51 protein-coding genes and 1 pseudogene (1 of these 52 cut by a window edge) are annotated in these 56,671 nt (G+C 63.3%); 34 read left to right on the plus strand and 18 right to left on the minus strand.

Going from position 1 to position 56,671, the window contains the following annotated elements; translation table 11 throughout:
- The 11 genes from ACX3OW_RS09765 to ACX3OW_RS09815 form a co-directional block, all read left to right on the plus strand.
- Positions 1-573, plus strand: the 3' portion of a protein-coding gene (locus ACX3OW_RS09765; protein WP_459095581.1) for an HpcH/HpaI aldolase family protein. 216 nt of this gene lie to the left of the window's left edge; the window shows 573 of its 789 coding nt (coding positions 217-789); the start codon falls outside the window, past its left edge; the stop codon is at positions 571-573.
- Positions 574-979: 406 nt separating this feature from the next.
- On the plus strand, positions 980-1,645 hold the full coding sequence (locus tag ACX3OW_RS09770; protein WP_459095582.1) for an amino acid ABC transporter permease: 666 nt from the start codon (positions 980-982) through the stop codon (positions 1,643-1,645).
- 11 nt (positions 1,646-1,656) lie between these two features.
- On the plus strand, positions 1,657-2,298 hold the full coding sequence (locus tag ACX3OW_RS09775; protein WP_459095583.1) for an amino acid ABC transporter permease: 642 nt from the start codon (positions 1,657-1,659) through the stop codon (positions 2,296-2,298).
- A 56-nt stretch (positions 2,299-2,354) separates the two neighbouring features.
- On the plus strand, positions 2,355-3,164 hold the full coding sequence (locus ACX3OW_RS09780) for a transporter substrate-binding domain-containing protein (RefSeq protein ID WP_459095584.1): 810 nt from the start codon (positions 2,355-2,357) through the stop codon (positions 3,162-3,164).
- A 78-nt stretch (positions 3,165-3,242) separates the two neighbouring features.
- Positions 3,243-4,016, plus strand: a complete 774-nt coding sequence (locus ACX3OW_RS09785; protein WP_459095585.1) for an amino acid ABC transporter ATP-binding protein — start codon at positions 3,243-3,245, stop codon at positions 4,014-4,016.
- Between the two features lie 14 nt (positions 4,017-4,030).
- Complete coding sequence (locus ACX3OW_RS09790; protein ID WP_459095586.1) at positions 4,031-5,008, plus strand: 2-hydroxyacid dehydrogenase; 978 nt, start codon at positions 4,031-4,033, stop codon at positions 5,006-5,008.
- Between the two features lie 76 nt (positions 5,009-5,084).
- Positions 5,085-5,801 carry a GntR family transcriptional regulator gene (locus ACX3OW_RS09795; RefSeq protein ID WP_459095587.1) on the plus strand — a complete coding sequence of 239 codons (717 nt, stop codon included), beginning with the start codon at positions 5,085-5,087 and terminating at the stop codon, positions 5,799-5,801.
- A 42-nt stretch (positions 5,802-5,843) separates the two neighbouring features.
- Positions 5,844-6,614 carry an SDR family NAD(P)-dependent oxidoreductase gene (locus tag ACX3OW_RS09800; RefSeq protein WP_459095588.1) on the plus strand — a complete coding sequence of 257 codons (771 nt, stop codon included), beginning with the start codon at positions 5,844-5,846 and terminating at the stop codon, positions 6,612-6,614.
- Positions 6,614-7,702, plus strand: coding sequence for a sugar phosphate isomerase/epimerase family protein (locus ACX3OW_RS09805; protein ID WP_459095589.1), 1,089 nt, complete (start codon positions 6,614-6,616; stop codon positions 7,700-7,702). Before ACX3OW_RS09800 ends, ACX3OW_RS09805 begins: the two co-directional genes overlap by 1 nt.
- Entirely contained in the window at positions 7,699-8,847 is a 1,149-nt protein-coding gene (locus ACX3OW_RS09810; protein WP_459095590.1) for an alpha-hydroxy acid oxidase, read from the plus strand. Before ACX3OW_RS09805 ends, ACX3OW_RS09810 begins: the two co-directional genes overlap by 4 nt.
- A complete protein-coding gene (locus tag ACX3OW_RS09815; RefSeq protein ID WP_459095591.1) occupies positions 8,847-9,656 on the plus strand; it encodes a DMT family transporter in 810 nt (269 codons plus the stop codon). The genes ACX3OW_RS09810 and ACX3OW_RS09815 overlap by 1 nt, the downstream gene beginning before the upstream one ends.
- A 197-nt stretch (positions 9,657-9,853) precedes the next feature.
- Here the strand turns inward: ACX3OW_RS09815 and ACX3OW_RS09820 are convergent, their stop codons facing one another.
- A complete protein-coding gene (locus tag ACX3OW_RS09820; RefSeq protein ID WP_459095592.1) occupies positions 9,854-10,921 on the minus strand; it encodes a LacI family DNA-binding transcriptional regulator in 1,068 nt (355 codons plus the stop codon).
- Between the two features lie 182 nt (positions 10,922-11,103).
- Here ACX3OW_RS09820 and ACX3OW_RS09825 point away from each other — a divergent pair, with 182 nt between their 5' ends.
- Genes ACX3OW_RS09825 through ACX3OW_RS09845 form a run of 5 tightly spaced genes read left to right on the plus strand, consistent with a single transcriptional unit; the run spans position 11,104 to position 18,141 of the window.
- On the plus strand, positions 11,104-13,635 hold the full coding sequence (locus tag ACX3OW_RS09825; RefSeq protein ID WP_459095593.1) for a hypothetical protein: 2,532 nt from the start codon (positions 11,104-11,106) through the stop codon (positions 13,633-13,635).
- A 40-nt stretch (positions 13,636-13,675) separates the two neighbouring features.
- Complete coding sequence (locus ACX3OW_RS09830; protein ID WP_459095594.1) at positions 13,676-14,947, plus strand: ABC transporter substrate-binding protein; 1,272 nt, start codon at positions 13,676-13,678, stop codon at positions 14,945-14,947.
- Between the two features lie 11 nt (positions 14,948-14,958).
- Positions 14,959-15,999: a carbohydrate ABC transporter permease gene (locus tag ACX3OW_RS09835; RefSeq protein WP_459095595.1), complete on the plus strand. Its 1,041-nt coding sequence runs from the start codon at positions 14,959-14,961 to the stop codon at positions 15,997-15,999.
- A complete protein-coding gene (locus ACX3OW_RS09840) occupies positions 15,996-17,048 on the plus strand; it encodes a carbohydrate ABC transporter permease (RefSeq protein ID WP_459095596.1) in 1,053 nt (350 codons plus the stop codon). The genes ACX3OW_RS09835 and ACX3OW_RS09840 overlap by 4 nt, the downstream gene beginning before the upstream one ends.
- 10 nt (positions 17,049-17,058) lie before the next feature.
- On the plus strand, positions 17,059-18,141 hold the full coding sequence (locus ACX3OW_RS09845) for an ABC transporter ATP-binding protein (RefSeq protein ID WP_459095597.1): 1,083 nt from the start codon (positions 17,059-17,061) through the stop codon (positions 18,139-18,141).
- A 12-nt stretch (positions 18,142-18,153) separates the two neighbouring features.
- Here ACX3OW_RS09845 and ACX3OW_RS09850 read toward each other — a convergent pair whose 3' ends face one another.
- From ACX3OW_RS09850 to ACX3OW_RS09860, 3 genes are read right to left on the minus strand one after another with little or no spacing between them, the layout of a single operon-like run.
- On the minus strand, positions 18,154-24,213 hold the full coding sequence (locus ACX3OW_RS09850) for a M10 family metallopeptidase C-terminal domain-containing protein (RefSeq protein WP_459095598.1): 6,060 nt from the start codon (positions 24,211-24,213) through the stop codon (positions 18,154-18,156).
- Between the two features lie 8 nt (positions 24,214-24,221).
- A complete protein-coding gene (locus tag ACX3OW_RS09855; RefSeq protein ID WP_459095599.1) occupies positions 24,222-24,911 on the minus strand; it encodes a tetratricopeptide repeat protein in 690 nt (229 codons plus the stop codon).
- Complete coding sequence (locus tag ACX3OW_RS09860) at positions 24,895-25,851, minus strand: MJ1477/TM1410 family putative glycoside hydrolase (RefSeq protein ID WP_459095600.1); 957 nt, start codon at positions 25,849-25,851, stop codon at positions 24,895-24,897. The genes ACX3OW_RS09855 and ACX3OW_RS09860 overlap by 17 nt, the downstream gene beginning before the upstream one ends.
- Before the next feature lie 151 nt (positions 25,852-26,002).
- Between ACX3OW_RS09860 and ACX3OW_RS09865 the strand changes: the two genes are divergently transcribed.
- From ACX3OW_RS09865 to ACX3OW_RS09880, 4 genes are read left to right on the plus strand one after another with little or no spacing between them, the layout of a single operon-like run.
- On the plus strand, positions 26,003-26,701 hold the full coding sequence (locus ACX3OW_RS09865) for a hypothetical protein (protein WP_459095601.1): 699 nt from the start codon (positions 26,003-26,005) through the stop codon (positions 26,699-26,701).
- A 38-nt stretch (positions 26,702-26,739) separates the two neighbouring features.
- The gene (gene pelF / locus ACX3OW_RS09870) at positions 26,740-28,260 is read left to right on the plus strand and encodes a GT4 family glycosyltransferase PelF (protein ID WP_459095602.1); all 1,521 of its coding nucleotides are present in this window, start codon (positions 26,740-26,742) and stop codon (positions 28,258-28,260) included.
- On the plus strand, positions 28,260-29,654 hold the full coding sequence (gene pelG / locus ACX3OW_RS09875; protein WP_459095603.1) for an exopolysaccharide Pel transporter PelG: 1,395 nt from the start codon (positions 28,260-28,262) through the stop codon (positions 29,652-29,654). The genes pelF and pelG overlap by 1 nt, the downstream gene beginning before the upstream one ends.
- A 35-nt stretch (positions 29,655-29,689) precedes the next feature.
- The gene (locus tag ACX3OW_RS09880; RefSeq protein ID WP_459095604.1) at positions 29,690-30,289 is read left to right on the plus strand and encodes a hypothetical protein; all 600 of its coding nucleotides are present in this window, start codon (positions 29,690-29,692) and stop codon (positions 30,287-30,289) included.
- Positions 30,290-30,301: 12 nt separating this feature from the next.
- Here the strand turns inward: ACX3OW_RS09880 and ACX3OW_RS09885 are convergent, their stop codons facing one another.
- Together ACX3OW_RS09885 and ACX3OW_RS09890 are read right to left on the minus strand one after the other, a co-directional pair.
- A complete protein-coding gene (locus ACX3OW_RS09885; RefSeq protein WP_459095605.1) occupies positions 30,302-30,967 on the minus strand; it encodes a response regulator in 666 nt (221 codons plus the stop codon).
- A gap of 21 nt (positions 30,968-30,988) precedes the next feature.
- Positions 30,989-32,380: a sensor histidine kinase gene (locus ACX3OW_RS09890; RefSeq protein ID WP_459095606.1), complete on the minus strand. Its 1,392-nt coding sequence runs from the start codon at positions 32,378-32,380 to the stop codon at positions 30,989-30,991.
- A 1,758-nt stretch (positions 32,381-34,138) separates the two neighbouring features.
- Between ACX3OW_RS09890 and ACX3OW_RS09895 the strand changes: the two are divergent.
- A pseudogene (locus ACX3OW_RS09895) lies at positions 34,139-35,491 on the plus strand (peroxidase family protein); the annotation flags it as partial.
- On the opposite strand, the gene ACX3OW_RS09900 reads toward ACX3OW_RS09895, so the two are convergent.
- Genes ACX3OW_RS09900 through ACX3OW_RS09910 form a run of 3 tightly spaced genes read right to left on the minus strand, consistent with a single transcriptional unit; the run spans position 35,440 to position 38,781 of the window.
- The gene (locus tag ACX3OW_RS09900) at positions 35,440-36,243 is read right to left on the minus strand and encodes an ABC transporter permease (protein ID WP_459095607.1); all 804 of its coding nucleotides are present in this window, start codon (positions 36,241-36,243) and stop codon (positions 35,440-35,442) included. The pseudogene ACX3OW_RS09895 and the gene ACX3OW_RS09900 overlap by 52 nt on opposite strands.
- Complete coding sequence (locus ACX3OW_RS09905) at positions 36,240-37,241, minus strand: ABC transporter ATP-binding protein (RefSeq protein WP_459095608.1); 1,002 nt, start codon at positions 37,239-37,241, stop codon at positions 36,240-36,242. The genes ACX3OW_RS09900 and ACX3OW_RS09905 overlap by 4 nt, the downstream gene beginning before the upstream one ends.
- A gap of 55 nt (positions 37,242-37,296) precedes the next feature.
- On the minus strand, positions 37,297-38,781 hold the full coding sequence (locus ACX3OW_RS09910; RefSeq protein ID WP_459095609.1) for a sigma-54-dependent transcriptional regulator: 1,485 nt from the start codon (positions 38,779-38,781) through the stop codon (positions 37,297-37,299).
- Between the two features lie 202 nt (positions 38,782-38,983).
- Between ACX3OW_RS09910 and ACX3OW_RS09915 the strand changes: the two genes are divergently transcribed.
- The 5 genes from ACX3OW_RS09915 (at position 38,984) to ACX3OW_RS09935 (ending at position 44,267) form a co-directional block, all read left to right on the plus strand.
- Positions 38,984-40,786 (plus strand): M3 family oligoendopeptidase, encoded by a 1,803-nt coding sequence (locus tag ACX3OW_RS09915; RefSeq protein ID WP_459095610.1) that lies wholly within the window; start codon positions 38,984-38,986, stop codon positions 40,784-40,786.
- Positions 40,787-40,838: 52 nt separating this feature from the next.
- On the plus strand, positions 40,839-41,003 hold the full coding sequence (locus ACX3OW_RS09920) for an aa3-type cytochrome c oxidase subunit IV (RefSeq protein ID WP_459095611.1): 165 nt from the start codon (positions 40,839-40,841) through the stop codon (positions 41,001-41,003).
- A 65-nt stretch (positions 41,004-41,068) separates the two neighbouring features.
- Entirely contained in the window at positions 41,069-42,493 is a 1,425-nt protein-coding gene (locus ACX3OW_RS09925; RefSeq protein ID WP_459095612.1) for a Re/Si-specific NAD(P)(+) transhydrogenase subunit alpha, read from the plus strand.
- Positions 42,494-42,856 carry a proton-translocating transhydrogenase family protein gene (locus ACX3OW_RS09930; RefSeq protein ID WP_459095613.1) on the plus strand — a complete coding sequence of 121 codons (363 nt, stop codon included), beginning with the start codon at positions 42,494-42,496 and terminating at the stop codon, positions 42,854-42,856.
- 4 nt (positions 42,857-42,860) lie between these two features.
- Positions 42,861-44,267, plus strand: a complete 1,407-nt coding sequence (locus ACX3OW_RS09935; protein ID WP_459095614.1) for an NAD(P)(+) transhydrogenase (Re/Si-specific) subunit beta — start codon at positions 42,861-42,863, stop codon at positions 44,265-44,267.
- A 62-nt stretch (positions 44,268-44,329) separates the two neighbouring features.
- Here the strand turns inward: ACX3OW_RS09935 and ACX3OW_RS09940 are convergent, their stop codons facing one another.
- Positions 44,330-44,536: a SlyX family protein gene (locus ACX3OW_RS09940; RefSeq protein ID WP_459095615.1), complete on the minus strand. Its 207-nt coding sequence runs from the start codon at positions 44,534-44,536 to the stop codon at positions 44,330-44,332.
- A gap of 132 nt (positions 44,537-44,668) precedes the next feature.
- Between ACX3OW_RS09940 and ACX3OW_RS09945 the strand changes: the two genes are divergently transcribed.
- From ACX3OW_RS09945 to ACX3OW_RS09955, 3 genes are all read left to right on the plus strand, one after another.
- Positions 44,669-45,214, plus strand: a complete 546-nt coding sequence (locus ACX3OW_RS09945; protein WP_459095616.1) for a tryptophan-rich sensory protein — start codon at positions 44,669-44,671, stop codon at positions 45,212-45,214.
- An 80-nt stretch (positions 45,215-45,294) separates the two neighbouring features.
- A complete protein-coding gene (locus tag ACX3OW_RS09950) occupies positions 45,295-45,933 on the plus strand; it encodes a DsbA family oxidoreductase (RefSeq protein ID WP_459095617.1) in 639 nt (212 codons plus the stop codon).
- A gap of 48 nt (positions 45,934-45,981) precedes the next feature.
- Entirely contained in the window at positions 45,982-46,809 is an 828-nt protein-coding gene (locus tag ACX3OW_RS09955; RefSeq protein ID WP_459095618.1) for an alpha/beta hydrolase, read from the plus strand.
- A gap of 93 nt (positions 46,810-46,902) precedes the next feature.
- Here ACX3OW_RS09955 and rpsU read toward each other — a convergent pair whose 3' ends face one another.
- Positions 46,903-47,178 carry a 30S ribosomal protein S21 gene (gene rpsU / locus ACX3OW_RS09960; RefSeq protein ID WP_459095619.1) on the minus strand — a complete coding sequence of 92 codons (276 nt, stop codon included), beginning with the start codon at positions 47,176-47,178 and terminating at the stop codon, positions 46,903-46,905.
- Positions 47,179-47,410: 232 nt separating this feature from the next.
- Here rpsU and ACX3OW_RS09965 point away from each other — a divergent pair, with 232 nt between their 5' ends.
- Complete coding sequence (locus ACX3OW_RS09965; RefSeq protein WP_459095620.1) at positions 47,411-48,097, plus strand: alpha/beta fold hydrolase; 687 nt, start codon at positions 47,411-47,413, stop codon at positions 48,095-48,097.
- Here ACX3OW_RS09965 and ACX3OW_RS09970 read toward each other — a convergent pair.
- The 3 genes from ACX3OW_RS09970 to ACX3OW_RS09980 form a co-directional block, all read right to left on the minus strand.
- On the minus strand, positions 48,094-49,179 hold the full coding sequence (locus ACX3OW_RS09970; RefSeq protein WP_459095621.1) for a 5-(carboxyamino)imidazole ribonucleotide synthase: 1,086 nt from the start codon (positions 49,177-49,179) through the stop codon (positions 48,094-48,096). The two genes, ACX3OW_RS09965 and ACX3OW_RS09970, sit on opposite strands and share 4 nt — an antisense overlap.
- Before the next feature lie 3 nt (positions 49,180-49,182).
- Positions 49,183-49,677, minus strand: coding sequence for a 5-(carboxyamino)imidazole ribonucleotide mutase (purE, locus tag ACX3OW_RS09975; RefSeq protein ID WP_459095622.1), 495 nt, complete (start codon positions 49,675-49,677; stop codon positions 49,183-49,185).
- A gap of 74 nt (positions 49,678-49,751) precedes the next feature.
- On the minus strand, positions 49,752-49,967 hold the full coding sequence (locus ACX3OW_RS09980) for a YdcH family protein (protein ID WP_295886717.1): 216 nt from the start codon (positions 49,965-49,967) through the stop codon (positions 49,752-49,754).
- Positions 49,968-50,123: 156 nt separating this feature from the next.
- Here ACX3OW_RS09980 and ACX3OW_RS09985 point away from each other — a divergent pair, with 156 nt between their 5' ends.
- On the plus strand, positions 50,124-50,297 hold the full coding sequence (locus ACX3OW_RS09985; protein WP_459095623.1) for a YdcH family protein: 174 nt from the start codon (positions 50,124-50,126) through the stop codon (positions 50,295-50,297).
- 78 nt (positions 50,298-50,375) lie between these two features.
- Here ACX3OW_RS09985 and ACX3OW_RS09990 read toward each other — a convergent pair whose 3' ends face one another.
- From ACX3OW_RS09990 to ACX3OW_RS10000, 3 genes are all read right to left on the minus strand, one after another.
- Positions 50,376-51,143 carry a sulfite exporter TauE/SafE family protein gene (locus ACX3OW_RS09990; protein ID WP_459095624.1) on the minus strand — a complete coding sequence of 256 codons (768 nt, stop codon included), beginning with the start codon at positions 51,141-51,143 and terminating at the stop codon, positions 50,376-50,378.
- Positions 51,144-51,244: 101 nt separating this feature from the next.
- Entirely contained in the window at positions 51,245-51,973 is a 729-nt protein-coding gene (locus tag ACX3OW_RS09995) for a DUF1013 domain-containing protein (protein WP_459095625.1), read from the minus strand.
- A 146-nt stretch (positions 51,974-52,119) separates the two neighbouring features.
- Positions 52,120-53,133, minus strand: coding sequence for an NAD(P)H-quinone oxidoreductase (locus ACX3OW_RS10000; RefSeq protein WP_459095626.1), 1,014 nt, complete (start codon positions 53,131-53,133; stop codon positions 52,120-52,122).
- An 83-nt stretch (positions 53,134-53,216) separates the two neighbouring features.
- Here ACX3OW_RS10000 and ACX3OW_RS10005 point away from each other — a divergent pair, with 83 nt between their 5' ends.
- Both ACX3OW_RS10005 and rcdA read left to right on the plus strand, forming a co-directional pair.
- A complete protein-coding gene (locus ACX3OW_RS10005; protein ID WP_459095627.1) occupies positions 53,217-53,399 on the plus strand; it encodes a DUF1192 domain-containing protein in 183 nt (60 codons plus the stop codon).
- 332 nt (positions 53,400-53,731) lie between these two features.
- Entirely contained in the window at positions 53,732-54,250 is a 519-nt protein-coding gene (gene rcdA, locus ACX3OW_RS10010) for a protease adaptor protein RcdA (RefSeq protein WP_459095628.1), read from the plus strand.
- Positions 54,251-54,370: 120 nt separating this feature from the next.
- Here rcdA and rpmE read toward each other — a convergent pair whose 3' ends face one another.
- Positions 54,371-54,592, minus strand: a complete 222-nt coding sequence (gene rpmE / locus ACX3OW_RS10015) for a 50S ribosomal protein L31 (RefSeq protein WP_459095629.1) — start codon at positions 54,590-54,592, stop codon at positions 54,371-54,373.
- Between the two features lie 232 nt (positions 54,593-54,824).
- On the opposite strand from rpmE, the gene ACX3OW_RS10020 reads away from it, so the two are divergent.
- Entirely contained in the window at positions 54,825-56,636 is a 1,812-nt protein-coding gene (locus tag ACX3OW_RS10020; protein ID WP_459095630.1) for an ABC transporter transmembrane domain-containing protein, read from the plus strand.
- Positions 56,637-56,671: the final 35 nt, after the last annotated feature.

Consider the following 56,671-nt stretch of genomic DNA (forward strand, 5'->3'; position numbering starts at 1 on the left):
GAGCAACTGGGCGCCGCAGCGGTGACCCGCGTGCTCGACGCTGGAGCAATGGGGGTGATCTGCCCGATGATCAACACCCGCGCCGATGCCGAAGCGCTGGTGGCCTATACCCGCTACGCCCCCAATGGCATCCGCAGCTTCGGGCCGACGCGCGCGGTGTTTTCTGCCGGGCCCGGATATGACGGCAATGCCGAGGACGAGCTGATCTGCCTCGCCATGATCGAAACCGCCGAGGCCATGACCAATCTCGAAGCCATCTGCGCCACGCCGGGACTGGACGGGGTCTATGTCGGCCCGTCGGACCTGACACTGGCGCTGACCGCGCGACGCTATCGCGTGGGGTTTGATCGTGAGGAGCCCGAGCTGATCGAGGCGATCCAGACCATTGTCGCAGTGGCACATCGGCATGGCATTCGCGCCGGCCTGCACACCGGCAGCGCTGACTACGCCAGCCGCGCCGTCGGCTGGGGGTATGACCTCGTGACCTCCGGCACCGACGTCAAACTGCTGGCAGACGCGGCTAACCTCACGGTGAAAACTGTTCGTTCGGCTACGCGCAGGCCTGCGCCATAGGCGGCGCCGAGCGCGGCATTTTATTTGAGCCGGCGCCGCTTCTGTCACGCTCAGGGCAGGGCAATGCAGGGCAGTGCAGTGCAGGACAGGGCAGGGCAGGGCAGGGCAGGGCAGGGCAGGGCCGGGCCGGTTCGTTGGTTTCCTCGCCTAGGCCCGCCCAAAGGGTTCGCCTCAATAACATCATAGAGCCGGTCGGGGCGCGCCTGGGACACGGTGACCGCAACTCGTTGACCGTTGATCTCGGTTTCGAGCTAGGTGCTGTTGCCACCTGCCTGACGCGGGTCGGTTGACACAGTCGAAAATCGAATATATTTGATATTTGAACGAAGGGGATCGCGGGAAGCGGTCTGCAGGCTTTTTCGCGTGCTGCGTTGCACGCGAGAGCGTCTACAAAAACGGTCGCTAAATGTACGCCCTTGATTTTACTGTCATCATCGCCCGGTTGCCGGAGCTGCTCCTGGGTGCCGGTGGCACGCTGCTGCTGGCCCTGTTCGGTATGGGCTTCGCGCTGATTATTGGCGTATTGGGCGTGATCACCCGTCAGTCCAGCAATGTGCTGCTGTCGGCGCCGACTAAGGTTTTCGTCGAAGTTATCCGCAATACGCCATTCCTGGTGCAGGTTTTCTTCCTGTTCTTCGCGCTGCCCTATCTGGGTGTGCGTCTCAGCCCGACCGTGACGGCCATCATCGCGCTGGCGATCAATGGCGGCGCTTACGCCATCGAGATCATCCGGGGTGGTGTGGAGTCGATCCCTGCCGGTCAGCGCGAGGCCGGTCATGCGCTGGGGCTCTCCAAGGGGCAGGTGTTTCGCTACATCGTGCTCAAGCCGGCGCTGCGCGCAATCTATCCGGCGTTGACGTCGCAATTCATCATGTTGACGCTGACATCGAGCGTGTGTTCGTCCATCGCGGCGTTCGAGCTGACGGCGGTGGCCGGGCGGATCGAAGCTGAATCATTCAGAAGCTTCGAAGTCTATTTCACGATCACCTTCATCTACCTGATCATCTCGTGGGCCATCATGGCGTTGCTCAAATATGCAGGAAAGCAATTCCTGTATTACCCGGCGAAATAAGGAGCATCGACATGGGACATCTTGAATTCCTGTTCCTGATGCAGGGCCTGAAATGGACGGTGCTGCTCACCCTGATCAGCTTTGTCGGTGGCTCGGCCATCGGCCTGCTGGTGGCGCTGGCCCGCACCTCGGAAAACAAGCTGCTGGTGCAGTTCACCATGGCTTACACGGCGCTGTTCCAGGGCACGCCCCTGCTGATGCAGCTGTTCGTGGTCTATTACGGCCTGGCTCTGCTGCAGCTCAATATCGAGCCGTGGATTGCTGTCAGCATCGCCTATACCGCCCATGCCAGTGCCTTTCTGGGCGATATCTGGCGCAGCGGTATCGAGGCGCTGCCCAAGGGGCAGTCCGAGGCCGCCAATGCGCTGGGCGTCTCCTATGTGACGCGGATGCGCCACGTGATCCTGCCGCAGGCGCTTAAAATTTCACTGCCGGCCACCATCGGTTTCATGGTGCAGCTGCTCAAGGGTACGTCGCTCGCAGCCATTGTCGGTTTCGTCGAGCTGACCCGTGCCGGGCAGATCGTCTCCAACCAAATCTTCCAGCCTCTGCTCGTCTTCGGTGTCGTGGGGTTGGTCTACTTTGCTCTGTGCTGGCCCTTGTCGCTCTATGGCAGCCGGCTCGAGCGGAAAATGGCGCTGGCAACGCGATAATGGGTCCGGCGTAGTCCGGCCATGCAGCCAGTGCTTAGCTTCAACAGGAGGAAATATTGAAGAATTTGTTCAAGTCGATCGCCATCGCCGGGCTGGCCAGCCTGGCACTCTCCACGGTCGCCAGCGCGCAGACGCTGGAGTCGATCGAAGGGCGCGGCAAGCTCATCGTCGGCATCCAGGGCGACAACCCGCCTTACGGCTTCCTCGACTCCCAGGGCCAGAATGATGGCTACGACGCCGCTGTGGCACGTCTGCTGGGTGAGTTTCTTGGCCAGCCGGTCGAGTTCAACGTGGTGACCAACCAGAACCGCATCGCGGCGCTGCAGACCGGTCGCGTCGACGTGATCTTTGCCACGCTGTCGATGACCGCCGAGCGCGCCCAGGCCGTGCAATATTCCAAGCCCTATGCAGAGCAGCCCTTCTTCGTGCTGGCGCCGACCGACATGGAAGTCGCCGGTGTTGAGGATCTGGCCGGCAAGACCATCGGCGTGCCGCGTGGCGCGATCATGGATCTGCAGCTGACGGCCCTGGCCACCGAGTCGGAAATCCTGCGTTTTGACGACGACTCGTCCAACGTTCAGGCGCTCCTCTCCGGTCAGGTCGACGCCATTGGCGGCAGCATGTTCTACGAAGAGCGCCTCAACCAGCAGGCACCCGGCAAGTTCGAGAACAAGTTCTCGACCGGCTCGCTCTATATCGGCGCCGGCGCCCGTCTCGACGACGCCGCATGGAACGGCAAGCTCAACGCGTTTCTCGACGAAGTGACCGCGAACGGCAAGCTCGCCGCGCTGTACCAGCAGTGGTTCAACATGGAACTGCCCGAGATGACCACTCCGGTGGAAGGCGTCTCCTGGGCGGCCGAATAACCGTCCCTGCGCAACCACCCACCTGACGATGGTGCCGGAACCGTCCGGCACCATCACTACGGAACCCAGGATTTTCTCATGCCCACACCTTCAAACTCCGAGCGTTCGGCCGGTGCTCCCTTCATCGAGATGAAGGATGTCAGCAAGTGGTATGGAACCTTCCACGCGCTCAAGAACGTCAATCTGACGGTGAACAAGGGCGAGCGCATCGTGGTGTGCGGCCCATCCGGCTCGGGCAAGTCCACCCTGATCCGCTGCATCAACCGGCTGGAGCCGTTCGAGAAGGGCACCGTCTCGGTCGACGGCGCCGAACTCAACGAGCATGGCGGCGCGATTGCTTCGGTGCGCCGCGAAGTCGGCATGGTGTTCCAGAATTTCAATCTGTTCCCCCATCTCACCGTGCTGGAAAACTGCACGCTGGCGCCGATCAAGGTGCGCGGCCTCAGCCGCGAGGCGGCCGAACAGACCGCGATGAAATATCTCGAGCGCGTTCACATCGGTGAGCAGGCGCTGAAATACCCGGCACATCTGTCCGGTGGCCAGCAGCAGCGCGTGGCCATTGCGCGGGCGCTGTGCATGGAACCCAAGATCATGCTGTTCGACGAGCCAACCAGCGCGCTCGATCCCGAGATGGTCAAGGAAGTGCTCGACACCATGATCTCGCTGGCCGGTGACGGCATGACCATGATCTGCGTCACCCACGAAATGGGCTTTGCCCGGCAGGTGGCCGACCGGGTGATCTTTATGGCCGAAGGCGAAATCCTCGAAGAGGCGCCGCCGCAGGAATTCTTCGTCAATCCCAGGCATCCCAGAGCCAAGAGCTTCCTGGGCGAAATCCTGGCGCATCACTAATCGGCGGGTCCATCATGTCTTCCACTCTGAAATCCATTCCAGTCCTGGTTCCCGGCGCCATCAATCCGATCACGCTGGAGCGGCTGCAGGCCGTCTTCGACGTCACCTATGTCGAGGGCGGCTTCGTCGCCGTGACCGACGAGATGGCGGCGAAAGTGCGCGGCATTGCCGCCATCATTCCGATGGCTGCGGCCACGATCGACCGCTTTCCCAAGCTGGAAATCATCGCCCATTTCGGTGTCGGCTATGACAGCGTCGATGCCAACCATGCGGCTTCGCGCGGCATCATGGTGACCAACACCCCCAATGTGCTCAATGAGGACGTGGCCGATATCGCCATTGGCCTGCTGCTCAACGCCATTCGCCAATTGCCGTTGGCCGAGCAGTGGCTGCGCGACGGCCACTGGGAGAGCAAGGGCCCCTATCCGCTGACCAAGCTCACCCTGCGCGAGCGCCGCGTCGGCATTTACGGCATGGGCCGGGTCGGGCGTGCCGTGGCCAAGCGGCTTGAAGGCTTCGGCGTCGAAATCGCCTATCACAATCGCAACCCGGTCGAGGGCGTCGACTACCAGTATTATCCGACGCTGCTCGGTCTGGCGGAGGCCGTGGACACCATGATCTCGGTGGCGCCCAGCACGGCCCAGACCGCAAAATCAGTCAATGCGGCGGTGCTGTCGGCCCTCGGCCGCGATGGCGTCTTCGTCAATATCGGTCGTGGCGCAACCGTCGATCAGGAGGCGCTGATTGCCGCGCTGCGGGACGGCACCATTGCCGCCGCCGGCCTCGACGTGTTCGCCTCCGAGCCGCATATGCCGCAGGCGCTGCTCGACCTGCCCAATGCCACCCTGGTGCCCCATGTCGGCTCGGCGACCGAATATACCCGCGCCGCCATGGCCACTTTATGCGCCGACAATGTCATCGCCTGGTTCTCGGAAGGCTGGCCGCGCACGCCCGTCGCCGAAACACTGGGTGTTCCTCGGGTCGAGGTCTGAAACAGCTTGGCGGCCCGGCGCCTGTCTATTCTATAGTCTTGCAATAACCGCCCAACGACCAGTCATTGGATAAACTATGGAAGACCTCGCAACAGTCTATTCAGCGCGCCCCCTGGCCAAAAGCCAGGGTTTGAGCGAGCACGTCCACCAGGCGTTGCTGCAGATGCTGGTGCAGGGCGTGCTCAAGCGCGGCATGGTGCTGCGCATCGACCTGCTGGCCAAAACGCTCGACGTCTCGCCCACCCCGGTGCGCGAGGCGCTGGCACGGCTGGCGACCACCGGGCTGGTGCTGCATGAGCCGCGCAAGGGCTACACCATCGCGCCGCCGATCGATCGCAAGCAATTGGCCGAACTGATCGATGCGCGGCGTCTGATCGAGGTGGCGGCGATTGGCCGGGCCTGCGCCAATGGCGGTGCGGCTTTCATTCGCGATCTCGAAAAAGCGCTGCTTGCCCAGCACCGCGCCGTCGAGCTGTATCAGGCGCAGAAGGACGACAATAGCGAAGCGCTCGCCTGGGACGTGATGCTGGCGGATCTGCATTTCCACCAGGTCATCTTCGAATACACCGATAACCGCTTCATTCGGGTGATGTCGCAGGCGCTGTCGGCCCAGCTGCATCGTATTCGTCAGTCGGCGCAGGCCGGCATTTCCGACGATCAGAACGCGCTCGATGAGCACGAAGCCATTCTCGCCGCCCTTCGCACCGGCGACCGCGCTGCCGCCGAACAGGCGATGGAGCAACACATCAACAATGTCGAAAAGCGCTCGGAACTGGACCTTTCAGACCAGTAGCAGCGCTTTTTTCCCGCCTATAATCAACTTCCAGGAACGATCATGACGACCCCTTACCCCACCGAGAAGACAGCAATCATCACCGGCGCCGGCTCGCCGCGTGGCATTGGGCAGGACCTTGCCCGGCGGCTCGGCAGCAAGGGCTGGAACCTCGGTCTGATCGATCGTGACATCGTGCTGGCAACCGAGCTGGCCCAGACCCTGCAGCGCGAGCATGGCATCAAGGCCGTGGCCGCCGAAGCCGATATTTCCGACGCTGCCGCCGTGGACCGGGCCGGCACCTTGTTCGAGCAGTCCCTGCCGCCAGTGGTGGCGGTGGTCAATATCGCCGGCATCAGCGATCCGACCCCGTTCATGGATACCGATCTGGCGCGCTGGGAACGTGTGCTCAAGATCAATGCCACCGGCACCTTCCTGGTGACCAAGCGCTTCGTTGCCGGCATGGTCGAGCGTGGGGTCGGCCGCATAGTCAGCCTGTCCTCGACAGCAGCCCAGAGCGGCGGCGGTACCTTCAGCACGGCCTCTTATGCCGCTTCCAAGGCCGCCATTGAAGGCATGACCCGTGGCCTGGCGCTCGAAATCGCCAAGACCGGCGTCACCGCCAACGCTATCGCCCCAGCCATCATCGATACTGACATCATGGGTGGCACGATCACCCCGGATCGTCTCGACTATTTCACCAGCCGCCTGCCCGTCGGCCGGCTCGGTCGGGCCGATGAAGTCTCCGCGCTCATCGAATTCCTGATCGGCCCCGACGCCGGCTACATCACGGGCGCCACGCTCAACATCAACGGCGGCGCGAGGATCGGCTAATGCTTGAAACCAAGACCATCGACATTTTCAATCCACTCGGCACCGACCCGCGGGGAATTGACCGCTGGCAGGCGGCCGCCAAGCTGGCTGCTGTGGACCTGCCGCTGACATTGCCGCACACGCCAGAAAACTGGCCGATTGCTGCCGCCATGCTGCAGTTTCCGGGGCGCACCGCGCAGGGCAAGACCATGCGCGAGGCTGGTCCCGAGCGCTGGTTCCGCGACCTGAGCATCATTGCCGCCGAAGGCTTCAACTCGGTCGAAATCCCCAGCGCCTGGCTGCCGGTCGGTGAGCTGGAACAAAGCGAACATGATGAGCTCAAGGCCGTGCTGCGTCAGCTCGATCTTTCGGTCTGCGCGACCTCGGTGGTGCGGCGCAGCATTATCGAGCAGGGCCGCGAGCAGGAAAACATGGCGATCACCCATGCCGCTATCGACGCCGCTGCGGCAGTTGGCTCGCCGCTAATCTGCCTGGGCCTGCATGAAGCGCTGCAGCCGCAGCAGCTGGATGTGACCTGGTTCTGGACTATGCCAACCCACCACAATCCCAATGATCGGGATGTGTGGAACCAGGCAGTGGCCGGCTATCAGGAACTGGCCGACCATGCCGCGTCGGTGGGCGTCGAGATTTCGCTCGAACTCTATGAGGGCACCTTCCTCTGCGCCGCCGATAGCGCTCTGGCCTTCCTCAGCGACATCGACCGCGACAATGTTGGGCTCAACCCTGATTTGGGCAATCTGATCCGGGCGCAGAACCCGATTGAGCCTTGGGAATCCATGGCCATCAAGACCTTCCCCCATGCCAATTATTGGCATGTGAAAAACTATAGCCGTGTCGAACTGCCGGAATCGAATCTTTATTTGACGTGTCCGTCGCCGATGGCCAACGGGCTGATCGATTACCGTCGGGCAATCGCCTTTGCTGTGGCGCATGGCTTCAAGGGCGCATTCCTGTGTGAGAATTACGGCGGGGATGGCCTGTCGGTTACGGCCGAAAGCCGTCGCTATATCCAGCGCATTCTCAAGAGCATTTCGCTTGATGCCCAATGGTCGGCCGATATGCTGCAAAGCGAAGCGGGGGCCAAGTGAGCTTCGCCAATTGGGAAGATGCCAGGGAAGGCGCAAAGCGGCGTCTTCCCAAGATATTCTTCGACTTCATTGACGGAGCCGCGTTTAGCGAGTCCACCGCCCGCGCCAATATCGAGGATTTCGATAAATGGGTGTTCGAGCAGCGGGTACTTGTCGATGTCGCCGAGCGTAAGCTGTCGACCACTTATCTCGGAGTCGAGCGCCCGCTACCCATGATCCTTGGGCCCGTGGGCTTTGCCGGGTTCTTTGCGCCCAATGCCGAAATCAAGGCCGCGCGCGCCGCCCATGCCGCGGGCATTCCCTATTGCCTGTCCAATTTCGGCATTGTGTCGATGGAAAAGCTACGCCAGGCGACCGACGGGCAGCTGTGGTTTCAGCTCTATGTCCTCAAGGACCGCGAGCTCTCGGAAAAGCTGATGCAGCGTGCCGAAGCCATTGGCTCCGAAGCTCTGGTCATCACCGTCGACAGCCAGGTCAAGAGCGTGCGCGAAAAGGATACGCGCAATGGCTTCCGCACCCTGACCAAGGTCACGCCTGGCCTCGCCATGCGGCTGATGCGCAAGCCGCGCTGGGTAGCCGGGGCACTGACTGCCGGGCCGATCCGGATCAACAACCTGGCCGAATATCCGCAATACGGCACCAGCGCGCTGGAGCAGGCCGCCAAGCTTGGCCACTTGATCGACGCTTCGATGACCTGGGATGATATTGCCCGCTTCCGTGAGCGCTGGAAAGGCAAGCTCATCATCAAGGGCATTCTCAGCGCCGAAGACGCAAGTCATTGCGCGCGACTGGGCGTTGATGCGCTGATCGTGTCCAACCATGGCGGACGTCAGCTCGACGGTGCGCGCTCGTCGATCTCGGTCTTGCCCGACGTGGTTGCGGAAGTCGGCGACAAGCTGGAAGTGTTGTTCGATGGTGGTATCCGTCGCGGCAGCCACATCGTCAAAGCCATGGCCCTTGGCGCCAAGGGCGTCCTGCTCGGTCGCAGCTACGCCTATGCGGTGGCCGCTGAAGGCCAATCTGGCGTCAGCCAGCTGCTGGATATGATGGGCGTCGAGATGGACGTCGCCCTGGGGCATATCGGCGTTCGCAACTTTGTCGAACTCTTCGAGCAGCGTGCCCGCGCCTTGCGGCCACGGGACTAGTGACGCTCGATCCAGAGACGAGAGACAGCGGAGCGCAGGGCAACAATCTCGCCGGCATCGGACTGATTGTTTGTGCCACGCTGCTCTTTTCGGGTCTGGATGCCATCACCAAGCAATTGGTGATGCGCTATGACGTGCCCCTGGTCGCGGCCATGCGCTATGGCGTTCAGCTGGTGCTCATCCTGCTCCTGTTCGGCCCCCGGCATGGCACCGCGCTGGTTGGGGCACGGCGCCCGGCGCTGGCAGTGTTGCGCGGTGCTTGCCTGGCGCTGAGTGCGCTGTTCATGGCGCTGGCCTTGCAACGCATGCCCATCGCCGAAACAACAGCGATTATCTATCTAGCGCCGGTGCTTGTGGTCCTGCTGGCGGGGCCGGTGCTGGGGGAGCAAGTTCGCCTGTTGAGCTGGCTGGCTGCCCTTGGTGGATTTGTGGGCGTTCTGATCGTGGTGCGGCCCGGCAGCGGCCTCGATCCACTAGGCCTGCTGTTTTCAGCGGCCAATGTCATCACCACCGCGGCCTATTCTTTACTGTCCCGCCTGCTCGCGCCAAACGAGCGAACCTCCATCCTTCTGTTCTATGCGGCGTTGGTTGGTGCCGTAGCCTTTGGCCTGATGGCGCCCTGGTTCTGGTTTGATGCGATGCCGGGGCCAAGCGACCTGCTGCTGCTGTTCAGCATCGGCGCTCTAGCCCTAATTGGCCACGGCATTCTCACCATCGCCAACCGTTTCGCCGAGGCCTCACTGATTGCCCCGGTGTCGTATTCCCAGTTGCTATGGGCCGGACTTCTTGGGTGGCTTATCTTTGGCTAGCGACCGGATGCTGTGAGCATCGCCGGCATGGGCTTGCTGCTGGGCGCCGGACTATTGGTCTCATTCAATGCCGGGCCAACCAGTCACAGGTCAAGGTCATGACGGCACAGCAGCCCGTACCAGCCGATGGGCCATGTTTCGCAGATTTTCCAGTGAGATTTGTCATCAAAACCGGTCACGGGGCCGTACGACGACGACTAGCTGGCGGCGACGGCTGAGGCGCTGGTTGGCGCGACGGCAGTGGAGCAGCGTTCGACCAGGTGGCAGGCCAGTTCAATGCGGCGCGCTGGGCCGGAAATGCCGGCGATCTGGTCGCGCAGCAGATCGAGCGCGACCACCCCGATTTCCTGCATCGGCACATGCATCGTCGTCAGTGTCGGGTTGACGAAGGCCGCTTGGGGCAGGTCGTCGATGCCGATGACGGAGACGGCCTCGGGCACCGCATAGCCCAATTGCTGCAGGCCCATCATGGCGCCGATGGCGAGGCTATCGCCAGCCGCGAGTATGGCGCTGAAATCCAGGCCACGCGCGGCCACGCGCTCGGCGACGGCGCGGGCCGCCAGGTCCGGCAGCCAGTCATCCACCAGCAGCATGCGGTGGTAATCGACCGCAATGCCGTGATGGCGCAGCGCATCGTGCCAGCCCTCGCAGCGCCGATCGATGGTGCGTCGGCCGGGCCGCATCAGAAACACCGTGTCGCGATGGCCCAGCCCGATCAGATGTTCGGTGGCCACGCGGGCCGCCGAGCGGTTGCAGGGGGTGACGCTCGATAGCCGCATCTCGGGGTCGTCGCCATTGACCAGCACCACCGGTTTGTCGAAGTCGCGGGCCGCCGCCAGCATCTCGTCATCGTCCAGCGTCAGGAACATCAGCCCGACGACCTGCTCGTTGTCGCGCGCTTCGGCGAGCACTGCCGCCTGTTCCGCCGGGTTGGCGATGGGGCGGGTCAGCAATTCCAGACCCAGCTCGGCGGCACGGGCACGCAGCCCTTCCAGCACATGCAGGGTGAATTGATTGCGCCCATAGTCGACGATGGCCGCGATCGAGGCGGCGACGATCACCTTCTGGCCGGTGGTCACCCAGGGCATCGCATAATTGGCCGCCTTGGCAGCGGCGAGAATCTTGGCGCGTAAGTCGGGACGCACGCCCTTGTCGCCGGCCAGCGCCCGAGAAACCGAACTCAGCGACACGCCGCATTGCGCGGCAATATCCTCCAGGCGGACGCGGCGCGTCCGGTTCAGGCGTGTTTCGACAGCATCGGCCATGGAGATCTCCCCGCTGACACACTGCAAATAATTTTCATATTGCGCAAACTATTTTGTCGTGGCTTGAATGGTAGCGGTAGCCATCCAGTAGAGACGGTGCCGAAGGGAGGAATTGGAACCATGGTTCTGGGTGCTGACGACAGCGGTCGGCTGGCTGGCAGTGTTACGGCGGTGGCGTCCAAATGAACGCGGCTTCCGGCCATCTGCGCCGGCCTTTGGGGCCAGGTGGATCGATCGGTCACTGGCAGGTCAGCGCCGTTGCAGACGAGCTCTATGACGTGCCGTGGGCGCCGATGCTGGGGGAGATGGACCCGTTCTTTTTCCTGACCAAGCACAAGAATTTTATTCCGCACGAATATCCCTGCCGCACGATTTTTGCCGAGCGCTGTCGTGGGCTGCGGCCCGAAGTGCGCGGGCAGTTCGAGCTGGCGCGGTACTGGTTGCCCTTCGGCTCGCCGCGGCTTGACCTCTCCGGCTTCTGGTTCCGCCCAACGCGCATTGCGGCCTGGGCGCGCACCGCTATCGAGGCGCAAACTGCCGGTATGGCCAAACTGCGGCTGGGCACCTGCGGCGGCGCGGTGATCTGGGTCAATGGCCAGGAACTGGGCTGGATGGCGCCCTATAGCCGCAATCTCGAAGCGCAATCACACTTCACGGTCGCGCTGCAGGCCGGCCCCAACAATATTGAAATCTTCTTCGATGATCTGGCCGAGCGCGATGCGCGCTTCTTCTTCCAGCTGGATTATGTCAGCGGCCCGGCGGTCAGCGTCGCGGTGCCGACACCGGTGACAGATGCGGTGGCGGTTGGGATCGAACGGAGCCTCGAAACCCTGCATTTTGATCGGACGCATTACCTCGGCGGTCCGGTGACACTGATCCTGCCCCATCCGGTGCCGGTCGACACCGAGGTGCAGGTCGCCATTGGTGGCGATTTCATCTCGCGTGAGCAGGTCGCGCTGCAACGGGTGCTGACGGCCGGCGCCACCCGTCTCGATCTGGGGCCGTCCGAGGCACTGCCGGCCGATTTCCGTCATTTCGACATCAGTTTCAATGCCGGCGGCTTTGTTGCGACGCGCACTCTGGCCGTCGAAATTTGCGATGTTGAACGCCAGGGCGTAGCGCCGGAAAGTCTCGCGGCGCGCATCGCGGAAACCCTCGAAGCGGTCTCTGAACACAGCGAAGCCGATACAGTGTCTGTGCTGGCGCGGCTGGCGACCGGCAAGAGCGGGGCCAAGACCGACGCGATGATCGCGGCAGCTTTGCCTAGTATCGAGGCCTGTCACGACTGCTCCGATTTCACCCTGGTGCCGCTGCTTTGGGCGCGCATGGTGTGGCCGGAGGCTATTGATCCCGCGCTGCGCCAGCGCATCGACAACACTATCCTTGGCTATCGCTATTGGATGGATGAGCCGGGCAATGACGTGCAGTGGTATTTCTCCGAAAACCACGCGCTGCTGTTCCACACCGCCGCCTATCTGGCGGGGCATTTGCTGGCTGACGCCGTGTTCACCCGCTCGGGCCGGAGCGGCGCCGAACAGAGCGCCATCGGCGCAGCGCGGGTGCGGGCCTGGCTCGATCATTTCGAAGCCTGGGGCATGGCCGAGTTCAACTCGGCGCCGTATTTCCCCATCGACCTCAAGGGGCTGACCGCGCTGGCAGCTTTGGCGCCCGATGCCGATATTGCAGCCCGGGCCAAGGCGGGCATCGTGCTGCTGCTCGAAATCGTCGCCCGCTCGGCGCATCAGGGCATGGTAACGGCGGCGCAGGGGCGCTCCTATGAACATACGCTTTGCGCTGGTCGCTCGCTCGAATTGTCGGCGATGGCGCGGCTGGTCTGGGGTAGGGGCTGGGTTGGCCGCCGGCTGCATGCGCTGCCGCAATTGGCGCTGTGCCTGCGCGATCATGGGCTGACCATCCCTGAGCAGCTGAGTGCCATCGCGGTTCACACTAAGGCGGATCATGCCGAATGGCGCTTCGCCCAGGGGCAGGATCGCTTTGCCCGGCTCTATCACTATAAGGGCCGCCACTTCGCCATGGGCTCGCCGGTACACTATCGCTGGGGCGAATGGGGCTATCAGGAAACCGTGCTGCATTTGCGGCTCGGCGATGCGCCTGAAGCGGCGATTTGGATCAACCATCCCGGCGAGGCGATCCAGTTCGGCGCGGGTCGGCCGTCCTATTGGGGCGGCTGCGGCACGGTGCCGCGCGTCCAGCAATATCGTGGCCTCGCCGTGCTGCAATTCGCCACCCATGCCGACCAGCCCGCTTTTACCCATGCCTGGTTCCCCGTCGACCAGTTCGATGACAGCCGGGTGGCGGGCCCCATCGCCATGGCCCGCAGCGGCAGTGGCGCGGTGCTGCTCAAGGGCAACGGCGATTTTACGCTGGCCAGCGAAGGGCCATCGGCTGGTGCCGAACTGCAATTGGCCGGGACCAACACCGTCTGGATCGTGCGGCTGGCCGAAACGACCGATCTTGACGCCCTGCAGCGTCATTTTGAACCGCTGGCGGTCGCCGTCTCGGCTGACGGCAGCTGGCGGCTCGATGATCCCGATTATGGTCTGGTGATTTTTCACCCCGATGGCGTGGTGGAGGCCGAGGGCCGCCGGATCGATCCCCAAACCTATTCCATCGCCGGAGATGCGCTGATGCTTCCCGGCTTTGCCCCGCCGCCTGCGCTGGTAGAGGCCCAACAAGAGGCCAGCCGCCGCTAACCCGCGAACCGGACCGGTTCGTCATTGTGAGGAGGATGAAATGAGAAAGAGCAAAACCCTGTTGGCCGCTTTGGCCCTGGGCCTATTGACCACCACGGCCACCCTGGCCGGGGATGTGCGCATCATGTGGTATTCGGACGGCGTCGAAGGCGAGGTGCTCAAGGACCTGCTCGACCGCTTCATGACCGATAATCCCGCGATCAACGTCATTCTGGAAGAAGTGTCCTACGACGTGGTGCGCGAGCAGCTGCCGGTGCAGCTCGAGGCCGGCAACGGCCCCGATATCGCCCGCGTCACCAACCTCAAGGCCCCGGCCGAGCATTGGCTCGACATGCGGCCGCTGCTGTCCGACCCCGCCTATTGGGATGCCAATTTTGGCGATCAGGCCGACTGGATGCGCCCCGATGGCTCCGACGCCATTACCGGCTTCATGACCCAGATCACCCTGACCGGCGGCTTTGCCAACAAGACCCTGTTCGAACAGGCCGGGGTCGAACTGCCGACCGCGGATGCGAGCTGGGATGATTGGGCGGCGGCGGCCAAGCAGGTTGCCGATAGCCAGCAGGTGCCGATGGCCATGGCGCTCGACCGCTCCGGCCACCGCATCAGCGCGCCCAATATTTCGTTTGGCGCCAATTATGTCGGGGCCGATGGCCTGCCGGCGCCGCTCGATGCCGGCGCCAAGGAGTTCATTGCCAAATTCGTCGGCTGGAACGCCGATGGCACCATGAACAACGAAGTCTGGGTGACCGCCGCCGGCTCGACCTATCGCGCTGCCGCCGACGACTTCATCAACGGCCAGCTGGTGTATTATTATTCCGGCAGCTGGCAGGTGCCGAACTTTGCCACCAAGATCGACGGTGCCTTCGATTGGGTCGCGACGGGCAGCCCCTGTGGTCCGGCCGCCTGCACCGGCATGCCCGGCGGCGCGGGCCTCGTGGCGATCAAATACACCAAGAACCCCGACGATGTGGTCGCGGTGATGGAGTATTTGGGCAGCGAAGCCATCGTCAAGGAGTTCTCCGAACGCACCCTGTTCCTGCCGGCGCATAAGGGCGTCATTGCTGGGGGGCTCGATTTCCAGTCCGACAGCCAGTTCGTCAAGGACGCGCTGAACGCCTTCGTCACCGCCTCGGCCACCACTTCGCCGGTGGCACTCAAGCTGCCCGGCTGGAAGTGGTCGGATGCGGTCTATAGCGCCGTCGTGGCGCGGGTGAGCCAGGTGATTGCCGGCGAATTGACGCTCGATGAGGCCTATGCCCGCATCGACGATGACGTGGCCGCCAAAGTCGCCGAAGCCGGCGGAAAATAGAGGACAGCGCTGTGGCATCGACTAACCCCACCCCCGCCGGACGGATCGCTCACCTGGCCCTGGCGCCAGTGCGATTTATCATTGGCGCTGTGATGGGGCTGGTCGATCTGCCCCTGCGCGGTTTGCAGAAGGTCGCCGGCCAGAACGGCATGGCGGCCTTCTTCCTGCTGCCCAATATGGCGATCTTCGCCATTTTCGTGCTGCTGCCGCTGGTCATCAATATCGTCTATTCGACCACCGGCGGTAATGCGATTTTCCTCGAAAACCGGGTGTTTGTCGGCGGTGCGCAATATGAGCGCCTGTTCGATTGCGCCAATTATCTGCTGCCCCAGACCTGCTCCGAAGACACCTTCTGGCGGGCGGTGCAGAACACCGCTTTCTTCGTGCTGTTTCAGGTCACCGCCATGGTGGTGGTGGCGCTGATCACGGCCCTGATCCTCAATCGGGAGATGCGCACGCGCGGCTTCTGGCGGGCAGTATTTTTCTTCCCCGTGCTGCTGTCACCAGTGGTGGTCGGGCTGATCTGGCGCTGGATCCTGCAGCGCGATGGCGTGCTCAATGCCGTGCTGCTCGGGGTCGGGCTGGATACCACGGTGTGGCTGGCCGACCGCAACTGGGCGTTCTTTTTTGCCGCCTTCGTCTCGGTCTGGGCGCATATGGGGTTCTATGCGCTGATCCTGCTGGCGGGCCTGCAGGCGATTCCGCGCGAGCTGTATGAAGCGGCCGAGATGGACAGCGCCAAGCCGATCCGGGTGTTCTGGCGCATCACCATGCCGCTGCTGCTGCCCAATCTGCTGGTGGTTCTGGTGCTGGTGCTGATCCGCGCGGTGCAGATTTTCGACGAGGTGTTCGTGCTCACCGGCGGCGGGCCCGGCACCGCGACCATGTTCCTCACCCAGTATATTTACGAAACCGGCTTTGCCAGCCAGCTGCGCAATCCGGGCCTGGCCTCGGCCGCGTCGATCCTGATGGGGCTGGTGCTGGTCACGCTGACGCTGGTTCAGCTCGGCCTGGGCCGGCGCAACGAGAAAAAAGCGGAGCGCAGCTCATGAACGCGGTCGTTGGCTTCATCACGCGCCGCCGCTCGATCCATGGCTGGCACTGGACCGATATCGCCACCTGGGTCTGGCTGATCGGCGGGCTGCTGATCATGTTCGGGCCGGCGCTGTGGCTGGTCATGTCCTCATTCAAGACCCCGGCGGCGCTGGCGGAATTTCCGCCCACCGTGCTGCCCTATGTCACCCAGACGGTGAGCGTCGAGGGCTATGACAAGCCCCTGGCGCTCTATACCGCCACGCTGCCGGACGGCACGGTCAAGACCATGGCCGAAGTGCGCCGGCTCGGTCTGGTCTCGCAGATGGTGGACCCGGTGACCCCCGGCGAAATCATCAAGGTGCAGATCGACCAGCGCGTGCCACTGCGCGAGGTGGCCTTCGCCAGCAACAACTATACCGATCCATTCCTGCGCTTCGATTTCTGGCTCTATCTGCGCAATTCGGTGTTCGTCACCTTTGCTGCCACTGCCATCACTCTGGTGGTCAATTCCATGGCGGCGTTTGCGCTGTCGAAATATCAGTTTCCCGGCCGCAGCGCGGTGATGCTGGTCATTCTGGCGACGCTGATGGTGCCGCTATCGGTGATCATCGTGCCGCTGTATTCGATCATCGGCACGCTCGGCCTGTTCGACAATTTATGGGGCGTCATCCTGCCCACTGTGGCGACCCCCACCGGGGTGTTCCTGTTGCGGCAATATATGCTGACCATCCCCGACGAGTTGCTCGACGCCGCGCGCATGGACAAGGCCTCGGAGTGGCAGATCTATTGGCGCATCGTGCTGCCGCTATCGGCGCCGGCGCTGGCGGTGCTGGCGATTTTCTCGGTGGTCTGGCGCTGGAACGACTTCTTGTGGCCGCTGATCGTGCTGTCCCGGCGCGAGCTTTACACCCTGCAGGTGGGGCTCTCGATCTATTCCGGCGAACTCAACGTGCAGTGGCACTACATTCTGGCCATGACCGTGGTTTCGATGATCCCCGTCGTCGTGATCTTCGTCTTCCTGCAACGCTTCATCACCACCGGCATTGCCGGGTCCGGTCTCAAATAGGAGCGCGCGCATGAGCCGCCTGTCCCTTAGCAATATCGTCAAGAATTTCGGTTCGGTCGAAATCATCCGCGACGTCAGCCTCGATATCCATGACGGTGAATTCGTGGTGTTTGTCGGCCCTTCGGGGTGCGGCAAGTCCACCCTGCTGCGCCTGATCGCCGGGCTTGATCGACCGACCAGCGGCGTCGTCTCCATCGATGGGCAGGACGTCACCAAGGTGCCGGCCGCCGATCGGGGGCTGGCCATGGTGTTTCAGTCCTATGCGCTTTATCCGCATATGAGCGTGCGGCAGAACCTGGCCTTCGGGCTGGAAAACACCCGCGTGCCCAAGCCCGAAATCGCCACCCGCATTGCCGATGCGGCCCGGATGCTGGAGATCGAGCCCTATCTCGAACGCCGCCCCGGCCAATTGTCGGGCGGGCAGCGCCAGCGCGTCGCTATCGGTCGCGCTATCGTCCGGCGCCCCGGCGCGTTTCTGCTCGATGAACCGCTGTCCAATCTCGACGCGGAATTGCGCGTCTCGATGCGGGCCGAACTGGGTGGGCTGCATGCGCGGCTCAATTCGACGATGATCTATGTCACCCATGACCAGGTCGAAGCCATGACGCTGGCCGACCGCATCGTGGTGCTGCGCGCCGGCAAGGTCGAGCAGGTAGGCACGCCGCTCGAACTTTACAACAAGCCGGCCAACCGTTTCGTCGCCGGCTTTATCGGCGCGCCGCATATGAATTTCCTGCCCGGCACCGTCACTCAGGCCGCGCCCGGTACGGCGACCGTGGCGCTGGCCGGCGCGCAGACCATGACGGTCGCGACCGGCGAAGTGACGCTGGCTGCGGGCGACAGTTTGACCATCGGCGTGCGGCCGCAGCACATCACCCTGGGCGACGATGCGGGCAGCATTCCCGCCACGGTCCGGCTGGTCGAGGAACTGGGTTCCGAAACCGTCGTCCATGCCGATGTCGGCGGCGCGCGGCTGCTGGCGGTGCTGGATGGCCAGCTATCGCTCAAATCCGGCCAGACCGTCGGCTTTGCGTTGAACAAAGCGCCGCTGCATCTGTTCGACGCCGATGGCCAGCGCTTCGCCGGGACCTAGGCTCCAGCGTCGTCACAGGATGAAGTCCGAGATGCCCAGATGGATGAGGCCGGTCAGCTCGACGTGGAAATCGGCCACGCGGTCGCCATTGATATCGCCGAGCACGATGGTCTTGTCATTGGCCGTGCCGGCCGGGTCTTGCTGGAGCCATTGCAGCTGGCCGCGCACCCCGGTAAAGGCCGCGCCCGCTGTCGCCAGGAAGCTGAAGGCCTGATTGCCGCCGAGCGAAGTGTTTGCATCGATGGCGGAGAAGTCGAACACATCCTGGCCCGGCGTGAAGTCGGTGATGACATCGCGCGTCGTGGTGGTCTTGCCCATCTCCGAGACGGCGGTGAAGATGAAGACGTCGTTGTCGGCGCCGCCGGTCATCACGTCGCGGCCTGCGCCGCCGGTCAGGCGATCGGCACCGTCGCCGCCTATCAGCGTGTCTGCGCCGGCCATGCCCAGCAGGATATCGTTGCCGAGACCGCCATCGAGCACATTGGCGGCGGATGAGCCGGTGATGGTGTCGGCGCCGCTGCTGCCGGTGACGTTTTCGATGGTTGCCAGCGTATCACTGCCGGTCTGGGCGCTCGACGCGGTACCATTGGTCAGGTTGACGACGGCAGCAGCGCTGGTGCCGGACAGGTCGTAGGTATCAATGCCCGCATTGCCGGTATAGCGGTCACTGCCGTCGTTGAGGGTGGCGAAGAAGCGGTCATTGTCGGCACCGCCGCTGGCGGTGTCATTGCCCTCGTCGCCATAGATCAGGTCATTGCCGGCGCCGCCCGAGATCGTGTCGTTGCCAGCCAGGCCATGATAGGTGTCGGCCGTGCTGCGGGCGGCCATATTGTCGGCTCCGGCGGTGCCTTGCAGCTGGTTGGATGGCAGCAGATCCATCGCTGCGCTGCCCTGGGCCAGCTTGGTGCCATTGGTGGCAGTATAGGCGAAGGTGACAGCGGTCTGGTCGTTGACCGGCGGGGTATAGGTCCATTGCCCGGCGCCAGCCGCTACCAGCGTGCCGATGGACGCGGTCAGCGTATTGATGGTCACGCTGCCGCTGAGCCCGGCGCCGACGAGTTCGGCGGCGGTGATGATGCGCGAGGTGTTGGCCAGCAGCGGTGTCATGGTGGTGTTGGCAAGCACATCCACCACCTGGCTGGACGCGGTGGAATAGACCGTCTCGGTGGTGCCGCCGCCGTCGCGATAGCTCACCGCAACGCGCACCAATTGGTCGGTATCGGCCTGTAGCAGGCGATAGGTAGCGGCCGTCGCCCCGGCGATATTGGTGAAGGTGCTGCCGTTGCCGCGCTGCCATTGATAGCTGAAGGTGCCCAGCCCATCGGCATCGCGGACCAGGGCTGCACTGGCGCTCAGGGTGACGTTTTCGACCGCCGAGCCGGTGACGGTCGGCGCGCCGGTGGGCAGGTCATTGGCATTGGTCACGGTCAGCGTGAGGGTCTTGGCCACGCTCAGCGAACCATCGCTGGCGGTCAGCGTCAGCGGGATGGTCTTGATGGTTTCGTAATCGATGCTTTGACCGGCCTTGAGATAGAGCGCGCCGGTGCTGGCGTCGATTTCGAAGCGGGCATCGGACACGGTCACCACATTGTTGCGGAATGAGGTGGCCAGATCCGGATCGATCACTGCCAGATCCGCGATTTTGGTGCGCAGCAGATTATTCTCCTGCACGCCGATCTGATTGCTGACCACAATATCGCTGGGGGCGTCATTGCCATCGCTCAGCAGCAGGGTGATCGGCTTGGAATAGCTCACCGGACCATCGCTGGCCGTCAGCGTCATGGTGAGCTGGCTGGCGGCTTCGTAGTCGATGCTTTGACCGGCCTTGAGATAGAGCGCACCGGTGCTGGCATCGATCTCGAAGCGGGCATCGGACACAGTCACCACATTGGCGCGCAACAGCGGATCAGTGTCGGGGTCGAGCACCGACAGATCGGCGATCTTGGTGCGGATGGCGGTGTTTTCCGGCAGGGTGATCTGGTTGGTCAGCACGATATCGGTGGGCGCCTGATTGAGCTGCACCTGCCTGATGGCGACGGTGTGGCTGCCGATAGCGCCGAGGTTGAGGGTGAGGATATCGCCGACCTGGCTGACCACGCTGGCGCCGGTGGCCTGATAGACAGTGCCAGCCGTCTGCTTGACGTCGATGGTGACCAGGCCTTCCCCGACAATGGTGAAATCGAGGTCGGTGCCGGTGCCGGTCAGCGCCATCAGCTGCGCGCGCGCGCCAATCGCGGTGATATGGGTCACGTCGTCCACCGCCGTGCCCAATTGCACGGTGAAGGTGCCACCATCGGCGTCAAGGAAGACGCTGTCGGCATCATAGGCGTACCAGTTGGTCACCGAGGCGATGGTCTTGCCGCCAAGGTCGTCGAGATCGAGGGCAAAGGTGCCCAGCACGCCCAATTGCGGGGTGGCGTGCATGGTGATGGTGTCGCCATTGACGCTGAAGCCGAAATCGGCGCGCTCGAAGGCCTTGATGCGGGCGGCCAGATCCGCCAACGTCACGAATTCAGCACCGGCCGCATAGGCGCTGGCGATGAAATTGGTGAACATGGCCTGGTTGTAGGGGGAGGGGGCCCCCTCATCGAGACTCCAGGCGGTGACGCCGTAATCATGCCATGGCCACACCACGATCGGCATGTCCGAATTGGCATTGAGTTCGGCCCATTCGGCCGCCCATTTGGCCTCGGCCTGTTCGATATTGAGGCCAAGCCAGCCCATCAGGGTGAAATCGAAGGACATGTTGGGCGCGATATAGACCTGCCCGTCGGCGCCCGGCGTCAGATAGCCGATGGCCCCGGGATAGCCGGCATTGAGCATCGAGGCGCCGCCCGACAGATAATCGTAATACTGGATCATCTGCTGGGCCGGCAGCAGCTGTTCGGGCATGCCGGGCACCGCAGCGCCGCTGATCTCATAGCCCAGATGGGCTTCCAGCGCGGCGCGGGCGCTGGCAAACTGGAAGCTGTAGGTGGCGGCAAGGAACGCCTTGGAGGTGGCGTCCAGCGCCTCAGGATTGGGCGCCGCCAGCACCTGCGCCAGCTTGGCATTGATATCGGCCAGCGTCATCGAGGCCAACGCCTGCCCGACCACGCCCGGTCCGCCCGGCAGCGCCGCATATTGGGCGATGCGCTGGGCCAGCAATTCGGGCGTCAGCACATTGGGCAGCAGGAAATTGGTGTCCTCGGGATGGGTATAGGAGTGCGAGCCGATCTCGTTGCCCATGGCGCGCATGGCGGCATAATAGGGCGAGGAAATCAGCCAGTTGGTCTCCTGGTCGGGCGGATTGAAGCCCACATTGACGTAGTAGGAGCCGACGAAATTATAGTCGGTTTTCCACTGCTGCAGGATCGGCAGCAGGGCGTCATAAATGCCGCCATCGACGTCATAGGTTTCCTGCGACTGGTCCATGTCGTTGCGCGAGGCAAATAGCGAGGCGTTGCGCGTCATATGCAGCGACACCGAGGGGCCGCCGGCGTCCTCATTGACCCAGTCGATGGCTTGGCCGAGCAGATTGACGTCGCCCAGCAGCGCCTCGGTGGCAAAATGCACATTGCGGCTGCCGGTGACGCTGCCCAGCACGGCGGCATGCGCCACGCCGTTCACCACCTGATCGGCGATGGTGCTGATCGAGCCGGCATTGGGATTGGCGGCGGCGAAATAGGAGGTGTCGGCGCCGGTATAGGTGTGGATCTCGCCGCCGGCGCCATAGCCTTCGGTGATGGCATGGCCAGTGGCGGTGGCGTGCACGTCGACGGTGACCCCGGACGCGCCACCGCTGCGATGGATCCCGAACAGCGTCTCCATCCGCTCATAGGCATTGCCCGGCAGGCTGGCATTGCCGGCATCATTGGTCATGAAGTCGCCCGCCGCGATCAGCGACACGTCGTATTGATAGACCAGCTTGGTCAGCACATCGGTGATTGCGGCATAGTCGGCGGTCGGCACATTGCGGAATGAGGGGAAGATGATGGCGTCGTAATTGGCCATCTTGGCCAGGTCGGTCAAATCGGTTTCCGACACCAGATCGAACGGAATGCCCGCCGCCATGGCCTGACTCTGCGCCGCCATTACCAGTTGCGAATAGGCCATCTGGCTGAAGTAATTATTCGCCGTGGTCTGCGAAAACACGATGGCGACCTTGTTGCCGGTGTCGGTGACCGCCGGCAAGGCGCTCATGTCGTAAACCGTATAGGCCGGCGACAGGTAATTGGCGGGCAGGAATACCCCGTCATTGACGTCGGCCAATACGCTGACCGCGGTGACACCGGCGCCGATCAGCGCCTTGGGCACCGCGAATTCGATGGTCATGCCATCCGGCCCCAGCTTGTAGTCGATGGCCCCCACCAGCGTCTGTCCGGCCTGACCGGTGTAAAGCCGAGCCACGCCGTCCGAGCCGATATTGACGTTGAACTCGGCCCCGCCGGCAAAGCCGAACACCTGGGTGCCGGTGGCGGCATTGCCGTCGGTATTGAGCCAGAAGGTGGTGTTGGGGCCGATGGCGACGGCGCTTTTGAAGCCGAAATTGAAACTGCCATCGTGGAACTGGCCGTAAAATTCATAGCCATCGATGGTGGTCATCGGCGTTTCCAGCCGTTGGCCGGCGGTCCATTCGCTGAGCACGCCATCGAACTGGCTGGTCGGCACCGAGGCCGGGTCGACCAGCGTATAGCCGCCGCCGGCATAGGAGGTGGGCAGGAACACGCTGTTATTGACGTCGGCCAGCACGGTAATGGCATTCACCTCCGCGCCGATCAGGCTGCGCGGCACGGCAAATTCCATGCTCAACCCATCCGGCGCAATGGCGTAATCAATGGTGCCGACCAGGATTTCCCCATCGGCGCCGCTATAGAGCCGGGCAATGCCATCGGCCCCGATATTGACGTTGAACTCAGCGCCGCCGCTACTGCCGAAAATCTGGTGGCCGGTGGCGGTATTGGCATCGGTGTTGAGCCAGAAAGTGGTGTTGGCCCCGATGGTGACGGCACTCTTGAGGGCAAAGACGAAATTGTCGTTGCTGACACTGCCGTATAGCTCATAGCCGGCGACGCCGGTCGCGGCGCTGTCGAGCCGTTGCTCCGGCGTCCATTCGGTCAGCACGCCGTCATAAGGTGCGGGTGGCACGACCACTGGCTCGGTCAGCACATAGCCGCCGGCGGCATAGCTGGGCGGCAGGAACACGCTGTTATTGATATCGGCCAGCAGCACCACGGAGGTGACAGTGGGCCCAAGCAGCGCCTTGGGCACGGCAAATTCCATGCTCAGCCCATTGGCGGCGATCTTGTATTCGATGGTGCCGACCAGGGTCTGCCCCTCCGCACCGCTATAGAGCCGGGCCACGCCATCGGCCCCGATATTGACGTTGAATTCGGCGCCGCCGGCAAAGCCCCAGATCTGGTAGCCAGTGGCGACATTATTGTCGGTGTTGAGCCAGAAAGTGGTGTTGGCGCCGATCGGCACGGCGCTGGAGACGCCGAAGACGAAATTGCCATCCGCCACCGTGCCATAGAGCGCATAGCCGGCGACCGTGTTGGCCGGCGTATCGAGCCGTTGCTCCGGCGTCCATTCGGTCAGCAGCCCGTCATAGGCGCCCGGGGGCGGCGGGGTGGTGATGGTATAGGCGGCATTGGTGTAATCGGCCGGCAGGAAGATGGTGTTGTTGATGTCGGCCATGATGCCGACGCTGGCCACGCTGGCGCCGAGCAGGCTCTTAGGCAGGGCGATCTCCAGCACCGTGCGATCCGCGCTCAGCGCATAGTTGAGATTGCCGACCAGGGTCTGCCCATCGGCGCCGCTATAGAGCCGCGGCACCCCATCGCTGCCAAAATTGACGTTGAACTCAGCGCCGGCGGCAAAGCCCCAGACGCGATAGCCGGTGGTGATATTGGCATCGGTATTGAGCCACAGCGTGGAGGTGGCGCCAATCGCTTGGGCCGAACTGAGGGCAAAATAGAACACGTCCGCTTCCAGCCGGCCATAAAGCGCATAGCCGGCAATGGTGGTGGCGGCGGTTTCCAGCCGATCGGATGGGGTCCAGTCGAGCAGTGCTCCGTCCAGAACTGTGGTCATGATGGCTCCTACTCGAGCGATGGGGTTATGGGGGTGGCAGGCACGGCAAAATGGTAGAAGGCCGGCGCGGCGGTGACGCTGGAATAGCTGCCGGTCGCCGCCGTCCAGATGGTGGACGGCGTGCCCCGCTCGGCAGTGGAGCGCAGATAGGCCAGTCGCTGGCGATGAATCTCGGTGGCCTGGCCGGCAGCAATGCTGGCCGTGAGCAAGGCAGCTTCATTGTCGACATCGCGGCTCAGGCGATACAGCACCCGCAGCCGGGCAAAATCGGCGTCATTGGCGTTGATGTCATAGAGCTGGCGCAGCGTCGCGGCCTCGCCGGCAATGTCACCGCGCTGGCGATACAGCGCGCTGAGCTGGCGCAGGGCCCAGCCATTGTCGGTCTGCAGCGCCGGTTGCTGTTCCAGCAACTGGGCGGCGTTGTCGGGCCGGCTGGTGAGCATATAGAGCTTGAACAGCATGTAGCCTTCATAGGCATCGAGCGGGCGTTCCTGCTCCACCGCGACCAGCACGGCGATGGCGTCGTCAAACCGCCCATCGGCCAGCAGGCCTTCGGCCTTTTCCTCCGAACCGGGCAACAGGGCGAACAGGCCCAGCAGCGCCATAACCGCCAGCAGGATCACCATTGGCAGGGTTCGGTCCGGTCTCGTCGGGGCGGTGAGGGCTTTGGGCGTGTCGAATTCAGCGCGATCGGACATCGTCAAGCTCCCTGCTGGCAATGAAAAGGGGTGCGCCCAGCGCGGCGGCCTGTTGCTGCGCCAGCGCCTTGGCTTGGGGCGTATCGAGATATTCGACGACAAACACCGGCTTGCCGCTGGCCTGGAAGCGCTGCAGCGGCGTCAGGCTGGCGCGCAGTTCGGCCTTGCTGTTGAGCGTGCCGTCGCCGGCCAGCCCGAAGAACAGATCCTCCTTGCCCACCGCGTCGATGGTCTCGGCATAATCGGGGTCGGCCAGCAATTCCTCGCCATTCTGCCCGACCACGATAAAGCCGGGTCGGTGCTGGCGCGCATAGGTGGCGATGGCGCTGACGAAGGCTGACATCAGCGCCAGCCGTTCGGGCCGGGGCACCCCGGGCACGGCAATGTCGAAGGCATCGACCCGGTCGAGATAGACGCCATCAAAACCGGCGGCGAGAATGGCATCGAGATAGGCGCCAGGAGACCCCAGGATCAGGCCCTGCCACTGCTGGTCCCAATAGCGCACGGCATAATTGCCGGGCCAGTCGGGGTTTTCCGCCCCCAGCCAGGCGGGAGGCGCCGTGACCCAGTTGCGCTGCCAATAGAAGCGATAGTCTTCGGCCTCGCCGATGCTGAGATAGGCCAGCACGATGCGCGCGCCACCATCGGGCTTGCGCTGCATCTGCGCCACCTCGGCCCGGCTAAAGGCCCGCGCGGCCGAGCCATCGCGGGAATAGTCCACCACCACCAGGTCATAGGGCGCGTCGGCCACCAGATCGGGGTCGAGCTGTTGCAATTGATAGCCCCAGCTCTGCACGCCCGACAGATTGGCGCGCGGTGGCGCGGCAAACACCGGCATGGCGGCAACCGCCAGCGCCATCTGCACCATCAGCGAAGCGCCAAGCAGGGGGCTGGCATGCAGCCTGTCAGATCGGGAATTGAGCAGCTCGCTGATCAGCATGGTGTCCGCCGGGGGAGAGCACAAAGAGCGGTTTTGGTACGCCCTAACCCGGTGGCTGGCATTGATGACCGTCAATGCGGCGCTGCGGCGTGGCCCCTAGTTTGGCGACACAAGGCCTGCGCAGTGCAAGCCACCGTCTATGGAGTGTGTCATGAACGCCCATGTCAGCCCGACGACCACGGTTGCCGATGCTGCGCCGCGCCGCAGCGGCAGTATCGCCGCCATAAGATTGCTGGAACTTGCCGTCGTGGTGACGGAGATCGTGCTGCTGGCCAATGCCTTGACCGGCGATGGCTGGACGACACTGGCACTTGGCCATCTCGGGCTCATCGCCGCGCTGGTCGTGGTGATTATCGGCCTCGAATATGCCCAGATCGAAACCAGCGCGCTGCAAACTTTTGCGCTGCTCAGTTTCGCAGGTGGCCCGATTGGCGGCATGGCCGCCCTGTTCGGCCAGCAGCAGATCTGGCAGCCCGGCAGTGCGGCACTGGACAAGTGGTATGACACCATCGCGCCGGTCGAAGCGCCGGCCGTGACACTGGTCGACATGATCATTGATGGTCGCCTGGTGCGGCAGCAATCGCGCCTCCCGCGTCCCTATGACTCGCTGCTGAGCACCGGCACCATGCAGGAAAAGCAGGCGCTGCTCGCCTATCTGGCCATTGAGGATGACGAGAAATTCGTCGAGGTCGCGCTGGCCCTGGCCTTGCGCAGCCCCGATCAGAGAGTCCGGGTGCAGGCCGCCGCGGTTGCCGCTCATACGCGAGCCCGCAGCCGCCGGCGTCAGCTCGGCCCCATCGCGGGCAATGTGGTCAAGGCGGCCTTGTCAGGCCCAGCTGCTGCGGCCTGAACGGCAGCGCATCCATCGTTCCAACCGGAGTTCGTATCATGTGGCGCGACGTCAACACTGTACTGCCCCGCTGGGCCGAGCCAACTGCCGATGTCTGCCTGATTGCCGAGGGGTGCTACCCCTATGTGGCGGGCGGGGTGTCGACCTGGATCGACTGGCTGATCCGCGCCCATCCCGAACTGACCTTCACCGTGCTGGCCATTCTGCCCAGCACGCCGGACAGCGAACCACGCTATGCCCGCCCCGACAATCTGCTGTCGATCAACCATGTGCGGCTGGACGACAATACGCTGGGCACCTCCCGCGCCTGGCCGGCGGTGACCCCGGAGCGGCTGGCCGAGCTGCTGGGCAAATTGCTCAATGATGGCAGCATTGATGAGCTGGGCGAGCTGATGACGCTGCTCGGCCCGGTGGGGCATCGGGTGTCGCTCGATACGCTGCTCAATTCGCCCGAAGCCTGGCAGACCATGTGCCAGCATTATCGCTCGATGTCGCATGCCTCCTTCCTCGGCTATTTCTGGGCCTGGCGGACGCTGGTCGGCGGGCTGTTCCGGGTGCTGACCTGCCCGCTGCCGCCGGCACGGCTCTATCATGCGGTGTCGACCGGCTATGCCGGCCTGATCGCGGCGCGCGCCGCCATCGAGACCGGCCGCAGCGCCGTCATCACCGAGCACGGCATTTATTCCAATGAGCGCCGCATCGAAATCCTGATGGCGGACTGGATTTCCAACAGCATCGACAATGGGCTGGACCTGTCCGACGACCGCAAGGATATTCGCGAATTGTGGGCGCGCAGCTTTGAGAGCTTTGCCCATATCGCCTATAGCGCCGCCACCGAGATCACCGCGCTTTACGAAGCCAATCAGGTGTTTCAATCCGGGCTGGGCGCCACTGCCGACAAGCTGAGCGTCATTCCCAATGGCGTCGATGTCGAGCGCTTCGGCAAGATCGAACGCCAGCCGCATGAGCGGCCGACCATCGCCTTTATCGGCCGCGTGACGCCGATCAAGGATGTGCAAACCTTCATCGACGTCGCCGAACGGCTGCGCCGGCAGTTCCCCGATCTGCAGGCGCTAGTGATCGGGCCGATGGATGAGGACCCCGAATATGCCCAGGGCTGCATCGCCGAAGTCAACCGGCGGCGTCTGGCCGATACGGTGTCCTTCACTGGCGCGGTCAAGGTCGCCGACTATCTGGGGCGCATCGATGTGATGGTGCTGACCAGCATCAGCGAGGCGCTGCCGCTGGTCATCCTCGAAGCCGGTGCCGCCGGGGTGCCCTGCGTCGCCACCGATGTCGGGGCCTGCCGGGAAATCCTCGAAGGCCGGGCCAATGAGCCGAGCTCCATAGGCGCCGGCGGCATGGTCGCCCCGGTCGGGGCCAATGACGAAATCGCGGCGGCCATCGCCACGCTGCTGGAAGACCCCGGCCGTCGGCGCGCTTATGGCGATCGCCTGCAGCGCCGGGTCCGTGAACAATATCGCGCCGAGACCGTCGCCGACGCCTATGGCGCATTATATGGGCGCAATTTCGCGCCGCAGCTCAAGGTGGTGGCATAATGGCCGGGATCGGATTTGCGCTGAGAAAGCTCAGCAGCCAGGACAATCTGGCGTCGCGCTCGCTGGCCGGTGGCCACGCCATCCTGATTTCCTCTGGTCCATGGATCGTCATCATGGGCGGGCTGGCGCTGCTGCATGTGCTGGGCCGGCCCATTCTCGAGCCGCTGGACCTCAAGATTTTCAGCATTCTGGTGATCTACAGCTTCGCCCTGTCGCTGGTGATCACCTCGCCGATCTCGCTGGAGGCGACGCTGCGGGTGTCGCGCATCATGTTCCAGCGGCAGTTCCAGCAGGTGCAGGGGATCTATCTGGCGGCGCTGTTCGTCACCACGGCGCTATCGCTGCTGGGCGGCGCCATCGTGTTTTTCGGCCTGATCCATCTGCCGCTCGGCCTGGGCATCGCGGCGATGATCTGCGTGGTGCAGGTGTCCCACCTCTGGCTCGCGATGGCCTTCGTCGCCGCGATCAAGCAATACGCCGCGGTGACCTCGGCCTTCGCGCTGGGTCTGAGCTGCTCCATCGTTTTCGGCACCTCGGCGGCGGCGTTGGGCCATGGTCCGGGCGGCATGCTGCTCGGCTTCAGCATTGGCCTCTGCATCGCCTTCTGCCTGCTCAACTACATGATCCTGAAGACCTTCCCCGGCCGGCTGTCGCCGCTGCGGGAACTGCCGACGGTGCTCAGCAAGATCCGGCCAACCTCGGCGGCGTTTGTCGCGGCCGGGCTGTGCAGCGCGCTGGCGGTGTGGATCGACAAGATCATCGTCTGGCACTCGGCCGAGGCGACGGCGGTCGGCGAGGGGCTGCTCTATGCCGCCCGCTATGACAGCCCGTTATTCATGGCCTATCTGTCGATCGTGCCGGTGATGTCGATCCTGGTGGTCTGGCTCGAAACCACCTTCTTCGACAATTACCGCTACTATCGCGACATCGTGCATTCCGGCGGCACGCTGCGCCAGATCGACGAGCAGCGCAGCAGCCTGGCCCGGGCCACCGTCGATACCGTATTCTCGGCCTTCCTCGTGCAACTGACGATCAGTGCCGTGCTGGTGCTGATGGCCCCCTTGCTGGCCGATTGGCTGGGGCTGCCCTATGACGCGATTTCGGTGCTGCGCCTGGCCCTGATCGGCGCCGCCTTCCACTTCCTGTTCCAGGCCAGTTGCGGGGTTATCCTCTTCGTCCAGTATGGCCGGGCCTATCTTTGGCTGCAGGTGCTGTTTCTGCTGCTCAATGCTGGTGGGACGGTGATCATGCTGCAAAACCCGGACTATCTCGGCATGGGCTATGTGGTGGCCTCGATGGTGAGCGGCATTCTGGCTTATGCCGCCATGCGCCACACCCTGGGGACGCTTAACCGCCTGACCTTCGTGGTCAATAATCCGGCGGTCTCGGGCTGATGAATTTTGTCACCACAGCGCAGCAAGAGGACATTATGAGCATTGAGCATCCTGTTACCCCGCTGACCTTCTCCAACCCGATAGAGAGCGGTTTGCTGCCCTCGCGCTCCAACGCATTGGCTTTTGCCGAGGGCATCATGCTGCTTGGGGGGCTGGCTTTGCTGGATTATGTCGGGCTGTTGCCCTTCGCCATGTGGCCGGTTCACCCCTTCCTGTTCGTGGTGCTGCTGCTCAGCGCGCAATACGGGATTCCGGGGGGCATGCTGGGGGCCTTGGGGGCCATTGCCCTCTCCCATATCGACGGCTGGCCGGCGCGCCCCATCGACATGGCTTATGTCGACTATTTCCGCATGGTCTGGGCCGATTCCCTGACCTGGGTGCTCGCGGCGCTGACTGTGGGCATCGTCACCTCGCATCGCGACCGGGTGCTGCAGGACCAGGCCGCCAAGCTGGCCAAGGCCACCCTGGCCGAAAATTTGCTGGCGACGCAATATCAGGTGCTGGCGCAGCGCACCCACCGGCTCGAGCGCAGCCTGGCCGGCCTGGCTGAAGGCCTGGTCGAAGCGGACCGGCCGGCGCTCCGGGCGCGAAATTCTCGGCGCGATCATGCCCAGGGCGTCAACGGACACCTGTAATCCCGCGGCAGCTCACCGGATAGCGGCGGGCTGCTTGTCCAGATCGGGCCACATCTGGCGGGCGATGATGCTGGCCTCGACGCGATTGCGGACCTGCAATTTGGTAAAGACGTTGGACAGATGGAACTTGATGGTGCGTTCGGTGACGCCCAGCCTGATGCCAATTTCGCGGTTGTTGAGCCCGATGGCGAGGGCCTGCAGCACATGGGTTTCCTGCCGCGACAGTCTGGCGCCGCGCTCCTGATGCTGGGTGGCGTCGGCCTGGTCTTTCAGGGCATTGAGCAGGCGGCTGATGATGTGCCTTGGGACGAAGTTTTCCCCTGCATTCACCGAGCGCACGATGCTGCGCATCTCCGGCCCGCTGGTGCCCTTGAGCACATAGCCCGACACCCCGGCGTCCAGCGCCCGGGTAATATCGCCCTCGTCCTGCGAAGCGGTCAGCATGATGACCCGGACCTGGGGATGGGCCAGCAGAATATCGCCGACGCGATCCACCCCGCTATCCTCCATCCGGGCATCCAGCAGCAAAATGTCGGGCCGCAGCGACTCCACCAGCGACACCGCCTCGGCCGCACTGCCGCCTTCGCCGACGACCGCAATATCCCCGTCGACCGACACGGCCTGGATCAGGCCGGTTCGGAACATGGGATGATCATCGGCAACCACCAATCGGATCATGTGGAAGACTCCGCCGCTGCATCAGACATAGCGTAGTCGCATTTCGAGCCGGGTCAGGCCGTCATTCTGCTCGAAAATGAAGGTGCCGCCGATGCTCTGCACCCTGGCGCGCAAGCCATAGAGGCCAATGCCGGCATGGTCGGCGTGCCTGGGCGGCTCGGTGGCGAGGTAGTTGTTGGTGATCGACACCTTCAACAGGCCTGTCTGGATGGTGGCAGACACGGCCTGCCCCTCGGGCAGTCCATGATGGAACGCATTGTTGAGACCCTCCTGAATGAATCGGAACACGCAGACGGCTATCTCGGATGCAACATGAACCGGTTCCACCAGACTGTCCACGGCAATGACGGCGTCGGTTCGGCGTATATGCTGTTTGACAGCGCGATCGATCACTTGCGCCAGGTCGAGGGTGTCGATGTCGGGCAGCACCAGGGCCGTGGCGATGGCGCGGATCTCGTCCAGCGCCCCCCCCAATACCGATTCCACTTCCGCCACGATGGCGTTGACTTCGCCGGCCTCGGAGCGGTGGCGGAGCTGGTCCAGCCGCAGCACGGCAAAGCCGATCGACTGCGCCGGGCCGTCATGCAGATCGGTGCCGATGGCGCGCAAATGCTTGTCGGTCAATTCGGTGACGCTGCGCGAGGCGCGTTGCGCCACCGCCTTGAGCTCGCGATGCCGCGCTGCGCGGGCATGCGACTGGGCCAGTCGCCGCGACAGGATGCGTCCCTGCCGCTCGATCTTGCGGCTTCCCTCCTGCACGATGCTGAACAGCGCCACGATCACCACGGCGGCGATCACCGCCACGGTGACCCAGCTGGAGAGGGTCAGCTGCCACAGATCGCGCTCCAGGGCGGTGGTCACCTCGCGCAGCTGAGCAACGGCCACGACCGCGCCGGTGGCGCGCGAGCGCAGCGGAAACAGCACCTCGATATAGTCGGTGGTAAAGTGGTGCCGGGCGTAATCGACCGAGTGAATATCGGTAAAACGGACGGTCATTTCGCCCTGCAAGGCGCGCGTGACCGCCCGTAGCAGCGGCAGCTGCTGGCCCGTCAGCCCGGGCGTATTGGAATAGAGAATGGTTCCGTCCGCCACCCACAGATCGAGATAGGGAAATTCGGCGGTGAAGGCCGGGTCGGTCATCAGGTTGTCGAGCGCGTCAATGGCCGCCGCGTCGAGCGGGCCATCCGGGGCCAGATTCTGGACAATCGGTGAGATCAGGTGCTGGCCGAAGGCCGAAACGACGTCGCCGCGCCGCTGCACGATGATTTCGGTCATGACGGTGGTGGTCAGCACGCCGCAAAGCAGCATCGCGCCAACGGTGATGAACCCGCCCGAGATGGCGAACCGGCGGGCAAGCGGGAGCTTGTTCCACCAGTCCAACAGACGCTTCCGACGACCGACCCAATCGATCATCAAGTCACCTCGGTAATGCCGCAGCGTTGATGTCACTGTCAGCAACGAGAAAACATAGTCGGAAACCCGGCCGATAGCCAGACAAACTCCAGATGGCGGCTGGCGTTTAAGTAGAGCGGCCCCCAATTATTGGCGCTAGACCGGTTCCCGCTCAATAAAGAATGTCAGCGCTGTTTACGCTTCCGCCGGGACGCTGGCCAAAGGTCCAGTTCCGGAATGCCCCAAGGTCCGGCTCGCTGTAGGACCTTCATGCCGCTGATTGGCCCGACGTTCCGACCTGACGCACCGCCGTGTAGTTGGGCACTATCCTCTTACAGTTGAGCGCCATGGCAGCCGCCAGGGCGTAGTGAGACGGCGAACCCCTGCGGTGCAGCAGGAGCCGTCGGCGGGGGATTTGTTATGGTAAGCTATATCAAGAGCGACCTTGAATTCATTCTCGAGCAGATCAAAATCGCAGAAGCCCATGCGGCTGGCCAACCCCTGTTTGGAGCGGGGGGGCTCGTCCCCACCTATAATCTGGCCTGGGGCCTGCGCACCGTCGACGGCTCCTATAATCATCTGCTGCCCGGGCAGGAACAATGGGGCGCCTCCGGCGTGCAGTTCCCCGAACTGGTGCCGGCAGCGTTCCGGCCGGCCGATGGTACGCTGTTCGACCCCGATGGTCCCGGAGGTCCGGCGCCGGCAATGCCGACGCAACCCAATTACAATCCATCGAACAATCCCAATTCGCTGGTATTCGATTCCAGCCTGCGCACCATTTCCAATCTGCTGGTCGACCAGACGCTGGGCAATCCGGCGGCGGTGCTGACGGCGCTGGAGCGCGCCGGCGCCGTCAATGCCATGGCGGACCTGCCGGCGATCACCGCGATCTATCAGGCGTTCAAACCGGCCTCCGACGCCGAATATCAGGCGCGGGTGGTGATGCAGAACGCCCGGACGGCGGCCAACAATGCCGGTGACGGCGATCCGCTGACGCCACCCGATGCCGTGGAGCAAGCCGCGCTCGACGCGCTGGCGCTGGCCACCGCTGCCCATGCCGTCACTGTCACGGCGCTGGACGCCGCCCGCGACGTTCGTAACCTAGCGCTGGAGCCGTTTGGCATCGCCATGGATGGCGACAATGTTCACCTGCCGGCCATCGCGCCGGATGAGGGCCTGTCGGCGCCGTTCAATTCCTGGTTCACCCTGTTCGGCCAGTTCTTCGATCATGGTCTGGACCTGGTCAACAAGGGCGGCAGCGGCACGGTGTTCGTGCCCTTGCAGCCCGATGATCCGCTCTATGTCGAAGGCAGCAATACCAATTTCATGGTGCTGACCCGCGCTACCGTCTCGCCGGGCCCGGACACGGTGTTCGGCACCAGCGACGACGTGCGGCCGGTCAATACCACCACGGCCTATGTCGATCAGAACCAGACCTATACCTCGCATTCCTCCCATCAGGTGTTCCTGCGCCAATATGTGCTCGACGCCAGCGGCCATCCGGTGGCCACCGGCAAGCTGATCGAGGGCGCCAATGGCGGCATGGCCACCTGGGGCGAGGTCAAATTGCAGGCGCGTGAACTGCTCGGGATCAATCTGACCGATTCCGATGTCGGCAGCGTGCCGCTGCTGCGCACCGACGCCTATGGCAATTTCATTCCCGGCCCCGATGGCTTCCCGCAGATCATTCTGGGCGTGGGCGGCGATGGCATCCCCAACACCAATGATGATGTGGTGATCGAGGGCGATCCGACCATTCTGGATAGCTTTGGCGACCCGATGGGCGTCGCCACCACGGGTGCGATCCGTACCAATAGCGCCTTCCTCGCCGATATCGCCCATGAGGCGGTGCCGGTCGGCAAGATCGCCGACGGCGACATCACCATTGGCCTGGCCAATCCCGGCAATGGCGATGCCGAATATGACAATGAACTGCTCGACGCCCACTTCATCGCCGGCGATGGCCGCGCCAATGAAAATATCGGTCTGACGGCAGTGCATCACGTGTTCCATGCCGAGCATAACCGGCTGGTCGAGCACACCAAGGACACCGTGCTGGCGAGCAATGATCTGGTCTTCATCAATGAATGGCTGAGCGGCGACATCGTCGATCTGGCCGCCGTCGATACCCAGATCGAGCGCGATGCGCTCAAGGCCGATATTGCGCGCTGGGATGGCGAGCGCCTGTTCCAGGCGGCCAAGTTCGGCACCGAGATGCAATATCAGCATCTGGTGTTCGAGGAATTCGCCCGCAAGATCCAGCCCAATATCAACGTCTTCCTGGTGCCGGACGGCTTCGACACCACCATCAATCCGGACATCGTCGCCGAGTTCGCCCATGTGGTCTATCGCTTCGGCCACTCGATGCTGACCGAGTCCATTGACCGCTATGATGCCGACTTTACCGCCGACCATATCGGGCTGATCGAGGGCTTCCTCAATCCGCTGGCGTTTGACGCCGACGGCACGCCGGTGGCCCATACCATCACCGACGAGGTTGCGGCCGGCGCCATCATTCGCGGCATGACGCGACAGGTCGGCAACGAGATCGACGAATTCGTCACCACGGCCCTGCGCAATAATCTGCTCGGCCTGCCGCTCGATCTGGCGACCATCAACCTGGCGCGTGGCCGTGATACCGGCGTACCGACGCTCAACCAGGCGCGCCGCGATTTCTATCAGGCGACCAATAATGAAGCCCTGCTCAAGCCCTATGACAGCTGGGTCGATTTCGCCGGTCACCTCAAGCATGAAGCCTCCATCATCAACTTCATCGCCGCCTATGGCACCCATCCGCTGATTCTTGGCGCCACCACGCTGCAGGAAAAACGCGATGCGGCGCTGACCATCATCACCGGTGTGTCCACCGGCGGCTTTGCGGTGCCACCTGACCGGCTGGCCTTCCTCAATGCCACCGGCACCACCTGGTCCGGCGGCGCGCTGGGCGGCCTCGAAAATGTCGATCTGTGGATCGGCGGCCTCGCCGAAGAAATCATGCCGTTCGGCGGCATGCTCGGCTCGACCTTCAACTTCGTCTTCGAAGTGCAGATGGAAAGCCTGCAAAACGGCGACCGCTTCTACTATCTGCAGCGCCTCGACGGGCTGCATCTGTTCGGTGAAATGGAAGCCAATTCCTTTGCCGGCCTGATCATGCGCAATACCGATGCGACGCATCTGCCGTCCGACGTGTTCTCCACGCCCGGCCTCATTCTTGAGGTCGACCAGACCCGCCAATAGACGATCCAGGCGAAGGGCAGATGGCGGGCCAGCGTTGCCAGCGGTTCGGGGAAGAACCAGAACGGCACCATCAGCCCCGAGAACAGATGCAGCAGGGCGGCCAGCGTCCAGGCCAGCGAAAAGCTTGTCATCAGCCAGAATGCGGCGATACCGAACACGGCCGACATCAGGAACAGCAGGCTGAAGGAAAGTACCCAATAGGCGACGAAGAACAGCCCATGCGCCAGGCTGGCGGGTGGCAGCATGCCGTAGAAAAATGCGGTGAAGGCAGTGGTGGGCACCACCAGAACGGCAAAGCGGAACAGGAAGATGCCGCACTCATTGGCGAAGAGATATAGCGGGTAGGAGATGGGCTTGAGCAGCCAGACAGCGACGTCGCCGGTCTTGAGGGAACGGCCGATCTGGTCGATGAGCCGCTCGGGCCAGGTGGCGCCCAGCACGGCGCCGCCAAGCAGGGCATAGGTCACCATCTGCGACAGCGACACGCCATCGACCACGCTGGCGCCGACGCCGGCATAGACCGCCAGCCAGATGGCGACGCGGGCAAACACCTGCACCACCTTGCCAAGCAGATTGGCCCAGACCTCGTTGCGATAGGCGAGCTGGGTCTGGAAGGCGCTGTGAGCGAAGGCGAAATAGGCGCTCACGACGCCAACGCCGCCGCGTTGCGGCGCTGGTAGAAGGTGCGGATCACTTCCTCGATGGCTGGCTCGTGCAACGCTACGTCCTTGAGGCCGCGCTCGCTGCCCACTTCGGCCAGGATATGGACGAGGGAAATCTCCTCGCGTTCGAGCAGGTAATGCTTGCGCAGGCCCTCGTCGGCGGTGAGCGTGGCGGTGGTCAGCGGCAGCGGGCCGGGGTCGCTGGCAAAGTCCAGCGTCAGCCGGCGGGCCGAGCCGAGGGCGGCACGCAGACGGCGCAATTCGCCATCAAAGATCAGCCGGCTGTGATCGACCATAATCAGGCGTGGGCAGATGGTTTCGATATCCTGCAGATCATGGGTGGTCAGGATAATGGTGACGCCGCGCTCGCGATTGATCTCGGCGAGAAAGCGCCGCACGGCGTCCTTGGCAACGACATCGAGCCCGATAGTGGGCTCGTCGAGGAACAGGATTTTGGGGTCATGCAGCAGCGCCATGACGATCTCGGCGCGCATGCGCTGGCCGAGGCTCAGCTGGCGCACGGCGCGGTCGAGAAACGGCGTCAGCTCCAGCAGCTCGCTGAAATGCTTGAGGTTGTCGGCATAGCGGGCAGGGGGGATTTTATAGATGCGCTGGTGCAGGGCAAAGCTGTCGATGACCGGCAGGTCCCACCATAGCTGGCTGCGCTGGCCGAAGACCACGCCGATCTGGCTGGCATTGCTCATGCGCTCAAGATGGGGCGTGCGCCCGAGCACCGACACCGTGCCGGCGCTGGGCACCAGGATGCCGGTCATCATCTTGATCATGGTAGATTTGCCGGCGCCATTGGGGCCGAGATAGCCCACCGCCTCGCCGGCGGCGATGTCGAAGCTGACATCGGAGACGGCGTTTACTTCGCTATATTGACTGGTGAGCAGCGACTTGAAAGCGCCCAGCAGGCCGGGAAACCGCTTGTGCTGCCGGAAGCGTTTGCTGACGCTCCGAGCCTCGATCAATGCTGTCATGGCTGGCTCCTACCCCAAGGAAAGAGTAGCCGATTCTTCGCTGTTGTCTTGTGGGTTACGCGGCGTCGTTGAGCAGCTCTTCGGCCAGACCGTATTCATGCAGCTTGCGATAGAGCGTCGAGCGGCCGATTTTCAGAGCCCGGGCGACGCGCGACATGCGGCCGCCGTGATGAGCAATGGCGAAGACGATGGCGGCGCGTTCGATTTCGGCCAGCGCGGCAATCTCGCCGGTGGGGGCGAGGAAGCGGTCGGGCAAAGGCGGGATTTCCGCCACCTGCCGCTGGCGGGCGGTGGTGGTGTCGATATGGGTCGGCTCGGCCGGCACCGGCACCGCTTCGATGGCGCGGATGGCCGTGTCGCGGCCGGCGGACTGGGCGACGATCTGTGGGAAATCGACGGTTTCGAGGAAGGCGCCATCGCTCAGCACGACGGCGCGATAGACGGCGTTTTCCAGCTGGCGGATATTGCCCGGCCAGTCATAGGCGGCGAGCAGTTCCAGCGCCACTGGCGAGATGCCCAGCACGCGCTTGCCGGCCTCGGCGGCAAAGCGGGCGATGAACATGCTGACCAGCGCCGCCACATCTTCCATGCGCTCGCGCAACGGCGGCACGTAAATCGGGAACACGTTGAGGCGGTAATAGAGGTCCTCGCGGAACTCGCCGGATTTGGCCAGATTGAGCAGCCGCCGATTGGTGGCCGAGATGACGCGGACATTGACGCGTTCGGTGCGGGTAGCGCCGACCGGTTCGATCTCGCCATCCTGCAGCGCGCGCAGCAGCTTGACCTGCAGGTCGAGCGGCAGCTCGCCGACTTCGTCGAGGAATAGCGTGCCGTTATGGGCTTCGGTGAATTTGCCCGGCTGGTCGGCGATGGCACCGGTAAAGGCGCCCTTCTTGTGCCCGAACAGCACCGACTCGACCAGATTGGGTGGAATCGCGCCGCAGTTGACGGTGATGAAGGGCTTGCCGGCGCGGTCGCCGGAGCCCTGAATGATGCGGGCGATCAGCTCCTTGCCGACCCCGGTCTCGCCTTCGATCAGCACCGGAATAGTGGATTTGCCGGCCTTGGCGCAGAGCGTCAGCACGCGGGCCATGGCCGGGGCGCGGGCGATCATGTCGGCGCTGGTGAAGGTGCCGGATTTGCGGGCGCGTTCGGAGCGGATGGCGGCCTCGAGCGCATCGAGCTTCATGGCGTTGCGCAGCGAGATGACGAGGCGCTCGGGGGAGACCGGTTTGACGAAATAATCGGCGGCGCCATTGCGCATCGCCGAAATCACGGTTTCGAGCGAGGCATTGGCGGTCTGGATGATGACGGGGGTGGTCAGGCCCTCGCGGCGCATGGCGTCCATCACGCCCATGCCGTCGAGGTCGGGCATGACGAGGTCGAGGATCATGGCGCCGATATTGCGGTCGTCGCGCAGAATAGCCAGCGCCTGCTCGCCGCCGGTGGCGGTCAGCGGTTTGAAGCCAGCCCGGTTGGCCACCTCGGCGGTGAGGCGCAACTGAACCGGATCATCGTCGACTACCAGAACGCGCGTCATACAGACTCCAGTCTTCTTGGACACGGCATCGAATCGTGTGCCGTTTTGGGAGCAGGATGCGCGGGGTATCTTAAGAGGCGATTAATCATAGGGAATTTCGGGTGAGGGTGGCGGCGCGGCAGGGTTGAGCGGTCAGGCACTTCCCAACCCATTCCCCCCTCGCTAAGGTCCGCGCCAAATCGAGACCAGCCGGAGACAGCCCATGACCGCCGCCCCTCAGAAAGGCCACAACCAGTTCGGCAATCTGCCGGTCTGGGATCTCTCGGACCTGTATCCGGGGCGCGACAGCCCCGAATTCAAGGCGGATCTGGAGCGGGCCAAGGCCGATGCGGCCAAATTCGAGACCACCTATAAGGGCCGGTTGGCCGAACTGACCAAGGCGGGGACACTGATCGCGGCGATCCGCGACAGCGAGGCGCTTGGTGATTTGAGCGGCCGCATCGGCTCGTTTGCCTTCCTGCAATATGCGCAGAAGTCGAGCGATCCGGATCGCGCCAAGTTCATGGGCGACACCAACGAGGCGCTGACCAACCTCTCCACCAAGGTGTTGTTCTTCGAACTGGAGCTGAACCGGATCGAGGATGCTGATCTAGAAGCGGCTTTGGCCAGGGACCCTGAACTGGCTCGTTACCGCACCTGGTTTGACGAGCTGCGCAAGGCCAAGCCGTATCAGCTCGATGACAAGCTCGAAGAGCTGTTCCACGACAAGTCGGTGACCGCCTATTCGGCGTGGAATCGCCTGTTCGACGAAACGCTGTCCAACCTCGAATTCGAGGTGGATGGCGAAACCCTCAACATGGAATCGACGCTGCATCTGCTCTCCGAAAAGGACGAGACCAAGCGCGAAAGCGCCTTCAAGGCGTTGGGCAAGACGCTCAAGACCAATGCGCGGCTGTTCACCCACATCACCAATGTGCTGGCCAAGGACAAGGAAATCTCCGATCGCTGGCGCGGCTATGAAGACATCGCCGATAGCCGCCACATGGCCAATTCGGTCGAGCGCGAGGTGGTCGATGCGCTGCAAAAGGCGGTGCAGGACGCCTATCCGCGCCTCAGCCACCGCTACTACAAGATGAAAGCCAAGTGGTTCGGCAAGGACCAGCTCAATGCCTGGGACCGCAATGCGCCGCTGCCGACTAGCGATGAGCGCGTTTGGGATTGGGACAGCGCCGTCAGTACGGTGATGGAAGCCTATGGCAAGTTCTCGCCCAAGCTGGCCGAAGTGGCGGCACCGTTTTTCAATTCCGGCTGGATCGACGCGCCGGTGGGCGATGGCAAGCTGTCGGGCGCCTTCGCCCATCCCACCGTGCCCAGTGCCCATCCCTACCTAATGCTCAATTATATGGGCCGATCGCGCGATATTATGACCCTGGCGCATGAGCTGGGCCATGGCGTGCATCAGCGGCTGGCGGCCAAGCAGGGGCCGATCTTGGCCAATACACCGCTGACCCTGGCCGAGACCGCCAGTGTCTTCGGCGAGATGCTGACCTTCCGTTCGCTGCTCGACAAGACTACCGACCCCAAGCAGCGCTTCGCTTTGCTGTCGAGCAAGGTGGAAGACATGCTCAATACTGTGGTGCGGCAAATCGCTTTCTATGATTTTGAGCGGCGCGTCCACACGGCGCGGCGACAGGGCGAGCTGAAGACTGAGGAGATCAACCAGATCTGGCTCGATGTGCAACGGGAATCGCTGGGCGACGCGATCGTCCAAAATGACGGGTATGAAGTGTTCTGGGCCTATGTGCCGCACTTCATTCATTCCCCGTTCTATGTCTATGCTTACGCCTTCGGTGACTGCCTTGTGAACTCGCTCTACGCACAGTATGAGAAAGCCAGTGATGGCTTCGCCGAGCGCTATTTTGCGCTGCTTGAAGCCGGGGGCAGCAAGCACCATTCCGAACTGCTGGAGCCGTTTGGACTGGATGCCAAGGACCCACAATTCTGGTCGCTGGGTCTATCGATGATCGAGCGGCTGATCGATGAGCTGGAAGCAACGAGCCCCTAGGGTCGACTTTCGGCTGACAGACTTTATTACGAATGGACTTATTGAGGACGACATGGCCAAAACCCGCCCCGAACATCATTCCGAGCTTCAGGTTGAAACGCCGATGGACTACGCCCAGCATGAGGCGACCTATAATGGCTTCGTAACCGCGGTTAAATGGGCCGTGATCGTTTCGGCCATTTCCGCGGTCATCTTGTATTTCCTTATCCAACCCTGATCGCTCCGCGCATACAGGCAAGCTAAATCGAGCCTGTCCGTCGGGCAGGCGGGCAGGAGACTTTCATGAAAATTGCGATCGTCCGCGAACGTATCGAGGGAGAGAACCGCGTCGCGGCCACCCCCGAAACGGTGGGCAAGCTGATTGCGCTGGGCGCCAGCGTGTCGGTGGAAAAAGGCGCTGGGCTCGGCTCGCGCATTCTCGACCAGGATTACACCGCCGCCGGTGCAACCATTGCGGCCAGCGCCGACGCAGCGCTCAAGGGCGCTGAAGTGGTGCTGACCGTGCGCCGCCCGACGGCGGCGTCACTGTCCGGTGTCGCCAAGGGTGCGCTGGTGATCGGCGCGCTCGACCCCTATGGCAATGACAAGGATATTGCGGCGCTGGCCAAGGCCGGCGTGACCGCCGTGTCGATGGAATTCATGCCGCGCATCACCCGTGCGCAGGTGATGGATATTCTGTCATCGCAGGCGAATCTCGCCGGCTATCAGGGCGTCATCGAGGCAGCGGCGGCATTTGACCGCGCCATGCCGATGATGATGACCGCTGCCGGCACCGTGCGTCCGGCCAAGGCCTTCGTCATGGGTGCCGGTGTTGCGGGTCTGCAGGCTATTGCCACTGCCAAGCGCCTCGGCGCCGTGGTGTCGGCGACCGACGTGCGGCCGGCGGCCAAGGAACAGGTCGAATCGCTGGGCGGCAAGTTCGTCGCCGTCGAGGACGACGAGTTCAAACAGGCGGAAACCGCTGGCGGCTATGCCAAGCAGATGAGCGCCGAATATCAGGCCAAGCAGGCCGAGCTGACCGCAACCCATATTGCCAAGCAGGATATCGTCATCACCACTGCGCTGATCCCGGGGCGTCCGGCGCCGCGGCTGATCAGCAAGGCGATGGTCGAATCGATGGCTCCGGGTTCGGTGATCGTCGATCTGGCCGCCGAGCGCGGCGGTAACGTCGAGCTGACGGTGCCCGGCAAGGTCATCGAGCATAATGGCGTGACCATCATCGGCTACACCAATATGCAGGGTCGTATCCCGACCACGGCCAGCCAGCTTTATGCCCGCAATCTGCTGGCGTTCCTGACGACGCTGATCGATGCCAAGGAAAAGCAGCTCGCCATCAATTGGGATGACGAACTGGTCAAGGCGACCGTGCTGACGCGCGATGGCGCAGTGGTGCATCCGAGCTTTGCCGCTCCTGCCACTGAAGCCAAGCCGGCCGCCGAGGCTAAGCCTGCTGTTGCCAAGCCTGCTGCTGCCAAGAAGGCGCCCCCTGCCGCTGCAGATGCGCCGGCCAAGCCAGCTGCCAAAAAGGCCGCGCCAGCGTCTGACGCCGTCGCTGCACCGGCCAAGAAGCCCGTCGCCAAGAAAGCAGCGCCTGCTGCCGCTGCGACCGCTGCGGCACCGGCCAAAAAACCTGCTGCTGCCAAAAAACCTGCCACAGCCAAGCCCGCTGCCGCCAAGAAGCCCGCAGCACCCAAGGGAGCCAAGTAAATGGAAACCACGGCTGAACAAACTGCCGATGTGATTGCCGCTGCGGTGCATTCCGCAACCGGCGGGGTGATCGACCCCTTCACCTTCCGTCTCGCCATCTTCGTGCTGGCGATCTTCGTCGGCTACTTCGTGGTGTGGTCGGTGACCCCAGCGCTGCATACCCCACTGATGAGCGTGACCAACGCGATCTCGTCGGTGATCGTGGTGGGTGCCCTGCTGGCGGTGGGCGTGAGCCTGGTTTCCGGCGGCAGCTGGGAATCCAAGATCTTCGGCTTCATCGCCCTGGTCTTTGCCAGCGTGAATATCTTTGGCGGGTTCCTCGTCACCCAGCGCATGCTGGCAATGTACAAGAAGAAGGGTTGATTAGATGATCTCTGGGGATATCTCTGCCCTTCTCTATCTGGTCGCCGGCGCCCTGTTCATTCTGGCGCTGCATGGGCTCTCCAGCCCCAAGACCTCGCGTCGCGGCAACATGTTCGGTATGGCCGGCATGGGCATTGCCATCGTCACCACGTTGCTCGTGGCGGCTCCGTCTGACTGGGAAAGCTGGGCGCTGATCATCGGCGGTATCGCGCTGGGTGGCGGTATCGGCGCCTATATGGCCCGTACGGTCAAAATGACCGACATGCCGCAGCTGGTTGCCGCCTTCCACTCGCTGGTTGGTTTGGCTGCCGTGTTCGTGGCCGCCGCCGCGCTTTATGCGCCGGTTGCCTTCAACATCGGTGATGTTGGTCAGATCCATGCTCAGGCGCTGGTGGAAATGTCGATCGGCACCGCCATTGGTGCCTTCACCTTCACCGGTTCAGTCATCGCCTTCCTCAAGCTCAACGGCAATATGGGCGGCAAGCCGATCATGCTGCCGGCGCGCCACGCGATCCACATCGTGCTCGCGGCGGTGATCGTCGGCCTGGTGATTGCCTTCACGCAGTCCGGCGACCCGATGCTGTTCTGGGTCATCACCGTGCTGGCGCTGGTGCTGGGCGGATTGATGATCATCCCGATCGGCGGCGCCGACATGCCCGTGGTCGTTTCGATGCTCAACTCCTATTCGGGTTGGGCAGCGGCCGGCATCGGCTTCACGCTGGGCAATACCGCGCTGATCATCACCGGTGCGCTGGTGGGCTCGTCGGGTGCCATCCTGAGCTACATCATGTGCAAGGCGATGAATCGCAGCTTCATCTCGGTGATCCTGGGTGGCTTTGGTGCCGACACCAGCTCGGCTGGTTCCGCCGACGAAGAGACCCGTCCGGTCAAGCAGGGCGCAGCCGAAGACGCGGCCTTCCTGATGAAGAATGCCGGCAAGGTTATCATCGTGCCGGGCTATGGCATGGCTGTGGCGCAGGCCCAGCACGCGCTGCGTGAAATGGCCGACATGCTCAAGAAGGAAGGCGTCACTGTCAAATACGCCATCCATCCGGTTGCCGGTCGTATGCCGGGCCACATGAACGTGTTGCTGGCTGAAGCCAACGTGCCTTACGACGAAGTGTTCGAGCTGGAAGACATCAACTCCGAGTTCGCCCAGTCCGATGTGGCTTTCGTTATCGGCGCCAACGACGTGACCAACCCTTCGGCCAAGACCGACAAGACCTCGCCGATCTATGGCATGCCGGTGCTCAACGTCGAAGACGCCGGTACGGTGCTGTTCATCAAGCGCGGCATGGCGGCGGGTTATGCCGGCGTGCAGAACGAACTGTTCTTCCGCGACAACACCATGATGCTCTTCGGCGACGCCAAGAAGATGACGGAAGACATCGTCAAGGCACTTGGCCACTAAATGGTCTGAAATTGGAAAAGGCCCGCTTCGGCGGGCCTTTTTTTGTTCGGGTAGCCGTCGCCTCAATAGTGCGGCGGCGGCGGTTCGGTGCTGGGATCGGCGATATGAACGCCGCTGCGCACCTGCTGCTCCATCGTCTCCAGCTTGCGGGTCAGCAGGTCGATCTGCCGCCACTGCGCGGTGATGGTGGCGTTGAGCTCCTCAATGGTCTGGTCCTGATGGGCGATGTGGGTTTCCAGGGCGTCGAGGCGTTCGGCAAAATCGGACATGATGGGCTCCATTTGCGCCGGTTCTAGCGCAGGCGAAGCGCTTCGCCCAGCATTGTGCTGTTGACGTATACGGAACCCTTTTGCGGCTTCAGCCATTCCTTGTGCAGGCAAGCCCAACAGCGGAGCCGGCACATGAGCGATATGACAGCACTTCCGATCCCCGAACGCGCATCGCTTCTCGATGTGGATCGGCACGATCATCTCGGACTGCTGCTGAGCGTGACGTTGCCGCTGGCTGTGTTCGTCATCGCCAATGGCATTGCCGAGCTCAATGGCCTGTCGCCGCGATTCTTTGCACCGCTGAACCTGCCCGCCTGGGTGGCGACGGTGCTGCATCTGGGCAGCCTGCCGCTATTCGGTCTGGCCCGCTGGATGGTGGCCGGGCGGGGCGAGGCTGGACAGCGCGCCGGCTGGTGGATCGTGGCGCTGATCGGCGGGACAATCGCCTTTCCCTTCGTGGTGACGCCGCTCGATTCGCTGATGCTGAGCCTGGCGGCCTTTGGATTGCTGGTGCTGGGTCTGGGGGCTATGGTGCGCGCCGGGGCGGTCAATCCCAAGGCCGCTATGGTGATGGCGCCGGGGCTGGCCTGGATGGGGTTTAGCGCCCTGGTGGGCCTCAGCTTTGCCGCCGGGTGGTCGCCCCCCTTTGCGGTCACTAACAGCCATTCTGCGGCCTAGTTCCCTCGGCGTGCGTTCTTGCAGCGCGCGCCAATCCGCGCCATGTGATGGGCAAACAGATTTTGCCCAAGGATTTCGGCATGGCCAGACTGCTCAAGATTGACGTGTTTACCGATGTGGTGTGCCCTTGGTGCCTCGTCGGTTCGGCGCGGCTCGACAAGGCGATTGCAGCCTTGCCCGAGGATGTTGAGGTGGTGGTGGAGAATCATCCCTTCTATCTCGATCCCAATACCCCCGCCGAAGGCGTCGTCGTGGCCGATATGCTGCGCGAGAAATACGGCAAGGACCCCAGTGAAATGTGGGAGCGGGTGGAAAGCGAAGCCCGCAAGGCCGGGGTCGAGCTCGACCTCAGCAAGCAGCCGCGCATGTTCCCCACCAAAAAGGCCCACACCATCACCCGGCTGGCCAAGCCGCTGGGCATCCAGCACGAATTGGCCAACGCCATCGCCAATGCCTATTTCCTCGAGCATCGGCAGATCAATGACGACAATGTGCTGGCCGATATCGCCGTGGAATATGGCTTCGATCGGGGCGACGCCATCGATGCGATGAATGACGAGAACGAGCTGGCAATCACCGAGCAGCTGGCCAATGACGCGGCGGCGCAGGGGATTCGCGGCGTGCCGTTCTTCGTTTTCGGCGAGAAATACGCGCTGTCCGGAGCGCAGCCCGACGAGGTGTTCGAACGGGCGCTGGCGCAGACTATCGACGAGATGTAGGCCGGGACATGACATAGCGGCTAAGCCGCGTGTAGACTCGGGGAAATCTTGTCCGAGGGCCGTACCGTGAAGCCGCTGCGTCGTCTCCTGCTTGCCGTCGTCATTGTCGTTGCCGTCGCCTATGCCGGCGTCATTGGCTACATGTATGTCAATCAGCGGGCGCTGCAGTATGACGCGCAGGGCCCGATCACGCCGCTCTCCGCGACCACGCTGAGCGGCGCCGAAGCCATCGCCATTCCGGTCGGCGATGGCGTGGTCAATGGCTGGTATCAGGCGCCGCGCGCCGGCCTGCCGCTAATCGTTTACTACAAGGGAAATTCCGGCAGCTTCAGCGAAGAGCATGAGCGCTTCGCGCAGTTCGTCGCCGATGGCTATGGCTTCGTGGCCTTCGACTATCGCGGCTTTCCAGCCTCGCCCGGCCAGATCAGCCAGCAGGGCATTCTGGACGACGCTGTAGCAGTCTATGACTGGGCGGCCGCTACGGGCGCTCCGGTGGTCATCTGGGGCCGTTCACTGGGCTCGGGGCCATCCACCTATGTCGCCAGCGTCCGTGACGCTCACGCGCTGCTGTTGGAGACGCCATTCCTGTCGGCGGTGACGGTGGCCGGCGAGCGCTATCCCTTCCTGCCGGTGGGCCTGGTCATGCAGGACCAGTTCCCGGTGAACCAGTGGATCGTCGACGTGGCCGAGCCGGTGCTGGTGGCGCATGGCACGGGCGACCGGACCATCGATGTCAGCAATGGCGAGCGGGTCTATGCACTGGCGCCCAACAAGGATGAGCTGTGGATCGAGCCCGGCGCCGATCATAGCGATCTGTGGGACCGGGGCATCTGGAGTCACGCCGAACCGTTCTTTGTGCGGGCGATGGCGGAGTAGGGCGCTGCCCTGCTCTCCCCGGCGCGTGTGATCTCCAGGCAAACAAAAACGCCGTCCCGAAGGACGGCGTTTTCAAAATTGATGGCGAACCGATTAGGTGCGCGGCAGCACAGATGCGCTCGGGCGAGCGGGCTGGCCGGGACGCGCTGTCGGCGTCGGGGCGGGCAGGCCGCCTTCGCGCTGCAGACGCTTACGAGCCAGCTTGCGAGCGCGACGAATCGCCTCGGCCTTCTGGCGAGCCTTCTTCTCCGAGGGCTTCTCGTAGTAGTTGCGCAGCTTCATCTCACGGAAGACGCCTTCGCGCTGCAACTTCTTCTTAAGCGCGCGCAGCGCCTGATCAACGTTATTATCGCGAACGACTACTTGCAAAGGTCAACCGCCCTTTCGAAGCTGGACATGTGGGTTTGGATAAGAGCGCCGAAGTCATATAACCCCGTCGCCGACCAGCCGAGCTAGTCACCGTGGGGCGCTCTATAGCCCAGCTATCTGGGCTTGTCCACCGTGACTCTGTGAAAAACGCGAATTGGTGCCGCATAGGCTTGCTCCGGCGGGGCTACGGCGGAACACTCAAACCCGGTGATTTCCTCGCCCGGAGACGAAGATGATGCCTGAACTGGTGCTGCTGCCCGGATTGCTCTGCGATGAGCGGCTGTGGCGCGAGGTGATTCCCGGGCTCGACGCGTCCTGCATGGTCGCCGATCTGACGCTTGATGATTCCATCGCGGCGATGGCAACCCGCGTGCTGGCCGGGGCACCGGCCCGATTCGCGCTGGCAGGGCTCTCCATGGGCGGCTATGTGGCCTTGGAGGTCATGCGGCAGGCGCCGGAGCGGGTGACGCATCTGGCGCTGCTCGATACCTCGGCGCGGGCCGATGACGAGGCGCGCAAGGCGACGCGGCGCAAGGGCATCGAGATGGTGGGGCAGGGTCGGTTCATCGGCGTGTCGCGGGGCCTCCTGGCTAGCCTGGTGGCGCCGCAGCATCTGGGTACCGCAGTGGCGCGCGAAGTGCAGGCCATGTCCGAGCGGGTCGGGCAGGCGGCCTATCTGCGCCAGCAGGTAGCGATCATGAACCGGATCGATTCTCGGCCCGCCCTGGGCGCCATCACGGTGCCGACGCTGGTCGGGGTGGGCGAAAGCGACAAGATGACCCCGCCGGAGCTGGCAGAAGAGATTGCGGCCGGCATTGCCGGGGCGGAACTGGTGCGCTTCGCCGATAGCGCCCATCTGCCGACGATGGAGAATCCGCAGGCGGTCGCGGCGGCGATGCGGGTCTGGCTGGGGCGCTAGCGCCGGACGATTCGGTTCACATGGCCCATCTTGCGGCCGGGACGGGTCTCGGTCTTGCCGTAGAGATGCGGCTGGGTGTTGCCATCGAGGCCAGTGGGGACGATGGATACCTCGTCGCCGACCAGATTTTCCATCACCACATCGGCCATGCGCGCGGGATCGCCGAGCGGCCAGCCGAGGACGGCGCGGATATGCTGCTCGAACTGGTCGGTCAGGCACACCGCCTCGGTCCAGTGCCCGGAATTATGCACGCGCGGGGCGATTTCATTGACCATCAGTGTGGGGCGTTCGCCGGGGATGACGAAAAACTCCACCCCGAGCACGCCGACATAGTCGAGCGCCACGACGATCACCTTGGCCAGCATGGCCGCGTGTTTCTCGACGCCGGGCGGAATATCGGCCGGTACGGTGCTGGTGAACAGGATGTGGTCGCGATGTACGTTTTCCGCCGCGTCGAAGGCGCGCACTTCGCCGCGGACATTGCGCGCTACGACGACAGAAATTTCCTTGTCGAAGGGCACGAAGGCTTCGAGCACCAGCGGCTTGGGGCTGAGCGCGGCGAAGGCGTCGGCGGCCTCGCTGCGGTCGCGCAGTACGCGCTGGCCCTTGCCGTCATAGCCCAGCCGTGTGGTTTTGAGCACGGCGGGCAGGCCCAGATCGTCAATGGCGGCTTCGAGGTCGGCCAGGGTCTCCACGGCCCGGTGCGGCGCCACAGGGATGTTCTTGGTGGCGAGGAAGGTCTTTTCGACCAGCCGGTCCTGCGACACTGCCAGCGCGTTGGCGCCGGGGCGCAGCGGCTTGCGGGCGGCGAGAAATTCGGCGGTGGCCGCCGGGACATTCTCGAATTCATAGGTGATGACGTCGACCGCATCGGCAAAGGCCGCCAGTGCCACTTCGTCGTCATAGGCGGCGACGGTCTTGTGCGGGGTGACCTCGAAAGCCGGGCTATTGGGGTCGGGGCAATAGATATGGGTGCGCATGCCGAGCCGGCTGGCGGCCAGCGACAGCATGCGGCCGAGCTGGCCGCCGCCGAGAATGCCGATCATGCTGCCGGGGGGCAGCGCGGAGAGGTCGTGAGTCAAAACTTACTCGGTATCTGCAGGAAACAAGGGGACGGAGGCGGTCTGGGCGGCGCGGTAGGCGTCGAGCCGGTCGGCCAGATCCTCATCGGACAGCGCCAGCACGGCGACGGCCAGCAGCGCCGCATTGATGGCGCCGGGCTCGCCAATGGCCAGCGTGCCCACCGGAATGCCGCCGGGCATCTGCACGATGGAGAGCAGGCTATCCTGCCCGCTCAGCGCCTTGGATTTGACGGGCACGCCAAACACCGGCAGCGGCGTCATCGCCGCAATCATGCCGGGCAGATGGGCCGCGCCGCCGGCGCCGGCAATAATGATCTTGAAGCCTTCGCTACGTGCATTGCTGGCGAAGTCGACCATGCGGTCGGGGGTGCGGTGGGCGGAGATGATGCGTGCCTCATATTCCACCTCCAGCGCTTCGAGCGTTTCGGCAGCAAGGCGCATGGTGGGCCAGTCGGACTGGCTGCCCATGACAATGGCGACAGGTGGCTTGATCAGCATAGAGCCCTCATCCTCAAGCTCCGCAAAGCGCGCACTTAGCCCAGATTTGGCCACAAAACAAGGCGGCTATCGGCTCAGGCGATGATGTCGGGCAGCAGAATATTCTCAAGTTGGACGATGCGGTCCTTGAGCGCCAGCTTGCGCTTCTTGAGCCGCTGAATCAGCATCCGGTCGGCGACATGGGACTCGGTCAGCGTGTCGATGGCAGCGTTGAGATCGCTGTGTTCCTGCCGCTTAGTGGCTAATTCCAGACCCAGGCTGGCTTCCTGTTCCTTGGTGAGCGAAAGCATTGATTCCGCGCGCTCCTGACGCCTCAGCCGTTACCTCTGGTTAACTGATCACGGGAACTTTTGCACCCGTTTTCAAACGGGCTTCGAAAGGGCGTCGACAAAGCATGAATTATTTGTGACGATCCCCTCGTCCACATAGGCTTGCAAGGAGTTGTCATGACGACTGAAGGGCATATCGCGGCGCTCGAACGGCGCCATCAGGAGTTGGACCGCAAGATCCAGACCGAGATGCAGAATTCTCGGGTCGACGATCTTACGGTCGCAGCGCTCAAGCGCAAGAAACTCGAAGTGAAGGACCAACTCTACAAGTTTGCGGCGACGACCCAGTAAAAAGCAGGTTTTCCAGTATTGGATTGAAGGGTCACAGCCTGTGCTGCGGCCCTTTTTTGTTGGCCAGCTGGGTGGGGGCTAGAGCCCCCAGAACACCCCTCTGGCGCCGTCCCAGATCAGCTTGAGGGCCAGCAGGAACACCAGCCAATAGGCGATGTGGTAGAACCAGGACAGGGAGATGCGCCGCACCAGCCAGACGCCGATCAGCACGCCGAGAATGCCGACCGGAATCAGCGCGGCGGACAGGGTCAGATTGTGGATATTGAGCTGGCCCAGGAAGAAATACGGGATCAGCTTGGCTGAATTGACCATGGCGAAGAAAAACGCCGAGGTGCCGGCATAGATGGCCGGGGGCAGGCGCTGCGGCAGCACGAAGATCTGGAAGGGCGGGCCGCCGGTATGGCTGATGAAGCTGGTGAAGCCGGCAAAGCCGCCCCAGAAATTACCCCAGATTCGTGATGGTGGCAGGCCTTCGAGCTTCTTGCGCAGCGGCAGGATGGCGTCGAGGATGAACAGCAGCGTCACCACGCCGACAAACAGCAGCACCCCGGCATCGGACACCACCGACCACAGCGCCCAGCCCAGCAGTGTGCCGATGGCGGCGCCCGGCAGCATGATGCGCAGGATGTGCCAGTTCACTTCCTTGCGATAGGTCCAGACGGCGATCACATCCATGGCCAGCAGCACCGGCAGCATCATCCCGGCGGCATCGCGTGCCGGCATGACGAGGCTGAGCAGCGGCACGCCGACCATGCCCAGGCTGCCCAGTAACCCGGCCTTGGACAGCCCGACAATGAGCGCTGCGCTGACTGCGACCGCGACGAAATAGGGATCGAAGATGGGCATGAGCGGTCCAGTCGGTGGAGTGCAATGTCATTGCCGCGCCGGCAGTTGCCAGACAAAGAAAAACTCCCGCTGGCGCGGGAGTTTTGTCGTATCGGGATGGATCAGTCGTCGGTGTTGGGCTGCAGCGACTTGAGCTTGGAGAACACCGAGTCGGCGTCGAAATCGTCCTGCGCCTGTTCGGGGCGATGGTCGTTGCTGGCGAATTCGCCATCGGCGTCTTCGCTATGGCCGCGGCTACCCGAACGGGCCAGCGCTTCCTCGGCCGTCATCAGCATGGTGCCTTCTTCGACCTCATCGGGGCCGACGCTGCCCTTGCTGGCGCGCTTGACCTCAAGGTCGAGGTCGATCTGGCTGCACAGGCCCAGCGTCACCGGGTCCATTGCGGTCAGATTGGCCGCGTTCCAGTGGGTCGATTCACGCACCGAATCGATGGTCGACTTGGTGGTGCCGACCAGACGCATGATCTGGGCGTCCTTGAGCTCCGGATGATTGCGCACCAGCCACTTGATGGCGTTGGGACGCTCATTGCGGCGCGAAATGGGGGTGTAGCGCGGACCCTTGCGCTTGCTGGCCGCCACATGAACCTTGGGCTCGCTCAGCTTGAGACGATAATTGACGTCGTTCTCGGCCTTCTCGATTTCCTCGCGGGTCAGCTGCCCGTTCTGGATCGGGTTGACGCCCATGATACCGCCAGCAACATCGCCATCGGCAATGCCCTGAACTTCGAGCGGGTGCAGCGTGCAGAAGGCAGCGATCTGCTCGAACGACAGCGCCGTGTTGTCAACGAGCCAGACAGCAGTTGCCTTCGGCATCAACAAGGGCTGGGTCATGATGAATCTCTCCTGCAGGCGCGGCCGGTGTTCCTCCGGGCCGCTCCGCCTCTTTGCTTCATGCTGAGGGGGAATATTGACCCAATATATGGAATTAACCGCCGCTCTGCAATGGAAATGTCGGCTTTTGCCTATGGCATGCCGCGCTATTTTACGGCGCCAAACCGGGTGACCAGCACGATTTTTCCAATATGGCTGCGGGCTTCCATGAGCCGATGCGCGGCATGAGCCTCGGCCAGCGGGAAGGTCGCGATGGCGGGGCGGGCAAAGTCCGGCGCCGCCAGCGCTGGCAGCAGGTCGGCGCGGATGCGGGCGGCGATGGCGGCTTTGGTGCCCGGGCTCTGCGGGCGCAGCGTCGAGCCGGACAGCGTCAGTTGCTTGGCCATGATGGTGCGCAGCGACAGCTTGGCGCTGGCCCCGTCGAGGGTCGAAACTTGGATGATATGACCGCCCCGGGCCGCGGCGGCGATATTCTGTTCGGCCATGGCGCCGCCGATAATGTCGACGATGCGGTCGACGCCCTTGCCGTCGGTCAGCGCCAGCGCCCGGGCGGCAATATCTTCCTTGGTATAGTCGATGGTCGCGACGGCGCCGAGGCGGCGTGCGTAGTCAGCCTTGGCCGGGGAGGACACCACGGCAATGGCGCGCGCGCCGAGAATGGTGGCGATCTGGACAGTCGCGCCGCCAATGCCGCCGGCTGCGCCATGCACCAGCACGCTCATGCCCGGCTCCAGCCCGGCCCGCATCACCAGCGTCTGGGTGACGGTGAACCAGGTTTCTGGCAGGGCGGCGGCGTCGGTCAGCGTCCAGCCCTTGGGGACGGGCAGGGCCTGAGCCGCCGGCACCGCCACATATTCGGCATAGCCACCGCCATTGACCAGCGCCATCACCCTATCGCCCAGCTGCCAGCCGGCGACAGCGCTGCCCAGCGCGGCGATTTCGCCAGCCACTTCGAGGCCGGGCAATGGCGACGCGTCGGGCGGCGGATCGTAATGGCCGCGCCGTTGCGCCAGATCGGGGCCGTTGACCCCGGCGGCGGCGACTCGAATCAGGATTTCGTCAGCCCCACAGGCCGGTACGGGCCAGGTCTGCTGTTCGAGCCCTTCGGGACCACCGGCGCGGGCGATGGCGATGACATTCATTTCAGCGGGTAAACTCATGCCGCCATGCTCGCCGATGTGGATTTGCGCGGCAAGCCTTTGCCGCTAAGCTCGGCTTGAAAATCTGCCACAGGAGGCTGACCATGTTCGACGAAGAAATCAAAAAGCCTCAAGGCCATGAGGTGGGCATGGTCATCGATACCATGTCGGTGGAGGAACTGACCGAGCGGATCGGCCTGCTAGAAGCCGAGATTGCTCGGCTCAAGGCGGCCATCGAGGTGCGCGGGGCCACCCGCAAGGCCGCCGAATCGGCGTTCAAGTTCTAAGCGTGAAGTGCTCCCACGCTGGTGCGCGCCATTGTCGTCAACACAGTGCCAAGCGGCACGGTTAAGAAATCGACTCCTGTTAACGCTCAATTAATCTCTGCGCGGTAACCTAAATTTATTCAGAGTTTTCTGGATTTGGCAGAGCGATTTCTCCCTCTGTTTGACGCCTCCCTGTTAACTTCGAGAGCGGTTCCTACCGCTCTTTTTTCTTTTCAGGCGTCGGTTTGCCATCACATGGCCCTGTTCTTAAAGCTCTTTTCAGCTTGATCGGTCCAAACGGATGACGCTTGGCCCGATTGCGCCTAGCATGGCGACCTCAGAGGGAGCAGTTCGTGACCGATTTGAACGAGACTGGGTCGGCGATTGCCATCGGACCGCGCATTGTGGCGTCCGGCGGGTTCGACGTGCTCTATCGTGAGGGCATGGGGCTGATCGAGGCCGTGGCCTCCTATCTCGATGGCGAGGGCCGCGCCGATAGCCGTATCCTCAGCCGCGAAGCCTCATTCCTCTACGCCACGGAATCGATGCGTCTGACCACGCGCCTGATGCAGCTCGCCTCGTGGCTACTGCTGCAACGCGCCGTCAATGAAGGCGAAATCAGCAAGGAAAACGCCCGTTCCGAAAAGGAAAAGGTCAAGTTTTCCGCTACCCCATCGGAACGCGGCGGCCCCGGCTATGACCAGCTTCCCGAAATCCTGCGCACCTATATCGACAAGGGCGACCGCCTGTTCGACCGGGTGATGCAGTTCGATACGCTGGAGCGGGGCAAAATGCCCGATCTCGATCCCGGCATCGCCAATGGCATTGCCGACCAGTTGGCCCGCCTCAAGGCCGCCTTCGGCCGGGCTTAGGCCGTTCACCAGACATCCCTGACACACGATGCCGCCAGCGGAGCGATCTAAGGGCTGCCGGTCCAGACAACAAAAAAACCGGCACAAGGCCGGGTTTTTCGAATCTGATCAGAGGCTGGCTTAGATGCCTAGGCCCTTGAAGCGCTCCTTGAAGCGCGAAACACGGCCGCCGCGGTCCATCAGCTGGCCCGTACCGCCGGTCCAGGCCGGGTGGGTCTTGGGGTCGATGTCGAGCTGCAGCGTGTCGCCCGGCTTGCCATAGGTCGAGCGGGTCTCGTACTTGGTGCCGTCGGTCATCACCACGGTGATCGCGTGGTAGTCCGGATGGATATCTGCCTTCATCGGTGTCGCCTCAAATCAAACGGGCGCCGTAGCGCCCGGAGAGCATCTAAAATTGGGTGTTGCCGGCTTCATACAGAAACCCTGCCGCCTTCGCAAGGCCTTGTCCGCGAAACCACCGGGCGCGTCAATTTTGCACCGGACAAAGCGGTTGCCGCACTTCCGGGCAGTGCCTATATCCAAGCCTCAGCGCGGCCCGGAACCCATCGGACCCAGAAAAGCAGTGGCGTAACCGATGACAGACCAGGCGGTCCCGGCTCAGGCTGATCCTGAATCCATCATAACCACACCGGTGGTCAATGCCCGCAAGCTGCGGCCCTTGCGCAAGCTGGTGCCGTTCATGCTGCGCTATCCGGTGCGGCTGGCGCTGACCATTTTGTTCCTGCTGGTGTCGGCACTGTCCTCGCTGTCCATCCCCTATGTGATGGGCGGGGCGATCGACGAAGGCTTCCTGACGCAGAATCTGGCCAATGTGAGCCGCTATGGCTGGATGATCGTCGGTATCGCCGCTGTGATGGGCATCGCCAGCGGCGCACGCTTCTATTTCATCTCCAGCTTGGGCGAAAAGGTGCTGGCCGACCTGCGCGAAGCGGTCTTCACCCATCTGCTGGGCCTCGATACGCATTATTTCGACACCAACCGGGTCGGTGAACTCACCAGCCGGCTCAATGGCGACGTCAATGTCATCCGCTCGGCAGTGGGGTCGAGCTTTTCGCTGGCGCTGCGCTCGCTGGTGACCATCATCGGCGCGCTGGTGATGATGATGCTGACCAGTCCGGTACTGACCATTGCGGTGGCGGTGCTGGTGCCGTGCATTCTGTTTCCGCTGATCGCCTATTCGCGCCGCCTGCGTGGCATGTCGCGCAAGACCCAGGATGCGCTGGCCGACCTGTCGGCTATGTCCACAGAAATGCTGGGCGCAACGCGCACGCTCAAATCCTTCACCCAGGAAGCTGTGCAGTCGGCGATTTATGCCGGCCACAGCCGCGACAGCTATATGGCCGAACTGCGCCGGCTGCTGGCGCGCTCGGTGCTGGTCGGCATGGCGATTTTCCTGGGTACCGCCGCGATCGTGGTGCTGATCTGGTGGGGCGCTCGCGCCGTATTCGACGGCACGGTGACGGCGGGCGAGCTGACCCAGTTCATGATTTATGCGCTGATGGCGTCCGGCGCGCTGACCAATATCAGCGACGTGCTGGGCACCTTGCAGCAGGTGTCGGGCGCCACCGAGCGGCTGACCGAAATCCTCGATACCGAACCGACCATCAAGGATCCGGCCCAGCCCATAGCGCTGCCACAGCCGCCGCTGGGCACCGTGGCCTTCCAGCAGGTGGATTTTTCCTATGACGGCTCCGAGCCGGTGCTGCGCGGGCTCGATTTTACCGTCGCGCATGGCGAGACGGTGGCGCTGGTGGGGGCCTCGGGCTCGGGCAAGTCGACCACTTTGTCGCTGCTGCAACGCTTTTATGATGTGACCGACGGCGCCATTCTTGTGGATGGCATCGACATTCGGAAATTGCGGCTGACCGAGCTGCGGCAGCGTTTTGCCTATGTCGAGCAGGAGCCGACGATTTTCGCCGGCACCATCGCCGACAATATCCGCTTCGGTAAGCCCGAGGCGAGTGACGCCGAAGTCGAGGCCGCGTCTCGCGCCGCTCTGGTGCATGATTTCGTGGTCGACCTGCCGTTGGGCTATGCCTCGCTGGTCGGTGAGCGTGGGGTGATGCTGTCGGGCGGGCAGAAGCAGCGCCTCGCCATCGCGCGGGCCATTCTCAAGAACGCCCCGATTCTGTTGCTGGACGAAGCGACCAGTGCCCTCGACGCCAAGAGCGAGCAGTTGGTGCAGACGGCGCTGGAGCATCTGATGCAGGGGCGGACCACGCTGGTCATCGCCCACCGGCTGGCGACGATCCGCGATGCCGACAAGATTTTGGTGCTGGATGGCGGCCACATTATCGACCATGGTACCCATGACCAACTGGTCGCCAAGGGCGGGCGCTATGCCGAATTGGCGCGGCTGCAATTCCGGCTGGACGACGTCAGCTAGGCGGTGCCGCGTGAATTCACCTTTCGTCGCATAAC

It is taken from the genome of Devosia sp. A449 (genome assembly GCF_054489375.1).

What these genes read in the sequence shown, in the direction of transcription:
- ACX3OW_RS09965 (WP_459095620.1), top strand. Translation starts at nt 47,411, where the DNA reads ATGATGCCTGAACTGGTGCTGCTGCCCGGATTGCTCTGCGATGAGCGG.
- ACX3OW_RS09995 (WP_459095625.1), bottom strand. Translation starts at nt 51,973, where the DNA reads ATGACCCAGCCCTTGTTGATGCCGAAGGCAACTGCTGTCTGGCTCGTT.
- ACX3OW_RS09800 (WP_459095588.1), top strand. Translation starts at nt 5,844, where the DNA reads ATGACGACCCCTTACCCCACCGAGAAGACAGCAATCATCACCGGCGCC.
- ACX3OW_RS09915 (WP_459095610.1), top strand. Translation starts at nt 38,984, where the DNA reads ATGACCGCCGCCCCTCAGAAAGGCCACAACCAGTTCGGCAATCTGCCG.
- pelG (WP_459095603.1), top strand. Translation starts at nt 28,260, where the DNA reads ATGGCCGGGATCGGATTTGCGCTGAGAAAGCTCAGCAGCCAGGACAAT.
- ACX3OW_RS09935 (WP_459095614.1), top strand. Translation starts at nt 42,861, where the DNA reads ATGATCTCTGGGGATATCTCTGCCCTTCTCTATCTGGTCGCCGGCGCC.
- ACX3OW_RS09880 (WP_459095604.1), top strand. Translation starts at nt 29,690, where the DNA reads ATGAGCATTGAGCATCCTGTTACCCCGCTGACCTTCTCCAACCCGATA.
- ACX3OW_RS09980 (WP_295886717.1), bottom strand. Translation starts at nt 49,967, where the DNA reads ATGCTTTCGCTCACCAAGGAACAGGAAGCCAGCCTGGGTCTGGAATTA.
- ACX3OW_RS09855 (WP_459095599.1), bottom strand. Translation starts at nt 24,911, where the DNA reads ATGTCCGATCGCGCTGAATTCGACACGCCCAAAGCCCTCACCGCCCCG.
- ACX3OW_RS09945 (WP_459095616.1), top strand. Translation starts at nt 44,669, where the DNA reads ATGAGCGATATGACAGCACTTCCGATCCCCGAACGCGCATCGCTTCTC.
- ACX3OW_RS09785 (WP_459095585.1), top strand. Translation starts at nt 3,243, where the DNA reads ATGCCCACACCTTCAAACTCCGAGCGTTCGGCCGGTGCTCCCTTCATC.
- ACX3OW_RS09805 (WP_459095589.1), top strand. Translation starts at nt 6,614, where the DNA reads ATGCTTGAAACCAAGACCATCGACATTTTCAATCCACTCGGCACCGAC.
- ACX3OW_RS09790 (WP_459095586.1), top strand. Translation starts at nt 4,031, where the DNA reads ATGTCTTCCACTCTGAAATCCATTCCAGTCCTGGTTCCCGGCGCCATC.
- ACX3OW_RS09990 (WP_459095624.1), bottom strand. Translation starts at nt 51,143, where the DNA reads ATGCCCATCTTCGATCCCTATTTCGTCGCGGTCGCAGTCAGCGCAGCG.
- ACX3OW_RS09950 (WP_459095617.1), top strand. Translation starts at nt 45,295, where the DNA reads ATGGCCAGACTGCTCAAGATTGACGTGTTTACCGATGTGGTGTGCCCT.
- ACX3OW_RS09820 (WP_459095592.1), bottom strand. Translation starts at nt 10,921, where the DNA reads ATGGCCGATGCTGTCGAAACACGCCTGAACCGGACGCGCCGCGTCCGC.
- ACX3OW_RS09845 (WP_459095597.1), top strand. Translation starts at nt 17,059, where the DNA reads ATGAGCCGCCTGTCCCTTAGCAATATCGTCAAGAATTTCGGTTCGGTC.
- ACX3OW_RS09825 (WP_459095593.1), top strand. Translation starts at nt 11,104, where the DNA reads ATGAACGCGGCTTCCGGCCATCTGCGCCGGCCTTTGGGGCCAGGTGGA.
- ACX3OW_RS09905 (WP_459095608.1), bottom strand. Translation starts at nt 37,241, where the DNA reads ATGACAGCATTGATCGAGGCTCGGAGCGTCAGCAAACGCTTCCGGCAG.
- ACX3OW_RS09985 (WP_459095623.1), top strand. Translation starts at nt 50,124, where the DNA reads ATGACGACTGAAGGGCATATCGCGGCGCTCGAACGGCGCCATCAGGAG.
- ACX3OW_RS10000 (WP_459095626.1), bottom strand. Translation starts at nt 53,133, where the DNA reads ATGAGTTTACCCGCTGAAATGAATGTCATCGCCATCGCCCGCGCCGGT.
- ACX3OW_RS09920 (WP_459095611.1), top strand. Translation starts at nt 40,839, where the DNA reads ATGGCCAAAACCCGCCCCGAACATCATTCCGAGCTTCAGGTTGAAACG.
- rpmE (WP_459095629.1), bottom strand. Translation starts at nt 54,592, where the DNA reads ATGAAGGCAGATATCCATCCGGACTACCACGCGATCACCGTGGTGATG.
- ACX3OW_RS09925 (WP_459095612.1), top strand. Translation starts at nt 41,069, where the DNA reads ATGAAAATTGCGATCGTCCGCGAACGTATCGAGGGAGAGAACCGCGTC.
- ACX3OW_RS09775 (WP_459095583.1), top strand. Translation starts at nt 1,657, where the DNA reads ATGGGACATCTTGAATTCCTGTTCCTGATGCAGGGCCTGAAATGGACG.
- ACX3OW_RS09770 (WP_459095582.1), top strand. Translation starts at nt 980, where the DNA reads ATGTACGCCCTTGATTTTACTGTCATCATCGCCCGGTTGCCGGAGCTG.
- ACX3OW_RS09795 (WP_459095587.1), top strand. Translation starts at nt 5,085, where the DNA reads ATGGAAGACCTCGCAACAGTCTATTCAGCGCGCCCCCTGGCCAAAAGC.
- ACX3OW_RS09890 (WP_459095606.1), bottom strand. Translation starts at nt 32,380, where the DNA reads ATGATCGATTGGGTCGGTCGTCGGAAGCGTCTGTTGGACTGGTGGAAC.
- ACX3OW_RS09865 (WP_459095601.1), top strand. Translation starts at nt 26,003, where the DNA reads ATGAACGCCCATGTCAGCCCGACGACCACGGTTGCCGATGCTGCGCCG.
- ACX3OW_RS09830 (WP_459095594.1), top strand. Translation starts at nt 13,676, where the DNA reads ATGAGAAAGAGCAAAACCCTGTTGGCCGCTTTGGCCCTGGGCCTATTG.
- ACX3OW_RS09885 (WP_459095605.1), bottom strand. Translation starts at nt 30,967, where the DNA reads ATGATCCGATTGGTGGTTGCCGATGATCATCCCATGTTCCGAACCGGC.
- ACX3OW_RS10020 (WP_459095630.1), top strand. Translation starts at nt 54,825, where the DNA reads ATGACAGACCAGGCGGTCCCGGCTCAGGCTGATCCTGAATCCATCATA.
- pelF (WP_459095602.1), top strand. Translation starts at nt 26,740, where the DNA reads ATGTGGCGCGACGTCAACACTGTACTGCCCCGCTGGGCCGAGCCAACT.
- ACX3OW_RS09840 (WP_459095596.1), top strand. Translation starts at nt 15,996, where the DNA reads ATGAACGCGGTCGTTGGCTTCATCACGCGCCGCCGCTCGATCCATGGC.
- ACX3OW_RS09910 (WP_459095609.1), bottom strand. Translation starts at nt 38,781, where the DNA reads ATGACGCGCGTTCTGGTAGTCGACGATGATCCGGTTCAGTTGCGCCTC.
- ACX3OW_RS09850 (WP_459095598.1), bottom strand. Translation starts at nt 24,213, where the DNA reads ATGACCACAGTTCTGGACGGAGCACTGCTCGACTGGACCCCATCCGAT.
- ACX3OW_RS09930 (WP_459095613.1), top strand. Translation starts at nt 42,494, where the DNA reads ATGGAAACCACGGCTGAACAAACTGCCGATGTGATTGCCGCTGCGGTG.
- ACX3OW_RS09860 (WP_459095600.1), bottom strand. Translation starts at nt 25,851, where the DNA reads ATGCTGATCAGCGAGCTGCTCAATTCCCGATCTGACAGGCTGCATGCC.
- purE (WP_459095622.1), bottom strand. Translation starts at nt 49,677, where the DNA reads ATGCTGATCAAGCCACCTGTCGCCATTGTCATGGGCAGCCAGTCCGAC.
- ACX3OW_RS10005 (WP_459095627.1), top strand. Translation starts at nt 53,217, where the DNA reads ATGTTCGACGAAGAAATCAAAAAGCCTCAAGGCCATGAGGTGGGCATG.
- ACX3OW_RS09940 (WP_459095615.1), bottom strand. Translation starts at nt 44,536, where the DNA reads ATGTCCGATTTTGCCGAACGCCTCGACGCCCTGGAAACCCACATCGCC.